The sequence below is a fragment of the Candidatus Culexarchaeum yellowstonense genome, assembly GCF_024707025.1.
In the GTDB taxonomy this organism is placed as follows: domain Archaea; phylum Thermoproteota; class Methanomethylicia; order Culexarchaeales; family Culexarchaeaceae; genus Culexarchaeum.
The window spans coordinates 1-49,510 of sequence record NZ_JANGFQ010000005.1 but is presented as its reverse complement, the minus strand read 5'-3'; the positions used below and the strand labels follow the sequence as shown (position 1 = coordinate 49,510).

Here is a 49,510-nt window from a genome sequence, read left to right as displayed (position 1 = left end):
AGTATTGGGAAATTTCCCCCTCATATTTTAACCACTATCTTATTCCATGAATTTAAAACTTCCTAGTGCAAAGTGCAAAATATTTGTAATTGGCAGAAGTGGATTTTAATGCATTTCTCCGCTGCAACTCGGTTTTTGCTGTAAGTATGCGGCTTAGCAGAACTTATCCTACCCCCGTTATAATAGCATTTAATGGAAGCTTTAATCCTGCAGTATAAGCAACATGTCAACTGCATTTTTCAAAGATATATTGTTTAATAAGTTCTTCATTACCAAACGAATCTAATTCTCTTGCCTGACATATGGTATTCTATGGGGATTGGAAAACTTAGGCAATGAAATCTCAGAACTATACTACATAATTTTCAAAAATTTGCAACTAAGCTTTCCTAGGATTATCTAGGAAATATGGGGGAAGAATATATATGAATAGGAGGATAGGGGAAATTTGGGCCCGTAGCTCAGTTTGGATAGAGCACTGGCCTCCGGAGCCAGGGGTCCCGGGTTCAAATCCCGGCGGGCCCGCATCCAATTAAATTTCAATTTTCAACAGTTACTCTTGATTTTTAAATTTTTTTACATATTGTTATCGCCCTATCTACTGTAACGCCTCTATTTATATGGGGAAGAGAGTTTGGTAGAAAATAATTTAAGTCAAAGGGTAGACTCCCTATTATTATAAATTTAGTTGGGGGTTGAAGATGGGCTTTCGAAATCTAAGTAGGGCATCTTTAATAACGTTTATTTTGCTATCCCTAGTCTCTCTTTTCGCTGATATGACTTATGAGGGGGCTAGGTCTATTTCCGGAGCATACTTAGAAGTGCTTAGCGCCACCGCTGTTTTTGCAAGCTTAGCCAGTATTGGTGAGTTTTTAGGATACATCATGAGATTTGTTAGTGGTATTTTGGCAGGATATTTTAAGTCAAGTAAAGGTTATTGGGGATTAACCTTTATGGGTTATATATTAAATTTGATGGTTGTCCCCCTCCTAGCCTTCTCCGGCCAATGGCAAATGGCAATCCTCCTCATATTCCTAGAGAGGATGGGTAAGGGGTTAAGGACACCTACTAGAGATGTTATATTATCGGAAGTTACTGAGGAGATTGGTAGGGGTAAAGCTTTTGGACTTCATGAAGCTCTTGATCAAGCAGGAGCAGTTTTAGGACCCTTAATAGTTTCAGTGGTACTCTTTAGAAGCAATAGTTACGCATTGGCTTTTCTAGTATTAGCGTTGCCAGCAATGGCTTCTATACTATTTCTCTTGGGTGCATATATGAAATATCCTAGGGTTAAGGCGGCTGAGAAGGCTATTCCACTTTCAAAGAGTGGAGCTGTTCTCAATGATGTTTTCTGGCTTTATACTATTTCTATGTCTATTGTGGCCTTTGGCTTCATTCATTGGATTAATGTGTCATATATCTTTAAGGCAGAAAACATACTACCCGATTATCTGATATCCACAATGTACCTAGTAGCCATGCTTGTTGATGGCCTCCTAGCATTTCCAGTTGGATTGATATATGATAAAATTGGTTTAGTATCATTACTCATAACGCCAGTATCCGCTGCATTGATAGTTCCAATGATCTTTATGAAAAGTTTTGCTTCAGTGTTGTTTGCAAGTATCTTTTGGGGTGTTGTGATGGGGATATATGAGAGCACTGCACGTGCAGCAATAGCCGACATCTTACCACCTGAGGGGAGGGCATATGGTTATGGTGTTTTCGGCTTATTTTATGGGACAGCTTGGATGGCTGGAACAATAGCTTATGGTTATCTCTACCAAAATCTCACCAGCTACCTATCATTATTCACTATATCTATTGAATCAATAGCACTCATAATACTGCTCATTACCGTGAAACGATTTAAAGATTTCAGAGGTAAATGATGCTAGGAAGACGTATGTAACATCGTTTAGTAATAGTGGTCAAGGGGTATGAGAGTGAAGGGATGAAAGTTAACGCTGGACTAGAACGGAATCCTTATATCTCCCAACTTGTTTTGAATTGGCTTTTTAGGTGAGTGGCATTGACGTTTTGCCGTGGAAGATTTCTCGAGTTGGAAAAGTATTGGCTTTTGCCTATACTCTTAGGTTTTGTGATTGGTTTAGCTGTATTTGTCATGGTCTGCATATATAGAATCTTAAACCATGTTTCACTGTTGATAGTAAATTTTGATCCAATTTTCATTTTCGCCTCCACGGTTATCGCAATTCTTGGTGGATACTTAACTGTAAAATTCTTTGCAGATAGTAAGGGGTGCGGATGTGGAACTGAACTTGTAATTGAGAGGTATCATCATAAAAGCGGCTTTGTAAGTTTGAGGGATACTGTAAGTAAAACTCTGGCTTCAGCAATAACCATAGGTTTTGGTGGAAGTGCAGGGTTGGAGGGGCCGAGCCTCCTACTTGGAGGTGGAATTTCCTCTTTCATTACTAGGAGGCTGGGGTTAAGTCAGAAGGATGTAAAGGCCTTGTTTTTATGTGGTGCCGCTGCAGGGTTCTCAGCCATATTTAAAGCTCCATTAACTGGAATATTGTTTGCACTTGAGATACCATATAGGAGGGATGTTGAAACTGAAGTTTTCGTTCCAGCTTCAATAGCTTCAGTTACCGCTTACTTCACTTCAGCCATGACTCTTGGGACTGAAACTATTTTCTCATCGTCCACACTTGTAACGCCAACTTTCCCCACACTTATGCATGCAATCTCTATAGGTGTTTTGACAGCCTTTGTTGCTTTGGCATTTATGGGAATATTTGAGAAAATGAATGCTTTGAGCATGTGGCTGTCCATGAGAATCCCTCCACTTTTAATGTGTGTATTTGCTGGATTGATGCTTGGCTTAATAGGGTTTTTCCATCTGGAAGTTCTTTGGCTTGGCTATGATTTCATCCACAAGATAATTACAACGGATTTGGGGCGCTTATCCATTACAACTTTAATTGCAGTTTTAATACTCAAAATTTTAGCTACAAGTCTAACCTTGAATTTCGGTGGGAGTGGTGGGCTTTTCGTTCCATCAATTTATGTTGGTGGAACCCTTGGGCTGATTTATGCGCAGATAATGGGACTCAAACCAACAATCTTATATGTAACATTGGCTATGAGCGCCCTACTGGCTGCAACTAGTAAGAGCTTATTGACAAGCATATCCCTAATCGCTGAAACTGTAGGTCCAAGTTCCATAATACTTGCATTAATCTCCTCCTCAATAAGTTACTTCCTCACAGGAAGTAGATCTTTCTATAAAAGTCAACTTACAAGTAAAGTTGATGCTGGCATACCCCATGCTTCCATGGATAAGCATTCTTTTTAATGCTCTTCTCCCTAAATATGAGTAGTTATCTTAACATATTTGCTAATTCATTTTTGAAGATGGAGAAAAATGGGGATTTTTGACGTGTTATCTCTTCCTCCTTACCATTACTCCACCTATTAATCCGCCTATCAGTCCGAATAGGGGGAGGGAGATTAATGCAGTTAAGCTTGCTAATCCTCCAATAAAGGCCCCTAAGGATCCAAGGAATGCGAATCCTAAGGTTGTTAACAAAACACTTTCTATTGTTGCCCCAATTACACCGCTTAGAAATCCTGCTAAAGCGCCTCTGCCAGCATCGTCCTTAGTAAGGATTCCTGCAACCATACCGGCTGTGATTGGACCTATAATTGGTATCCATCCGAAAATGATCATTAAGGCAATACCTGCAGCAATACCAGTACCTATTCCTCCATATTCATCATAAATGAGTTTCAACATTTCCAGTGCATCGAACACAAATTTTATTTTGCAAATTATTTAATTTTTCCATAAAAAGTTCCATTATATAAACTTGGTTTAATTTGAAATGAATTGACGTTATAAAATGGATGCCCAGAAAACCTAGAGCTCTAGGCTCTGCGAGTGAATGGGCAAGGTTTAAATAAATGGAAAGAGTGAGGAGTATTTAAGCATGTTGCAATGACCAGTGAAGCTTCAAGCTGAGGTGAAATGGAAGTTTAGCCCATAGGGTAATATGTTCTATGGGATGGGGGAGATGTGAGCCCCCAAACCAGCAAATGAGGGGAATGGCGTAAAGCCACCTATAAACGCTGGAAGCCCCGCGACTTCAGTCGTGGAGTATCTCACTAAAGGGGTATTGAATAAGCATGAGGATATATCGATGTATGTTGTCGTCAGTTTATATTTTAGGTAAATAATGCTTTAGAGCGTTTATATTATTTACATTTGTTTCATGTTGGTGGAATATGGTTGGAAATGATTCTCAACTTTTAAGCTTATAATAATGGCGATCCCTGTTGATTATGGTTTCTGGGCTATACATTTATAGCTCCCACTTCACTATTCTATATTTGGTGTATTGTGTTTGGGTAAGATTGATAGGGGTGTTGGTTGTAGTATTGCTGGATGTGTGAATAATGCTTCCCACTCATTATCTGTTAGGGAGGTTTCCAATGCACTTTCAAAGCTTGGATTTAAACTTTCATCGGATTCTGCTCGTAGAGTGTATTTGTGTGAAGAGCATTATAAGGCTGTTAAGAAGGTTTTGAGGAAGGAGAGGATGTATGAGCGTTGGAGGTTTGGATGAGAGGGTTGAGGAGCCCTCTGAGGAGGAAGAGGAGGAGTTTAGGGAATCCTTTGAAGAGGAGGAGCTTGAGGTAGTTCCCATAAGTGTTGAGGAGCCTAAGAATACTGGTCCATGCGTATTGCTTGCAGTCATGTATGATGGTTCTGTGGGTAAGGCTTTATGTAAACTATACGATCCATCCAATGGTAAGATATATTATTGGCATGATAATACTGGGCACATGCCATACTGCCTAACAGATCTAACTCCTGATCAGGTTAAGAGGCATGCTGTTGCAGTGCATAAGGGGTTTAGGGGGGTTTATGAGGTTGAGAAGTATGATCCCCTTAGGGATAGGGTTTTAAAGTTCTCCAAGATAGTTGCATCAGACCCTCTCTCTATTGGTGGTAGGAGGAGGAGTATTAGGGAGATTCTTCCAAAGGCTTGGGAGGATAGGATTCCATACAACAATTGTTACATTTATGATTCTGGATTAATTCCAGGTCTTTACTATATGGTTGTGAATGGGGATTTGAAGCCTGCACCCATGGAGTTTCCCAAGGATGTAGCTTCAGAAATACTGAAGTTCTTTAATGGTGAGCCTAAGGAGGTTTTGGATTGCGTTAAGGATTGGCTTCCATTATTCCTAATTCCAGTTCCAGATATACCTAGATTGGCCATAGATATTGAGGTTCTCTCCACAGCTAATAGGATTCCTGAACCCTCTAAGGCTGAGGATCCAGTTATATGCATTTCCTGCGTTTCATCCAATGGTTTGAAGAGGGTTTTCATGCTTAAGAGGGAGGGGATTGATGAGGGTGTTAAACCTAAAACTCTCCCCGGAGATGTTGAGATAAAGTTCTTTGAGGATGAGGGGGTGATGTTGCGTGAAGTTTTCAAGCTCATCACTTCATACCCAATAATAGTCACATTTAATGGTGATGATTTCGATTTAAACTATCTTAGGCATAGAGCTGCAAATATTGGTATTAAGCGTGAAGAGATCCCTCTTGCCATGGGGAGGAATTATGTTGATGTAGTTCCAGGGGTTCATATAGATTTGTATAAGTTCTTCAGTAATAGGTCTATTCAAGTTTACGCTTTTGGGAATAGGTATAAGGATGCAACCCTCGATGCTGTGGCTACATCGCTTCTGGGTGTTGGGAAGATAACTTTGGATAGGTTGATAAGTGATCTATCCTACTATGATTTAGCAGCCTACTGTTTTAGGGATGCTGAGATAACCCTCAATTTAACATCCTTCAATGATGGAATTGTTATGAAGTTGATAATGCTGTTGATGAGGATTAGTAAGCTTAGTATGGGTGATGTTGTTAGGAGGGGGGTTTCAGTTTGGATTAGGAATATGCTCTATTATGAGCATAGGAGGAGGAATTACTTGATACCATCAAAGGAAGATATAATTGCAGCTAAGGGGGTTTCAGTAACTAGGGCTTTAATTAAGGGTAAGAAGTATATGGGGGCTATGGTGATTGAACCTAAGCCTGGAATATACTTCAACGTTACCGTGCTGGATTTCGCATCCCTATATCCATCAGTGCTATATAGGTGGAATTTATCATATGAGACTATAAATTGTCCACATGAGGAATGTAGAAGTAATAAGGTTCCGGAACTTCCACATTGGATATGCACTAAGAGGAGGGGGCTCTCCTCAACCATAATTGGGATGCTTAGGAATATGAGGGTTTACTGGTTTAAACCTAAGGCTAAGGATAAAAGTTTAGATCCCACCGTGAGGACTTGGTATTCCGTTGTGGAGCAGGGTTTAAAGGTCTTCCTCAATGCCAGTTATGGAGTTATGGGGGATGAGAATTTCCCATTATACTGTCCACCTGTGGCTGAGAGCATTACTGCCATCGGTAGATATGTGATTTCCAAGACCATTGAGAAGGCTAAAGCTCTCGGCGTTGATGTACTCTACGGCGATACCGACAGCATATTCCTACATCAACCAACACAAGATCAAGTTAAACGCTTGATAGATTGGTCTATTGGCGAGTTTAAGATAGATTTGGATGTGGATAAAGTTTACAGGTACGTTACATTTTCAGGTCTTAAGAAGAATTATCTAGGTGTATTCAATGATGGTTCCGTGGACGTTAAGGGTCTTGTGGGTAAGAAGAGGAATACACCTGAATTCTTGAAGAAGCTATTCATGGATGTTGTGGAAATACTTGGGAAAGTTCAGAGTCCAAGGGATTTCGAGGAGGCTAAATTGAAGATTAGGAGTGTGGTTAGAGATTATTATGTTAAGTTGAAGTGTAGGGAGCTCAACCTCGATGACCTTGCATTTAGAGTTAAGCTTTCAAGGGATCTTGATCACTACGTTAAAACCACCCCCCAGCATGTTAAGGCTGCAAAGCTTCTTGAGAAGTTTCAATCTAGGAAGCTTGGAGCTGGAGACATAATATCATATGTTAAGGTTAAGGGGGAGATGGGGGTTAAACCTGTTCAACTTGCCAGGATTGATGAGATTGATGTGGATAAATATGTTGGGCATATGGAGACTACCTTGAGGCAGATTCTTGAAGCTATAGGGATAAATTTGGATGAGATATTTGGGGTTAGAAGTCTTGATAAATTCTTCTCCAAGAAGTAGTTTAAGATGCTCTTCTCTCCACCACATATGCTCCCAAAGTTCCCCCAAATACTTGGACAATTAAAAGTTCTATTACGAGGGATATTGGCATTCTGCCGAAAATTGATAGGAAAAGTATGTTCAACATTACAGATGTTAATCCAATGGTTAAACCAATCTTCATCCTATCCCTATATGCCACTCTACATATTAGGTAGCTTGAAATTGCTGTTGATATTAGGAATGTGGTCACTATTATTGCTTCCGCAGCTGACAATAATTCCTTCATATATTCCGTGATGTATGATATTAGGGATATTATGAGCCATCCAGGTGCATCTGCAAGGAATGCGCTTGCAGCATACTCTTCTAATCTTGGCATTCTACCCTCCATTAAAACCCCCAACACTTATTTACATGTTTATGCAATTTTTATATGAGTATTTTGGTGATTCCATGAGTGAATTGTTGAAGTCATTTATGGAGGATAAACGTATTCTGGATAGGGTTAAATTTGAAGACTATCTTTCAGTTTATTTTGATGTTAGGCCAGCATCCTTCTTCACCATGATTGCAGAACTTCCAAATGCTAGGGAGATTGGCGCTAAGATTGATCTTGAATGTAAGGATGATTTGGCTTTGATAATGTCCACTAGGGATATACAGTTGAGGGGGGAGTTGATAATTGAGTTGAGGAAGAAGATTGATGAATTGTTTAAGAAGTATGTTTTGGATTCCGATGTATTTAAGGCTCATGAGTATTGGGCTAAGAAGCTTGGTTTGAGGATGGAGATGGATAAGGTTAGGCCAAGCATATGTGAAGTATATCTATTTAAGGATAAGAGTGTGGGTAAGAGGTTGAAGAATTTATTTTATATTAGGAGGGAGATTAGGAAGGCAATATATCAGATGCAAACCATCACTTTACCACCATCCCTACTGGCGTATCCTGAGGAGCTTTCCTCAAAGTTTGTTAGTGAACTTGGGAGTATACTTGGGTATCCTGAGTGTTGTATTAAGAGGTATGCTGAGGAGAGGGCTTCAGGCATATATGTTGAGGGTAGGATATCTGAGCAGATTAAGAATTTGAGGAGATCTGGGGATAAGCCAAATGTTTTCTCATTCTTCTCAAGCAACTTTATACCCCATGACCCTAAATGTGAGAAGGCTGCTGAAATTGGAATGAAATTGTATGAGGCTTTAAGGGATAATATTCCAGGAGCTCATCAAAAATATTATGCTATCCTAGAGGAAAACGTTAATACTGCTGAAAACTTCCCTGAGGTAATTAGGTCTTATAGGCAATCAGCTGAGTCTAGACTTAAAGACCTACTCATGCATACATGATGGAAAAGTTAATTATCCTATGTTTAAACTAAATATTTATGGGTGCTTGTAATTGGCATATGTAAATTTAGAATTAACACCTGAGAGAAAGAAGGAGCTTATAGATAAAATTGCCACAGAGATAGTTAAACGTGGTCTTGAAACCCCCGCGATAATGCTTCTCGAAACTTTTAAGCCATTAAGCTTTATTGGAGCTGAAATGGCTATATTCTACCTATTCCCCTACATTAAAGCAATAACCACAAATCCAATAGTTGATGAGATAACAGCACTCTTCCACGATAGGTCTGCAGTTGAGGAGCTTATTAAGAGAATTGAGGAGCTTGTGGAGATTGAGAAGGAGAAGGAGAGGGCTGCTAAGGAGGCTAAGAAGAGGGCTAAACAGTTGGCTTCATCATCCACTGATAGGAAGAAAAGATTTTGGATTTTTGGTAGTTGAATTCACTCTTCCTCCTCTTCTTCCTTAGCCTCTTTTGAGGTCATTTCACTGCACCAATCCATTATCTCCTTCTTAGCTTCCTCCCTAAATGGAGCTCCAATGGTTACTATAAATACCTTGTTATCCTTATATTCGTCGTCAAACCATTCATTGTCGAATGATATTACGTATATTGGTAGCTCAACTATAACTGTCTTCTGCTGTGTTCTCTGAATACTCAATTTTGAATATACTTCATATTCCTCATTAGTCAATGGTAGCTTTATCTCCATTGGATAGCTGTCTCTTATTATTATGAAGTCTGATTTACTGCTATCCCATAACTCCATAGCTTCCTTAGCCATCTCCTTTACAGCTTTATCTAGGTCTAAGTCCATCTCCTTATATATCTTGGCATTTCCATTCTCGGAGAGTATTACTATGCTCTTCAAACCTTTTCACCCATAGCTTCAAGAATTATCTTCTTAGCTGCATTCACGTCTGGTTGCCCCCTTTCATTTAATGGCACTCTGGACATTACGTACTTCACTCCCTCCTCATCTTGTATGAATACTTGTGGTATATCTATACCACCATACTCATTCTTCACACCATATTTATCTAGGAATTCGTAGTCTTCCTCTTTAAACTCCACTTCAAACCCCCTCTCTTTAGCCAATTCAGATACAGCCTTCTTAACGTATTTTGAAGCTTCCTCCCATGATGCTGAAACCACAATTATCTTCTTAGCGGTCATCTAATTTACACCTTGCCTAATGCTTAAAGTCAAAGACAAATATTTATCTTTGTTGGTTTAAGGTTGCGAAAACATTATTTACCTCCATAATACATCATTCACTTTGTGGTTTGTATGAGTGAGGGTGGCGCTTCAGATGTTTCAAGCATCCCTGAAGATTTGAAGCATAGGATCTTCTATGAATGGGTGCATTACAACTATACTTTTGATGAGCTTGCTAAGAAGTATAATTTAACTTGGGAGCAGATATTTGAGATAATTAAGAGTACCCCCACCAGATATGCTTGGATCAAACCAAAAGAGTTTACCCCCAAATGATTCTCTCTAATAAACATTTAATTGCGCAACTCATTTATAGCGGCTTCATCATTTATCAGCGCTTTGTCCCATTATTCATCGTTGCGCAGGCTCAGATGGTCTAACGTCTTCATTAAATTCAGAACCCGAGTTCCTCCTCATAGCCCGATAACTTATTTATTGGTATCACACTAATTAATTTAGTGTTTCATGGGTTGCTGGAGGAGCTTAAACCCCTTGATGGTGGAACTTACACACTTATAGTTCTTGCTTCAGGGGATTTCAGCGTTAATGTTGGTCGTATGGGTTTAATTCACTTTAGAGCTGGCTTGTACACTTATACTGGTTCGGCTCTCAATAGGAGGTTTGGTTTGTATAATAGGGTTTTAAGACATTTGAGGAGGTATGGTAAGAAGTTGAGGTGGCATGTGGACTACTTATTGTCAATGGATTTGGTTAATGTGAAGGGTTTATGCGCATCCCATAGTGATTTTAGGGTTGAATGTGCCGTGGCTGAAGCCATACTTAAAACACTCAATGGTATTCCAATAATTGGTTTCGGATGCTCCGACTGTAGATGCCCAAGTCATCTACATTATTTTGAATCCATGAATTATTTTGAATTGTTGGATTCCATATGCAAATTATATGTTGATTTGGGTTTAAATCCAATAAAAATACTTTTATCTTGAACCGAGTCGCATACCGCCTATGATGTGCATAAATTTCATTACGATGTCTCCATATGTGAAGGTTATGAGTGTGCCTATGGCTATGAATATTATTAGTGGTAGAGCTGGGGTAACCCATACATCCCCCTCTAATATTCCATTATCATAAAGCTTTACTATATCTTCCAACCTCTCTTCACTTAATGATGCTCCAACCCTTATACTCAACCTCCTCTTAACAATTCCATCCTCCACTTTTACTTCCTCCATTGGGTATAGGAATTTCTTGCCCTTAAGTTCACTTAACCTTATCTTGTATCCAGTCATCATTGCCAAGATCTTCTTAAATACACTCTCCCCCTCCAATCCTGTAAATATATTCTCACCCATTGCCACTCTACATGTATTCCTTAATAGCAGGTATATTGCTGGTATTGTGGATAGTAGTATTGAGTTGTTGAATATGGATATTGATGTTATTGGGTGAGTATTGAGTTTTATGGATAGTTCCTCAGGCATTACTGGTATCAGTATGCTTAGGGATATTAGTGCTTTTGCATCTGCCCCACCGAAGAAGTCCAGTTTGTATAGTGTCAATCCAGTTAATATGGAGAAAAGTATAGATGTGGCTGAGAGCATAATCCAGAGTCCAAACCCTTTAACGTATGCTTCATAGATGAATAATGGTGTTCCGGAGGCTGCCATGAAAACCCATATCAAATCATTTATCTCCCTACTCTTCCAATCTTGCCATGATGATATGGTTAATCCTATTGCTGCAATTATGAATCTAGCGTAGTATATCTCGTTCATCATTTAATTCTCAAAGTATTATTCTTGAACTTCATATATTAATAATGTCTAAGTGGATTTGTGAAAGATTTATCTTTAAGATTCTACCAATCTGCATATTGGTGTGGGGGTTTGAGGTTTAAGTCTGGCAGCTCTAGAGTACTCATTTGCCCAAATTGTGGGTATAAGTTCGATTTAACGTATTCCAGAACATTTTCATGTAGTGGATGTGAGTATTCGGTTCTAGGTTCATGTGGATATGCTAAATGTCCAAGATGTGGACATGAATTTCCAATAAAATAGTTGCATAAGAATTCTTTGAATCGCCTTTAAATACCATTTTGAATCGTTTAAATGGTGGTTGAATTTAAGAGTGTTGAATTCTCACTGTTACTGGTCATCTCAATTATAGTCTGCTCATCATTTACATACTATTTTGGTATAATAGTTTATGGTGGTGTTGATAGGCTTAAGTTTGAAAGTAATAAGCTTACATGCGCATTAATATATTCATCCATCAATGGAATGCTTAGTTTAGCAAGTTATTCTGGGGTTGAGGATGTTGAATTGAAAATTACACTCCCCTATAGGCTATCCTCATCCCCATATGTTTTGAGTCTCGTCAATAATGATGGTTGTGGAGTTATAATTGTTGGTGAAGGTGAATCAGCTTACTCGATCAGTTTGCCACCATATGTTAGGGTTTCAGAGTCTTATCTGAAAGTTTATGGTGGCACTATAATTTTGAAGTTGAAGTGTTATGGTGGGATCATTGAGATTTCAATTCATGGTGGTTAGGCATGTCTGAAACCATTGAATTCTCATTCTCCATTATAATCCTATTATCAGCCCTATTCTTCTCCCTCCACAATATGGTTTTAGTTGGCAATTATGTTTATAGGAGTATTGATGAGTCTTGTAAATCCATTATTGTTAGTGGTGTTGAAATAAATCTTATAAATTCTAGAATGCCTTTAAATGAATCCCTACATGAGTTTAGATTACAATATGATTTTGAAGGTTTAAACTGTAAATTCTCAATAATTCTTTTGGAGTACAATGTTTATGGGGGTGAATATTTACCGGAACTTTCCCATCCAATTTTCATTGAGTTTAATGGTAGAGTGTATTTTGTTGGGGTTCCTGGGGTGTAGGGTTTGAGGGTTGGGGCTATGTTCTCCCTTGAAGCATTCTTATCAGCTGTAATCCTCCTATCATCCCTACTAATATCATACAGTTTAGTTTCAAAGTATATCCCCACATCAAGTGATGAAATCGATAATGATGTTAAGTTTTTATCTTTTATGTTATCGCTGGATAGATCGGGCTATTTGGATGAAATATTTAGGTGTGGGGATTACATGAAGCTTTACAATGCCTTAAAATCCGTTTTAAATTTGAATTTCGGGATGACCGTTATTGATGGTTTTAGTGGTGTTGTTTTGTTTAAGCATCCTGAGGGTGCATCTTTTAGTAGAAGCCTCTACTATTATTTCTATTCCAATTATGGTTTCTTCATAATTTCAATTTCTTGGTGTTGATTTTGAGGGGTGAAGCATTCCTAATATTCTCTTTGATAATTTCAATAATGATACTGTTTTATGGAGCTTACACTTGCACCCTCACTTCAGGGAGAACCCACTTCCCCGAAATTGAATTCCTATATCTACATGTATTGAACAATCTTTTGGATAAATATTTTCAAGGTATCCTCAGACATTACCCCTTAAACTCCATGTTCATAAATTCTTCCATATGCAATTTGGCTGATGTTCTCTTTAAGTATAGATCTATTGTTGGTGTTGATGAGTTTCATTTCTCAACTATTTCGAATTTCAAGTACAATTCCACGGATTCCCAAATTTATTGCTTCTGTAGATTTATGATTCGTGTTGGTAGCATATCTCTTACACGTAGTTTAAGTTACAATTTATCCCTTCATGTACTTGATTGTTGGGTTAATGCTTCACAGATCACTTTGAAATACTTATTTATTGAGAATGGACGTATAGTTCACCCATCACATATGGCCTTCTATGTTCTTATGAATTCCTCGTGGGTGAATGTTCCTGATTACTCTGAATGTTCTGAGGGTTATGTTAAATTGTATGTTGAGGGTAATGGTTATCCATCGATGATTCTCTTGGACTTTACTAGTTCTATGGGTGTTAGAATTACGGCTTTAATCAGTATTCGCCATTGATTCATTTATGTTAGGAGTTTAAGCCTCTTAACTATGAAATCTTCATTTAAGCTTAGCATGAATGGTGCAAGTCTTGGTCCACTATCCCTCCCCATCAGTATCTTATATATCGTTTGGAATGCTTTCTTGGTGTCTATCCCCATTTCCTTTGCGCATTCTAATATTTCAGCTTCAAGCTCCTTTGGCGTGGGTTTTCTACCTGAAATCCTATCAGCTAATTTAGCGAGATACTCCCTTTCATTTGGACTTATGCTTTCAATAACTTCCTTTGGCAGTTTATCTAGAACTTTTATCTTAAGATTCTCTGGTGCATATTTTTCAATATAGTATTTTGCTCTATCCATCACAATTTTTATCTGCTCCAATTGATCGCTCGTTGGATATCCCTTTAAATGCCCAGTTCTAATCAACCTATTTACTATTTCTTCAATTTGTCTCTCTCCGCTTGGCGTTACTTGTACTAGCACCAATGCAAATGTGTATGGTATTTGTAGTGGCATTTCTGGGCTTGGCTTCTCATTGTGCGCCAGCTCATAACTCCTCTTAATTATCTTCTCAACCTTCTTATCCTTCAAGGATTCCAATCCATAGTATATCCTTTCAGCCTTCTCATATTCTTCGCAGAGTTGTGGTATCTTGCTCACTGAGAATTCCAGGTGGGTCATTGGTTTCGAAACATAGTACCAGTATTTTAGTACATGTGGGTCTGCAACTTTATCCCATTCTGCGAAGTCGAAGGATATTCCTCCGGAACTTGACATTGCCTCCCCATTTAAGTATACCCATTCATATGGAAATCCTTCTGGCGGTTCTATTTCAAGTATCTCCTTTGCCAATGCTGTACATGTATCTCTACTTCCACCTGCAGCTGCATGATCTTTCCCATATGGTTCAAAGGTTACGTTTAGAACTTTCCATAGTGCTGCCCACTCCAACCTCCATTCCAGTTTCCCCTCATTTAACTTCACAACCCCCTTACTCCCACATCTTGGGCATTCGTACTCTACTTCTTCCGCTTCAAGGTCTACTGATACAGCTTTCGTTGTGGATATGTTTTTGCATTTTGGGCATAGTGGTTTGAATGGTATCCAATCTTTCCCATACTTCTGCCCCCTAAATCTATTTAGTATTTCTCTAACTGCATCCCTTTTCCTTATGTATGTCTTTATGACTTCGATCATCTCCCTCATTTCATATACTTTTGATGTTTCCACAAAGGTTATTTCGCCTAGATCATACTTTTTGTATGATTTGTAGAATGGTGTCATCCAATGTTCAACCCAATTTCCACAACATCCAACTGGGCATGGTACGTCGAGTATCCTTACCCCCTTCCACTTCTCTTCAAATTCCTTTGTTATTAGTGGTGGTTTTGCTTTTAATGGGTCTTGTGTGTATACTACTAGTAGGTGTTTTACCTCTTTACCCATCTTCCTAAGTCTATTGGCAACTGCTGCTTGTAGGAATATTTCCCCACGGGTTTTACCTATGTGTATAGTCCCTGAAGCTGCCATTCCACCATTTATTACATGCTCCTTTACGTTTTTTGATGCTAGGTGCTCTGCAAGTACATCTATCCAATGTTTTACTTCAACTTCATGCATTCCAATTACACCATTACCATTAGGGTTTCCTTTTGGATTTATATATTTTGTGTGGACTTTTTATATTTTGCATTCCTCATAAATATTTTTGGGTGTATTGATGTTTGCTTGATAGGTTGAGGGCTTTCTTGAATGGCTTCCTCCATCCATTGGCTTCACTAATGATTAGACTTCACATATCCCCTAATATGCTAACCCTTCTAGCCCTCCTCTTAGCCGTATGTTCTTCTATTCAAATACTTTATGGTAACCATGTTTATGGGGGGCTTCTTATATTGGCTTCAGGGTTTTTTGATGTTATGGATGGTTTTGTGGCTAGGATGACTGGTTCAGCTTCAAGTTTAGGCGAATTTCTAGATTCAGTTTTTGATAGATTTTCAGATGCACTTATATTTTCATCAATAATTCTCTCTGGTATGTGTGATTTGATTTCAGGGTTGCTTGTTTTGGTTGGGGGGTTTATGATTAGCTATATTAGGTGTAAAGGTGAACTTCTCGGTATTAGGTTGGCTGGTGTGGGTTTGGCTGAGCGTTCTGAGAGGCTCATCATAATTTCCGCTGGTTTGATTTTTGGGGTTGTTCAATTGTCCATCTACTTATTATCAGTACTTGTAATAATAACTGTTGCTGAGAGGTTTTATAGGGTTGTACGCTTCCTTCATGGTGGTTTGGGTTGAGGAGGATATTCATAGTTAAATCTTCAACGGCTTTCACTGCGCCAATATTTAATATTAGGAGTTTAGCTGGGTCCAGTGGTAGGCTTGACGTTATTTGTAGGTGTATTTTGAATGCCTTTTTCATTGATAGAGACGTATTTAGACGTAACGTAGTATTTTATGGGGTTCTTGAAGGCCCCCCAGATCCTCCTAAAACCATTGTGGTGGATGGTTTCAGTATTGATAATATGGTTTTGGATGAAGTTTGGGTGGCTAATGTAATATTGAATTTGATGAGTGGTGGATCGTTTAAGGGGTTTAATATTTTGAGGATGAATTTCAGCAGTTTAGTGAATTCAATTAGAGTTTCCGGTGCTAAATTGATTTATTTACATGAGAATGGTGTTCCAATTGATGATTATAATTTTGAGATTGGTTTTGATTATTGCTTCATATTGGGGGATCAGATTGGTTTGGATAGGGATTCTGAAAAGCTATTGGATTCCATGGGGGTTCCAAGGGTGAGTCTTGGTAGGATATCATATCTCTCTAGTCAATGCATATGGTTAGTGAACAATTTTATGGATATGCTTGGATTTGAATGAAGTTTGCATTATTTAAGTCTTCTTAGGTTTAACAATCTTCCTCTCTTCTTCAGCTCTCACCTTCACGAGGCCTCTATATACTGCACATGATATGCAGTACGTCTTTGTAACTGGATATTTTGGTATGATGGTACCCTTCTTTTCCAACTCCTTCGCCAATTGTGGGTCTACTGGTGATGTGTATACGGTTATCCTTTTAGCTTTGCTCCTTGGAACCCATGCTCCACAGGAATCGCATTGAACTCTGGGTTCCCTCCCCTTTTGCCCCTTCCCCCTCCCCCTAGACTTCCTCTTCTTAGGCAATATTCACACCACATCATTTTCTACATTACCAGTAAATATATCTTTGCATATTCAGTATGTTTTTGCAAGTCTAAGCTTCTTCTCAGCTACACCTCCACATACAATGCATTTCACTGGGACCTCAGTATCCTCATTCCATGGCTCACCCAAAACTCTTAGATTAACATCCTCTTCTATCTTGTGTGCGCATTCAACTCTCCCGCACCAATCTACTTCTATAACCCCCCTCCCCACTTCAGCCATCTTCTTCAATTCATTGTAGTCTGTTGCTTTATGCATATTTTGCTTCATCCAGTTCCACGCCCTACTCCTAATGGATTCCCTAATCTCCATCATCAACTCTTTAACCCTCTTTGAAGCTTCTGCAATTTTAACTCTCTCTCTACTTAGGGTATCTCTCCTAGCTATAGTTACTGATTCCATTTTTATGTCTTCAGGTCCCACTTCTATTCTTATTGGAACCCCCCTCTTCTCCCAGTAGTAGAATTTGTTTCCAGGCGTTAATTCCCTATCATCGTATTTAGCTCTAACCCCCTCCTCCAACAACTTCCCCAAAATCTCCCTACAGGTTTTGTCAACGGCTTCTTCAAACCCCTTATATGGTATTGGCACTATGATTACTTGTATTGGAGCTATGTTTGGTGGTAGTGTCATCCCCCTATCATCTCCATGTATGGCTATGAGTGTGGCTATTATTCTCTCTGAGATTCCATAGCATGTTTGCCAGACATATTCCTGCTTCCCATCTATTGTTAAGTATTTTATGTCGAAGGCTTTTGAAAAGTTTTGTCCTAGGTTGTGTACGGTTCCTATTTGCATGACCCTCCCATCGGGCATTATGGTGTCGAAGGCTATTGTGTATAGTGCTCCAGCAAACTTATCCCATTCAGGCCTCTTATTCTTCATGTATGGTATGCATATTTCATCGAATATTCTGCTATATGCTTCAACAGCCTCCCTAATTTGCCTCTCTGAATCTTCGAAGGTTGCATGGGCTGTATGTGCCTCCTTGAATGTCGTTATCTCCCTAACTCTTATCATTGGCTTCGTAGCTTCCGTCTCATATCTAAATGTGCTCACTATTTGATAGTATTTTTTGGGTAAGTCTGCATGGGATTTTATCCATAGTTTCAGCATTGGCCCTATGACTGTCTCGCTGGTTGGCCTTAAAGCCAGTTTTACGTCGAGCTCCGTATCTCCACCCCTCGTAACCCAGAAGACTTGTTTTTCAAATCCCTTTACATGTTCGGCCTCCTTTTTGAATAGGTCTTCTGGTATTAGTAGTGGTAGGAGGATTTCCTCATGCCCAAGTGAATCTAAGACTGACCTCATGACTTCTATAACCCTCTTCCTAATTGCAAATCCATATGGCATCCACACCCCACACCCCTTTAATGGATACCTATAATCGTAGACTTCAGCTTCATCTAATACATCTCTAAACCATTCCCCAAAATCCTTAGACCATCTATCCCTCGTAACTAGTGACATGGGTTTCACCACCCGATTAAGGGTTTCTAAGCCATAAATTAAGTAAACTTAAAACTTATAAATTAAATTGATACTATTAATTTGTCATTGTAAGTGTGGTGTGATGGCGTTGTGGCTTGAGATTGTTTTCTCCCCATTGATCATATTCATTGCTATTTTGGTGTTAAGCTACGTCTTCTTCAGAATTCTTAAGAGACTTTCCCCTCCGCCTAGGCGTAGTGAATTGAGTTTGGAGCCCTATGCTTGTGGTGAGGGTACTGATAGATTTCCACCTGAGAAGATTCAGTTGAACGTTCAACTCTATAGGTATGCATTGTACTTCACCATATTTGATGTAATGGCTTTCATACTGCTTTTATCATTCAATGCAAACATAATTTACGTTTTAATATATCTGGCAGTAGCCCTCTCAGCGATAGCGATTCTCCCGAGGAGGTGAAGGTATGGTTTCAATTCTAGCTTGGTCTAGGATTAGGAGTCCATGGATACTTTACATGTGTACTGGAGCTTGTAATGCATGTGATATTGAGGTTTTAGCTGCCCTAGCTCCAAAATATGATGTGGAGAGGTTTGGGATACTTTTGAAGGGGAGTCCAAGGCATGCCGATGTATTGGTTGTTACTGGGGCTGTTAGTAGGCAGGTGGCTCCAAGGCTTAAGAGGATATATGAGCAGATGCCCGACCCGAAATTCGTTATTGCAGCTGGAACTTGCGCCACCTCGGGCGGTGTTTATTGGGGATGCTACAATGTTTTGGGGGGTATAGATAAGGTTATACCTGTAACCATGTATGTTCCAGGATGCCCAGTTAGACCTGAAGCAGTTATAGATGCAGTCGCCAAACTTATAGCTAAACTTAAGTCTGGGTAGGGGGGTGAATGCAATTGTCAACTTTCAATATTGAATTCATCGTTAAGGATCTAATGAATGCATTTCCAAACAAGATCTTAGATTATAAGCTTGATGGTGCTAGAAGTGTATTTGTAAGTATTGATGCTAGCATACTCCATGATGTTATACGATACTTGAAGGATAGATATGACTTGAAGCATATTACAACCATATCTGGAACTGATCTTGGAGACTCCATTGAATTAATTTATAACCTATCCCCATTGAATAGGAGGATTTTGGTGAACGTTAAGGTTAAGGTTTCTAGGGATAATCCACACATTCCATCGGTGGTTTCATTACTCCCTGGAGCAGTTTTATATGAGCGTGAAGTTCATGATCTTCTTGGCGTGGTTTTCGATGGCCACCCATCCCTTGAGAGACTTATATTACCGGACGATTGGCCTGAAGGCGTCTACCCACTTAGGAAGGATTATAAGGTGGAGGTGAAGTAGGGTTGAGCCTCTATCAAGTTCCCATAGGTCCGCAGCACCCAGCCATTAAGGAGGGTTTCCAATACAACTTCATTCTCGATGGTGAGGTTATAGTTGATGTTAAGCTTAGACTCGGGTTTATGCATAGGGGTATTGAGAAGGGTATGGAGCTTAGGACTTGGACTCAGGGGATATTCTTATCTGAGAGGATTTGCGGAATATGTAACGTCCCGCATACAACATGCTATTGTTTGGCTGTGGAGAAGCTTTATGGAATTGATGTTCCTGAGAGGGCTAAGTATCTAAGGATCATAATTAATGAGCTTAACAGGATACACAGCCACCTATTATGGATTGGAGTTTTGGGCATGGAGTTAGGCTTCCATACGCTTTTCATGTATGTTTGGAGGGATAGGGAGAGGGTTATGGATCTTGTGGAGATGATTAGTGGTAATAGGGTTACACCATCCATGAATTGTATTGGCGGAGTAGTCTATGACATAACCCCAGAAATGATTCCAATAATTAGGAGGAATCTAGATTACCTTGAGGAGAGAACCAAGTATTATAAGTCTGTCTTGGAGGAAGATCCAAGTATTAGGGCTAGGACTGTGGATGTTGGGGTTCTTAGCACTGATAAGGCTTTAGATTTGTGCGCTGTAGGTCCAACAGCTAGAGCATCAAATGTTAAGAGTGACGTTAGATTTGATGATCCATATACCTTTTATGATATGATAGACTTCAATTTGATAACGTATGATACATGTGATGTTTGGGGTAGGGCTATGGTTAGGGTTGATGAGACTCTGGAATGCATTAATGTTATTAGGCAGGCTTTGGATAAGATGAGGCCTGGACCCATAAATGTTAAGGTTAAGCGTATTCCACCAGTTGGTGAAGTGACTGCTAGGGTTGAAGCTCCGAGGGGTGAACTATTCTATTATGTGAAGTCTGATGGTAAGGAGACTCCATATAGGGTTAAGATAAGAACTCCAACTCTGGCTAATTTACCATCCCTCTGTGAAATGCTTAAGGGGTATTATATTGCGGATATACCTGCAATAGTTGCCAGTATAGATCCATGCTACTGTTGTACTGAGAGGGTTATTTTCATTGATCCAAATAAGGGTAAGAAGTGGACTTGGAGTTATGATGAGCTTCGCAATTATAGTCGTAAATATTATGGTGTGGGGGTGTAATGGCTATGGATTTGGCTTTCACATTGATTAGGATATTCATATTCCCCGGTTTGCTATTCCTCTCCATACTTGCATTCCTATTTGAGTGGATTGATAGGAAGGCTTATGCTAGGTTTCAGAATAGGATAGGCCCATTGTATGCTGGTCCAAGTGGAATATTGCAGCCAATAGCGGATTTCATTAAGCTTATGGGTAAGGAGGATATAACGCCCAGATATGTTGATGCCTTAATATTCAATAATGCACCAATATTTGCAGTGGCAATTCCATTCTTAGCTTCTCTATACCTACCATTGGATGGTAGTCCAATCTTATCATCCTTTGAGGGTGATATAGTTCTACTATTAACTTTAATGACCCTATACACGATCATAGCCTTCATTGCAGGTTGGGCTTCCACGAATAGGTTTAGCACTGTTGGTGCTGCTAGGGCTGTACTTCAATTCCTAGCTTATGAGATTCCAATGTTCATTTCTGTAGCTTCTGTTGCCGTCTATGTTGGTTCAACATCTTTAACCTACATATCCATGAATCAACCTGTACCCATGATTCTTCTTCAACCAATAGGCTTCATAGTCTTTGTAATTTCAATGCAAGCTGAACTTGAGAGGATACCCTTCGATATACCTGAAGCTGAGAGTGAGATTGTGGCTGGATGGCTCACTGAGTATTGTGGCCCTAAACTTGCATTCCTACGTTTCGCTGAGGATTTGAAGCTTGTATTCTGTTCAGGTTTAGCCACAGCCTTATTCCTTGCTGGTGGTAGCGGTCCAATACTACCTCCATTGATATGGTTTGTGTTGAAGATGATATTTGTAGTGTTATTGAGCTCTTATATTAGATCCCTATTTGCTAGGTTTAGGATAGATCAAATGGTTTCAGGTTGCTGGAAGTATCTAATACCACTATCAATTCTACAATTAATTCTAACTAGATTTGTGGGGGTTGGTTTGAGATGGCTATGATACGTGAAGTATTTAGGCATCTATTCAAACGCCCAGTAACCGTTAAGTATCCATTTGAGAGAACTCCAACTGCTGAGAGGTATAGGGGGAAGCATGAATTCTATGTTGATAGATGTGTTGGTTGCGGTTTATGTGCCCGTGAATGTCCAGCACTAGCTATTGAACTAGTGCCCTCAGATAAGAATGTTAATGGTAGGATTCCAATATTCTACCTTGATAGATGCATATTCTGTGCACAGTGTGAGAGGATATGCCCGAGGGCAGCTATACATTTAACGAAATTCTATGAGTTGGCGTCACCTGATCGTAAGACGCTTGTTTATAGTGCTGGGTAATGTTCTGCTAAAAGGTTATCTATACAATTTCTAAACATTATTTTGGAAGTGTTTATTGGAATGAAGGTTTACGCAGATCTACACATACACTCCAAGTATAGTGGTGGTTCAAGTGAGAAGATGAATATCCCAACCCTAGTATCATATGCCCTCATTAAGGGGTTGAAGCTTCTTGGAACTGGGGATTGCTTGAATCCACATTGGCTTAGGGAGTTGAAGGATGATCTAATACATGTTGGTGGGGGATTCTATGCGTATAGGCTTAACCCTGAAGTGCTATTTGTAGTTGAATGTGAAGTTGGAACTGTCTTCGAATTTAATGGTAAATCTAGGAGGGTTCACCACGTAATCTTAATGCCAAGTCTTGAAGTTGCTGAGCAGCTTTCAGATGTCCTATCACGTTATGGTGATGTGGAGTCTAATGGTCGCCCAGTCTTCAATATGCATCCATCTGAACTTGTGGATTTAGTTTTAGGTGTTGAGGAATCGTGCTTCATATTCCCAGCCCACATATGGACTCCTTGGTGGAGTATGTTTGGATCTTTCAGTGGTGTTGATAGGGTTGAAGATTGTTATGGTGATAGGGTTGACAAGATATATGCTATTGAAACAGGTTTGAGTAGTGATCCTGAGATGAATTGGCGTGTTAGCCAATTACATAGGTTCACGATTTTAAGCTTCTCAGATAGCCATTCCCCATACCCATTTAGGCTTGGTAGGGAGGCATGCCTATTCAATTTGGATAAGATGGAGTATTTGGAGCTAATAAATGCCATAAAATCTAGGGATCCTAGACGCTTCTTAATGACCATTGAGGTTGATCCAGCTTATGGGAAGTATCATTGGTCTGGTCATAGGAATTGTAATGTTGGTCCATTACCTCCTGAAGAGGCTAGGAAGCTCAATTACATATGCCCAGTTTGTGGTAGGAAGCTTACTAAGGGGGTTGAGGATAGGGTTGAGGAGCTTGCAGATAAACCTAGGGGGTTTAAACCTGAGAACGCCATACCATTCATAAAGGTTCTACCTCTACAGACAATAATAGCCTTCAGCATGGGTATTAGTGAGGATGATATTTCAAAGCTTAATAGTGGTAAGGTTTGGAGTTTATATGCCAATCTAGTATCGAAATTTGGCTCCGAATTCAATGTTTTGCTGGATGCTCCAATAGATGAAATTGCGAAGACATCAACCCCCCTCATAGCATCATACATTAAGAACTTGAGGTATGGGAAATATTCCATAAAACCTGGTTTTGATGGTGTTTATGGGAGGATAAACATGTTTGGATCTTCCATGGATTTGAGGGATTTTATAAACCGCTAAAATTACTTCTTCTTATTACTTGATAATAGTAGCTCCCTCCACCTCCCCTGAATTACAATTCCAATTAACCCTCTTAATCCACTTGTATCCACTATTTCGGCAACCTTTATCCAATCTATCTTCAGTATGATCCATGTCATTATGAGTAGAACTATTATTGATATCAGTATTCCATATATGTTCCCCTCTCCGAAAACTATGTTCAGTTGCTCTGTGAAGTATTTCCCAAATAATGCTACCGCTATGCTTAGCAAGATTTTCCCAAGTGCTGTTGCTATGAAGAATTTTATGAAGCTATACCTCACTAATCCAAGTGGTATTATCACTATGTCGTCTGGTGATGGTGTAACTGTTACGAAGAATACTGCTATAGCCCCATACTTCCCAAGCATTTCCTTAAACTTCTCAATCTGCCTCCTCTTCTCTTCAGTTATTATTATTTTGCTCCCCTCAAATCCCAGTAGGTATATTACGCTCTTACCTATTGCTCCACCTATCCCAGCAACTATTCCGAGGATTATTGGGTCTACTGGCATGTATGAAGCCATATAATATATTGCAATTAAGTATGGTATGGGGATGAATGGTAGGAAATTTCCAAGTATCGACACTATTATGGCTCCTACATATCCATAGTTTAACGCTATTTTCATCAATACATCCATCAGCCATTCAAACAATTTTATCCATTAGAACATAAGTCTCCACATGGTTATAACATTTTAGCTTTAGAAAACTTTAAAGCTTAATCAACATACAATAATTACACATAACAGTTTGCGCTGTTATGGTTGGTGATGATGTTTGAGTGTTGATATTGTTAGTATAGTTTTAGGTGTTTCGGCTATTGTTTTGGCTGTTTTGACTTTAGAGTTTAAGAGGATTATGCACTCCATTGCTGCTTTATGTTGCTTTAGCGTGGTTTTAGCGGCATCCTTCTTCTATCTCTCAGCACCTCTGGTTGGTGTTTTCCAATTGGCTGTTTTAGCTGGTGCAGTTACAGTTCTATTCATAATAGCTTTAATGTTGACTGGGAAGGTGGAGGTGGATTGATTGAAAGCTATTGACGTTTTCGGGTTGGCTTTGGGATTGCTATTAGCCTTCCTCTTGGCTCAACTACTCGTCTACGGATTTTCAGGTGTTGGTTTGTTTGCTTATGATGAAGCTCCAAGGATCTTGGTTAAGCCTGACATCTCATTCCATAACCTTGCAGTGAATGTTGGTGATTTATTGTGGGGGTATTGTGGAATTGATGTTTTGATACAAGCAATCGTATTATTTGCTTCTGCAATGGGTGTAATTGCACTTCTACGTGAGGAGGTGAAGCGTGGTGCCCATTGAACCATACACATTCATAGCCACTTCCGGAGTCTTATTGGCTGTGGGCATTTATGGTTTAATGGTTAAGAGGAATATGATCAAAATGGTTATGGCCCTTGAGATAATGTTCAGTTCAGCAATACTAAACTTGGTTAACTTCGCATACTTCAGATTGTATGGCTTCGTAGATCCAATACTCCACGTTACAGCCATAATAGCCATATCCGTTGAGGCATGTTTGATTGGCATTGCACTTGCCTTCGTGATCAATGCGTATAGGCATTATAAGACTCTCGATATTAGGGAGCTTAGGAGGTTGAGGTGGTAGGATTGATCGAAATTTTATCTCCAATAATAGTATTAGCATTATTCGGCATCCTTACACCGATAGTAGGGTTCATATGTGAGAGGGGTAGGGTTAGAAATCTCGTTGGTGCATGGGCATTATTTGGCTTCATAATTGCTTTCATGGCATGCTTCAGGCTTATGAGCCTATTGAATAGCAAGCCAGTCATAATATTCTCATTGTATCCCATCGCTGGCGAGTATGTTGCTGGATTCATGGTTCTCGATTGGCTTAGCTTTGCATTCTCCATTGGATTCATATTCCTAGGCCTCATATCCACATTGCACTCCATAGATTATATGTCCCATGATACTGGCCTACCCTCATACTACTCATTATTGCTATTGATGGTTTGCGGCATGGTTGGCGTAACCCTTGCAGGGGACTTCCTAACACTATACGTGTTCTGGGAGTTGATGAGCCTATCCTCATACTGCCTCGTTGGATTTAGGAAGCATTTATGGGAGCCTGTGGAAGCTGGATTCAAATACCTACTTATGAGCGCCGCTGGTTCAGCACTAATACTATTCTCCATGTCCCTCATTTATGGTTTAACTGGTTCACTAAGCTTTGCACGTATAGCAGCATCATTAACTGGTGCCAGTTCATCGATACTATTATACGCCATATTCATACTGCTCTTAGTTGGATTTGGAGTTAAAGCGGCAATAGTTCCATTCCACTCATGGCTTCCAGATGCGCATCCAGCTGCTCCAAGCCCTATAAGTGCAATGCTTTCAGGTGTAGTTATAAAGACTGGGGTTTACGCCATTATAAGGGCATCCTACACCCTAATAACCATATCCACTGTGGATTTCAGGCCTATACTTGCTCTCCTCTCAGTTTTAACGATGACGGTTGGGAATCTACTCGCCCTAGTTCAGAAGGATATTAAACGTTTATTGGCATACTCTAGTATTGCGCAGATAGGCTACTTGATATTGGCGTTATCGCTTGGAACAGAGTTCGGCTTATTGGCAGGTATAGTTCACTTCTTCAATCATGCATTGATGAAGGGGTTGGCATTCCTCTGTGCTGGATCAATAATACATGTGCTTGGAACTAGGAATATGGATGAATTCATTGGTGTTGGTAGGAGGATGCCGGTAACTGGTATATCATTTGCAATAGCCCTCCTATCCCTAGCTGGAATGCCATTCCTAAATGGCTTCATAAGTAAATATCTGATATTTGCTGCAGCCATAGATGCTCAGGCATACCTATTAACCTTAATAGGGTTATTGAATAGTGCTGTTGGAGTTGTATATTATGTTCGTGTTATACAAGTATTGTTTAGGAAGCCAATTGAAGCTGTTATGAGAGCACATGAATCTCCACCATTAATCACATCATCACTTGTAATTCTATCATTGCTATGCATAGTTTTCGGTGTATGGCCTCAACCATTATCATACGTTGCTGAATTGGCGGCTCACTTCACCTTCCAGAGGTTGGTGTACATTACAAGTATACTGAAATTCTAAGTTTTGAACAGTAAAATTAATAACATTTTTACAAACATATTTTTCTGGACTATTTCAAGATGAGTGGAGTGGCTGTACATGTCAAGTGCACTTAAACCTGTGGAGATGGCTAAGGTTAGGATAATAATTCCAAAAAGCTACTATTATGATGTTAAGTTGGCACTTACGAAATTGAAGGTTTTACATTTAGATGAATGGTGGCATGATGAGGAGTTCGTTGAATTAATTAGGGAGGAGCGCTCAGCTGGTGGGGAGGTTGATGTGAAATCCCTTGTTAAGGAGCATCCTGAAACAGTTAAATTTAATGGGTTGCTGAAGAGATACATGAGCTTGGCTGATACACTTAAAATTGATGTAGCTAGCTTCACATTTAATGAGGAGCTTCTAAACAGATCTCACTTGAAATCCATTGAAGAAAATATATCACGCCTTGAATCAATAGTCAAAGAGTTTTCAAATCTACTTGAGAGTGGTGAGGAGAAGTTTGCGGAATTTAAGAGTAAAGTTGCTGAAGCATTCCCAAACTATGAATCCTTCATAGTGGGAGCCATCAATACACTCAAGGTTGTTTTGGATAGGGATGGAAATGTATTCCATTCAAACTTCTTCTCATATATGCTTGGATGGACTCCTCCGGATAAAGTTGATGATATAGTTGAAATAGTCCAGAAGGTTGCTGAGAATTCCTCAATGGTATTAGTGTCGCCACCAGCAAAGCATGATCATCCACCATTCCTCTCCCGATCCCCAAAGTTCCTGAAACCCTTCGAATCTCTAATAAAAACATATGATATCCCATCAACACATGAAGTTAACCCAACACTAATAGTGAGCATAACATTCCCAATACTATTTGGATTAGCCTTTGCAGATGTCGGTCACGGACTACTCCTAGCATTATTTGGAATACTACTATACACGTATAAGCGTAGAGGGTTTAAGAGTAAAAGTGAAATGATAGGTTTACTGATGTCTGGAGCTGAACTATACATACTATGTGGAATTATGGCTATCATTGGTGGGTTAATGTTCGGTGAGATATTTGGATTTCACATGCATGAACCACCACTGGGATTCATATTGGAGCACATTCCAGGTATAGGTCACGTCTTCAGCCCATTAGAGGAGCCTATGAAAATGTTTAAATTATCATTAATGGTTGGGATGATTCATATAAGCATAGGCCTCACATTAAGCATAATAAACGATGTGCTTGAAGGTGAATATAAGAAGGCCTTCTTCGGTTCAGCATGCTGGTTGTGGTTCTACCTTGGAGCAATGTACTTAGGACTATTCGTATACAAGTTTGATATTGGGAAGTGGATGTCTGGATTAACATTAACAGTACCACTAGTAATTCTACCAATAGTCTTGATGCTCGTGGGAATGATGGTAACTGAAGGTCCAATAGATGGATTCGCCCACACATTTGAAGCTGCAATAAGCTCCCTCTCCCACACAGTCTCCTATGGACGTATACTTGCACTATCCCTATCACATGGAATGTTAAGCCAACTCCTCTCCTCTGCAGCTCCAGCCCTCGGCGCACTCGGATACATCGTACTAGCCATAGGGACAATATTCCTAGTAATGGCTCTAGAGGGACTTGTATCCTTCACACACGTCCTAAGGTTAACATGGGTTGAATTTGGATTCAAATACTTCCGTGGTGGGGGGAGGGAATACAAACCCCTAGGCGTTCATTAACTTCATAAGATTTATAAGTTGTTTATATCATGATAGTATAGCTTCAATAATGGGGGTATATGGCGTATGGATCAAGTAATCACAGGTCTTCTGGGTGTTCTGCTATCAAGTTGTGTGCCTATAGCTGGAGCAGCATATGGAATCATAACTGCAGGAATATCGATGGCTGGAGCTGGAACTGAACGCCCTGAAATAGTTACGAGACTGCTCCTCGCAGTGGTATTGGCTGAGGCTATAGGAATCTATGGGCTACTAACATCAATAATGCTTATAGGAAAACTCTCCACAATTTTGGCATCTTATGAGGCATCCATGAAAGGTTTAACGGCAGGTGCCGTCATGGCTGCATGCGGCTTAATGGCTTCAATAGCCATAGCATATACAGGCTCAGCTATGGCTGGAGCTGGAGTTGAGAAACCTGAAATTGTTACGAGAACACTACTAGCGGTGGTTCTAGCTGAGGCTTTAGCGATCTATGGGCTACTAATATCAATCATGCTGATAGGTACAATATAAACGTGTATGGCGGCATCCATGTCTTCGGTGGAAAGCCTCAAAACTGAGATTGAAGAGCTGGAGAGGAAATTTAAATCCACTAAGAGAAGGTATAGACGATCCATTTTAAAAGCTAAAATCGGTATTAAGCGATTCGCCCATGTTAGGGCTGGGCTTCATGGCAAGGTTGAAGGGGTTAGGGCTGGGCTTCATGGCAAGGTTGAAGGGGTTAGGGCTGGGCTTCATGGCAAGGTTGAAGACGCTATTCATAGCAGTATTGAGCGTATACATAGGCCCGGCCTCAGACCTGAAGATAGTTTGACAAAGATATATAGTATGATTGATAAACCGAGCTACATTCTGAAAGTTAAGCCTTCAAAAATTCTAATGGCAAAATACTATTTATCCAGAGCTTTAAGTGGTATTGCAAATTCACTATTTCGCTTTAAAGTTTTCCTTTCAGGTAAGCTTTCTACACCACCAATACTTTACTCTAAATCCTACCCTCTTTCAATGGTTGAACTCAGATTTTGGTATACTGGCGTTTATGGGAAATTGACTCGTAGACCTAAGGGGTTTAAGGATGCTTTTATGCGTTGGAAGTCTAGTTTGGGTAATTATAAGGTTAGGATAGATGATTCTAAAGCCATGATTAGGGGGAGAATTGAAAGCTCTATTCAGAGGGGTAAGGGTGCTATTAGGAGATTCTTCGATTGAACTTTAAATATGATGATTTTTCTTTTAAACTATAATTTCCTCCATTATCCTTTCTTTTGGTAGTTCAAAGCTCTTTCCATATGCTATGACCTTTAGATTCTTCATTTCAATCATTTTGCGTGTTAGGTATGCTAGTACTGGTGATATGTCGTATCTGAATCCAGATACCCAAACCCTCTTATAGTTTCTGAATATCTCTCTACTGAAAAGCTTCTCCAATGCTTCCAGTCCACCCTTCTTTAGTGCTTCTAATCCTGTGTTGATTAAGTTTGGGTAGTCCTTGCTCAATGCTTCCCTTAATGCTTCATTGTAATCCCCCCTTTCAAATGCGTTCTTCAGCTTTTTCAATCCCACTTTATATGTTGGTGTTATTATGTATTCTTCTAGTTCACTCCAATCTATACCGATCTTCTTCGCTCTTAAAACGTTCTTCACGTTTGTTAAATCTATTTCTAACCCCAATAACTCCCTAATACTCTTCGAGCTTTTACCATCGAGCTTCTTAGCTTCATTCATCAATTCCCTATATGTCATCTTCTCTATCCTAGCTTCAATTATCTTTATATCCTTCACTCCACCTTCTATGGCTTCATTTAATGGTATTGGTAATCCAAGTTCCATAAGTTTTCCAATGGCTTCCTCTATATCCTTTGATTCCTCATAGACTTTTACGTATTCCTCTATGCTTAATCCTAGTGGTATTGGTGTTATATGTTGCTTTAACCTCTCGGTTTCCGCGTTTAGTGTTTTCAATCTTAGTAGTGCTTTTATGTTTTCAGCTTCATATTTCATCATGTGTAGTGCTATGACTCTCATGGCTTGTGTTGGTAGCCACTTCAATATTTTTATGTAGCTCTTCGTCAATTCCTCTAGGAGTATCTTCTCCAATTCTATTGGTGTTGGAGTCCTATACATCCCTCTAAATGCATGTCCATATGGTGTTCTCTTCAATTCATCTATCAATTCATCGTAGCTTAATTCTGTGAGTTTGAGGTATTGCTCATATGTTATGAATTCTCTCTTCATCCCTCTAATCTTGGTGTTTATGAATCCGTATCTCAGTATCCCAAGCAATTCCCATCAACCTTTGCAGAACTCTTTTACCTAAATCTTATACTTATCCTTTTTCGTCAGTAGGTATGTTGTTATTATTATTAGCCATAGGAAAATCCCTATTGTCATTCCTATCCCAGCGTAGAATTCACTTATCATCTTCCCAAGGAAGTAGCCCAGAACTATTAATGGTATCATTGTTAGTAGTAGTATTATGCTCCTAGTCATCATATATCTGAACACGTACCTTTCCATTCTCGTCCTCCTCTCCTCTTCCACAGTTACCTTCTTCTCAACTTTTGCCTCTTCCTCCACGCCTCTTTTACCTTTAATTATGATTTTCGCTCCCTCCACAACCTTTTGGAGTGAATTGTATGGTTTATTGTTTTCCATGTTTATTCTGCATGCCTCATACACTACTTTCATTGGTATGTATTCTATGCGTTTCATCCATTCATCAATTTTAGCATCTTCAATTTTCACTCTAATTATAAATCTCTCTCTACCAATGGTTTCCATGGCTGTTTTAATGGCATTCAAAACCTTCTCAGTTGGCTCCACATATAAGTCTTCTTCAATCATAAACTTCATTTAAATGATTTGCTCCCCAATTTTTAACCGTTACCTTTTTATAATGTTCATAAGTAACTAATTTTGTTAGTTTAATTAATGCTTGTTTGGTGAGGGGTATGTTGTACTATTCCCCTTGGCTTGTTTGGGTAATACCGATTGTAGGCGCAATACTTACACCCCTAATAGCCCGTTTAGGTGAGAGGGTTAGGGATTACTTTGCAGTTTTATGTTCGCTTATAGCTGCTTTGATGGCTACATTAAACTTTTCATATGTATTGTCTGGTGAAGTTTACGTTCCCGGAGTGGGCTACGTTCATCCTCCAGTGGATTGGCGTGTTAAGTGGTTTGTTACTCCAGGATTCTACCTTGACGTTGGGGTATTGATAGATCCATTGAGTGCTTTTATGGGGGTTATTGTGGCTTGGATATCATTCCTAATAATGGTTTATAGTTTGGGTTATATGCATGGTGAGGAGGGGTTAACTAGATACTGGTTCTTCATGAACTTCTTCATTGGAAACATGCTCCTACTGGTCATGTCCGACAACATTTTGCAGATGCTCTTCGGATGGGAGGGTGTTGGATTATGCAGCTATCAGTTAATAGGATTCTACTATAGCGATGAGAGGAAGCGTTGGATTGGCGATGTCCCACCATCACATGCTGGTATGAAGGCATTCATAACCACAAAGATTGGTGACATATGTTTAATGATAGCTTCATTCATAATATTCTCAGTAGCGGGAACATTCAACTTCATGGATCTTCAAGCAAATCATGAGTGGATAATTGAACTTGCAAAGCTTGGCTTAATAGTTCCAGTTACAATACTATTGTTTGGGGGGCCTGTCGGCAAGTCTGCGCAATTCCCACTCCATGAGTGGCTTCCTGAGGCTATGGCTGGCCCAACATCTGTTTCAGCCTTAATACATGCTGCAACTATGGTTAAGGCTGGAGTATACCTTGTAGCACGATTATTCCCAACAATATACTATGGATTTGAAGATGCAGTGAAGCATGTCCATGGCCTTGCAATTGAAGGCTTAATCCTTCAAGCTCGTCAAAACTTCTTCTTGACTGTGGCTTGGATTGGTGCATTCACAGCCTTCCTAGCTGCCACGCAAGCTATGGTTAGTAGGGAGTTGAAGAAGGTTTTAGCCTACTCAACTATTTCACAGATCGGTTATATGATGCTTGGTTTGGGTGCTGGTGGATTGGCTTCTGATCCATCCACAGGATTCGTGGCTGGCATATTCCATTTAGCCAGTCACGCCATATTTAAGGCTCTCCTATTCATGGCTGCTGGAGCAGTTATACATGCATGTGAAAGTACCAATATGTTTGATATGGGTGGTATTAGGAGGGATATGCCAATAACCTTCGCCACAATGCTTGTTGGTGCATTATCCCTTTCAGGTATACCTCCACTGAGTGGTTTTTGGAGTAAGGAGGCTGTTTTCACTGCATGCATAGTCTCCGGGCAATACTTGTTGCTGGCTTTAGCTGCAGTTACTGCTGCAATAACATTCTTCTATAGTTTACGTATGATTGCAATAACATTCCTTGGACATAAGAGTGAGCATTTGGAGGAGCTTGAGCGTGAGGGTCATCATGTACATGAAGTTTCGAAGGTTATGTGGGTTCCATACACAGTATTGGCTGCTGCCACTATTGTAATTGGGTTTGTTGGTCCATTCTTTGAGCATTTCATGCATGAATTCCTTGAACCATCAATGCACATATTGCATCATGAAGTTAGGTTGTCGGCAATGGTTTATGGTGCAGTGGAATCCTATGGTGGTGTTCCAATGCAATTAATTACGTCAACCATCACTGCTTGTATGCTGTTAATTGGAGGTTTACCCGCCTACTACCTCTACATATCCAGAAAGGTGGATCCTGAGGAGTTTGTGGAGAAGCATGGTTTGAAGGGGTTGTACAATTTCCTCTACAACAGATGGTATATCAATCCAACATACTACCGCCTCTTCGTCTACTCATTGATAAGTGGAAGCTCTATTCTGTTTAGGAATCTTGAGAAGGCTGTTATCGATGCATTCAATTACGTCCTCGCAAACTTCATTGTAAAGCTTAGCAATGTAATCTACAAGTACTTTGAAAAGCCCATTCTTGATGGATTGAATTATGCAATTGCATATGCTTTCGCATCGTTTTCCCAAGCTTTCAGGAGGATTCAAACTGGTGTTTCATCGTTCAACATTATGGGGATGGCTTTAGGAATAATATTATTGATAATCCTCATAATACTTAGGGTATTGTGAGCTCATTAAACCCCATAACTTTTTATAGCTCTACTTTTAATTAATGGAATTGGACAGTTTATATTGATATGTTAAAGGTTTATCGAAGTTGCTTGGATGTTTAGGGTGATGGTGTGGGTGATTTGGCTTCATGAATCCCATTAGAGTTAGAGTTAGGGGGATTTACTCCACAGCTCTCTCGAAGATTTTCATTGATGAGGGTTATAGGGTTGTTCAACCATCGAAGATAGCTGAGGATAGGTTTAATATTGATGATGAAGCTGAGTTTATGCCTTACGATATTGATATCTTTGATCGTGAAGATAAGTATGGGGTTCACATACTCGCTTCCAGGGGGCTTGTAGACGATATTAGGAGGCTTCTACACAAGTATCTCTTTGATGCAATTATAAATGTTGAGCCTTATAGTGTTAGGGGGATCTATAAGGGTAGGGTTGAAGCCATTGACAAGGTTAGGGGGGTTGCATACATATCAATAGGGGATGGATTGATTGGAACTTTAAAACTACATAATGAACCTTTAAAGATTGGTGATGATGTTATTGTTCAAGTGGATAAGAGTTCAGTGAATTTTGGTAAGCCCATATTGACTACACGTATAGGATTGGCTGGGGAATATGTGGTCATATTTAGGGGTGAGGGGGTGAAGATTAGTAGGAGGCTTCGTAGTAAAGGTGTTGTGGATGATGATCTAAAACCTTACTATGATATCCTCCCAGAGGGGTTTGGTGTAATATTTAGATCTTCATTTAAGAGTGCATCCAAGGATGATATTTTAAATGAGATTTCCAATTTAATTCGCAAGTATGAGGGGTTGCAGAATTCTGTGAAGAATTCCCCTGTTTGGAGCTTATTAATTGAAGGTTATTCACTTATGAACGTCCTATTCCCCCATAATTCCAAAAACGTTTTAGATGATGTTAGGAGGAAGGTTACTCCAACAATTAATTCACATCACTACTTTAAGTCACTCGGTAAATTGCAATCCAATATTGTTGACAGAATTGAGGAGGCAATGAAACTTGGAGTTGATGTGGAGAGTATGTTTTCTGAATTGGAGCATTCTAGACGTAAGTTTATTGGAGGTATAAAGTTTTTGGAGCATGTTAAGCTTAATGGTGAAATTGTATTGCTTGGCAATATTGAGTCAATTAAAGTTCTTGACAATGTATTGGAAATAGTTAGGAAAGTTAAATCTTCAGGTTCATATGATGGTTTGAATGTTGCTAAGAAAGTTGGGGATAAAATTCTAACCACAATAAGGTTTGGCGATTGGTATTATGTTTCAAGATATTACTCTAATGATGGCAGATTTATAGGAGCCTACGTGAACATAAATACTCCTGTGGAAGTTTACCCTGGAAAATTGAGGTATATTGATTTGGCAGTTGATATATGCATTAAACCTAACGGTGAATTTGAAGTGTTGGATTTGGAGCTTCTTGATAATGCATTTAAATCTGGCATAGTATCTGAACGTCTCTATGAATTCATACATAATGTCATTGGTGAAGTTAAATCCAGTGTTTTGAGTGAAGTACTGAATAATTTAGCTTCAACTAAATCATAAAAGTTTTATATTGTATATAGCTATAACATTATGTTACAATTTTGATGTGGAGGTGTGCTGATGCTCGCTGAAGGTTTAATATTCTCGACTATAGTGGTCTTATCCATATTCCTACCAATAACATACATTACTGGTAGATGGATTGGAAGTAAGTGTGGTTGGGTTGCCTTCATCCCACTACTATACTCCTTCATAGCTTCACTAATGCTCATACCATTAGTTTCCTCAATAGGTCCAGTGCATCTCCTCATACCCCTAGTGCCATCCATAGGTTTAAATTTCGGCTTCCTAGTTGATGGTTTAAGTCTACCCATAATATTCACGATTACATTGCTTTGCACTGTGGTCTCAATATATTCAATGCCCTACATGGAGCACCATATAGGTGAAGATAAAGCTCAACATGCCGCCTACTACACCCTATACATACTTTACGCTCTAGGGATGATTGGAACAGCCTTATCCACAAATCTAATCCAATTCTACTTCTTCTGGGAGCTTATGCTACTACCATCATGGGCTCTTATAAACATTTGGGGTTATGGTGAGAGGGAGAAGATTGCATTGAAGTACTTCATCTATACGCATGTGGGTGCACTTGGATTGCTTGCAGGAATATTAACTTTGTACTCGATATATGGAACCTTCGAACTTCCATTAATTGCTTCACTAAGCCGCTTCACGCATCCCAGTGAATACTTGAAGTGGGCTGTTGTGGTAATGTTTTTCGGATTCGCAGTTAAGATGGCTATAGTCCCATTACACACATGGCTTCCAGATGCACATGCGGAGGCTCCAACACCCATAAGTGCGCTATTATCACCAGCAATGATTGGACTTGGCGGATATGCAACTGTGAGGATAATTTACTCAGCATTTCCAGATGTTTGGGGTTCATTTAGCTTGGCTCTAAGTGTATTGGCCCTTATAACGATGGTTTATGGTGGGGCGATGGCTCTTGCACAAGATGATATTAAGAGGTTATTGGCTTACTCCAGCGTATCCCAAATGGGCTACATATTAATGGGACTTTCAAGTGCTGACCCCGTTGGGCTTGGTGGAGCCATGTATCATTATGTTAGTCATGGAACTTGTAAGGCTATCCTCTTCATGGTTGCTGGAGCATTAATTATTGAAACTCATGGTTTGAGGAGTATTTCAAAGTTTGGTGGTTTAGCTAAGAAGATGCCTCTAACAGCAGTTACAGCTTTAATAGGGTTTTTGGGTATTGCTGGAACTCCACCATTAAATGGATTTCAGAGTGAGTGGATGATCTTCACTGGAGCTTTCCATGGAGCTATAGAATCCCATGATGCTATGAGGCTTATTGTGGTTGCACTTGGACTTGTGGGTAGCGTGTTGACTGCTGGCTACGCTCTATGGACTATTAGAAGAGTATTCTTCGGTCCTCTAAAGAGTGAATTGGAGGATGTACATGAGCCTTCAATCCTCGTTTTAGCTCCAATGATGGTGTTAGCCTTCTTCACAGTCCTCCTCGGAATATATCCAAGGATACTCATGGATCTCCTAGCATCATTTCTAAGTCAAATTTAATTTAACACACTCTATTTTCAGTTTATCTATATCTATACCAGCATCATACAAATTTTTCAGTGCATGTGTCGTGGCAATTCCACTCATTATTCCCTCACTTTTGTATATTGCTTTCCACTTCAAAACTGTGTGCTTACTCCTACTCTTATACGTTATTTGATGTACAACATCCGCTTTAACTATATCCACAATTTCACCACTATGTATCTCGAAGCTTCCAACAACACTTTTACTATTGGCATTCAACCATATTCTCCCAGAGATTTCTGGGTATAGGTTTCTTTGATTGAAGTGTTGCTCTAAATTTGATATGTTGTGTCTAGCTATGGATATCAATATGAACTTCTTGAATTCATTTAAATTAACCCTACCTTCAACTTTAAATAAAACCTCCTTCTTTAACCTCTCAACATCCCTCTCCGAAAGGCATTTATCACATATATTTCCATCAGCTGGTCTACCACAATATATACATGTTCCCTCAGTCAATTTCATGCGCCCCTTATACTTGCCTTCACCATCAATTTAGCTAGACATCATATACAAATATATTTTCAATAGTATCTTCCATATATAGACTCCCATCCTTTAACGTTTTCGTTTGAATATGTGAGGGCGGGGACTGTATCAAAATATAATTAGACCCAAAAATAATTGATATGAGGTTATTGATGATGAGTACAAGTTTAAGGTGGTGTAAGAGTTTGGTTTTACAAGATTCTTGCAATTGTAGTGGGGATCAATGATGAGGATACGAGGGCTAGAACAATAGTCTACAATGATTATTAAGGTGTTAGGATAGATTACATAAAGCCTCAAGAAATAATACTAGAGAAATTAGGAATGGCTCTCCACTACAATCCATTGAAACCAAATACTTTATGAACATTGATTATACGAACAAACTATTGAAACTGGGGGGATTATCCCCAGAAATAAAACTTACATCCAAGACATTATTGGGAGGAGAAACACGAACATAACCCTACAATATCTTGCGCTTATCGCAAACACTTCAAAAGAATACCAGTAAACGATAGTGTAAGCAATAATCAACTATTAACTCTCAACACCAGAACTAAAAGTTCTCATACAACCTATATATAACAGATGCTCTGAAGTTGCTGAATTTCTCGTATCATGCTCCGCATTTTTTCCAATGCGTCTATCATTGCTTGTATTTCACCTAAATTTCTTTTAGAGTTGGTGTGGTAATTTTGCAATTGCTTATGTGATAAGCTTTGTTAAAAATGTCTTTTGCATTGTTTTTCAATGGTTAAACTATGTACTTGTGAAGTTGCTGTTCTAGCCTAGTAGTTCCCTTACGGCATTTCTAGTTATGGGGTCTGCTATTACATATTTGTTATTTGTTTTCTCAATAATTGAGAGGTCTAGTAGTGTGGTTAATAGATCGTTAAGCGTCTTATCATTTATTGTTCTATTCTCAATGTCTTCAAGTCTGCTTTTTATTTCACTCCAGCTTCTCTCCGTTGTTAGTAGTTTTAAGAGAACATGGTATCTCTCGCTTCTTCTGCTCTTCAAGAATTTTTCGATTTCCTGCTTTGCGATCTCGACTGCAATTTTAATAATTTTATCGATGTTCTCAGAACATGTATCAGTGTTCATGTAGCAGTTATAGCCGAAAAGAGTCAACCAACCTATAACACCCCCAAAAGCTCTGGCAGCGTTCTCAATGATGTGACTGGGAATTGAAACCCCTAATTCTCTAAATCCCTTTTCAAGAAAATCCACAGATTCTTCGAAACTTAACCTCCTCGTGGATACTACGTGCATATATCTGCCGTAGAGAGGAGACTCCACAATATCAATACCTATGAATTTAAATAGGAGACCTACCTCGGAGCCCGTTAATACTAATCTAACATGCTCTAAGTTGTCGTAAATGTAGGCGAAAATCCGTGGAAAGTTTATCCAAGTTATTTTCCTGAGCTCCCGTGCTTCGTCAAAGGCGATAATAATAGGTTTTCCGATGTCGAAGCCGATCTTGTTGAGGGCAGTGAACATCTCTACGAATTCGAATTTCTTGTCACCTCTCCAGGAAATGTCTACCGATAGTGGTGATAGAGAGATCGAAACACCGTTGACTCTGCGCAGTTTCTCCACGATCTTCCTACGTAGGGGAGTGTTTCTCGATATGAAGTCTTCCAGGGAGGCCTTTACAATATTGGCGAAGTCCCTATAGGTTGGATTCGAAGAAAGCCTTGTATCTAGGTATACATACGGGTATCCAAGTTCACTCAATGCAACTTTGAGGAGCGAGGTCTTACCAGTCCTTCTTACTCCAGTCAAGAGAGTAATGGGAGCATTTTCCAAGCCCTTTTTGAGATCTTCAAGTTCTTTCTCGAAATCGTACAGATCACTTTTTCTTTCCTTAGGCTTTATATCAAACAACAACTTACCCTACCCCAAGTAAACTTGGGTTACCCCAAGTATATATTTTACTTTAAATCCTCATCAAAATCATTCAATGAAACTCTTAACTTTAGTCAAGAGTAGCTTACATTTTCTTAACTCCATACTAACTCTTTTTATACTCTTCAAAAATAAATAATGAATATAATCAAGTTCTGCAAGCATCCTCCATGATTCCTCATTCTTTCATTTTTCACAAAATTTTGCATGTAACTGTCAACAGTTCCCTTTAGCTGAGAAATTCTCATTCATTCAAAATTAAGCATTAATTTTAAATTAATTGTTTGAGAATATCTTTGTATTCAAATTCTTTAAGCGTTATGTGAAATAAACTAAAAGGCTTTAAGAGAAAGGATTGAAAACATATAGGTACTTCACAAACTCCTCTACCTATTTGACCATAGATGATGTAGGGGGATTATAATTTTGAAATGAACTCATAGTTCGCTTGATCTATCCACATAATTTTTGGTGTACTTCTTTGGTTTTAATGTTTCTACAATGTAGTTGAAGGCTGCTTCAGGATCAGTCCTCCCACATGTGAATGCGTCTATGGTGGCGTATTCTAGGTTTGGCCATGCATGTATTGATATATGTGATTCTAGGACAACTCCTATTACTGCATTGTATTCACCTATGCTGTATGCTTCAACGCTTACCAATTTTGCCCTTGCAACTTCCACTGCTTTGACAACTAAATCTTTTAGGAATGTAATGTCAGCTAACATATTTTTGTTACATCCATAGAGGCTTCCATATACATGCTTTCCGACAGCCTTAATCTCCCCCGCCTGCATTTCCCCTTCTCCTATCATAAGAACATGTAAAATTTAAACTTTTCTATGGCTTTTTCCATCCTTTTCTGGAAAAATTCGGTTTTAATAATGCTTTTTAAGATTCTCCTTTTCAAAATTCAGTTTTAAACAGAATTTCAACGTTTAAATCAAATTTAAACCTAAAAATTTGATTTTAATTCAAAATAAAAGTTTACTTTCTGATTTCTTCTAAATTTAAGTTTAAACTTTTCTTTTCATCTAGTTATGGTTTAGCTTGTATGTTATCTTTAAGCGTTTAGTTCAAATATTCCTCTAAACATAACATTAATTGTATGTCTTCTAAGCGTTTATTCGGGACTTCTGGTGTTAGGGGGGAGATTAATCGTATTTTAACTCCTGAATTGGCTGTTAAGCTTTCAATGGCATTCTCAAAGTTTCTAGGTGGGTCTGGGGATATTGTCATTGGTTTTGATTCTAGATTTCCATCTAGGGTTTTGGCTGAAGCCTGTGTTTCTGGTGCATTGTTTTCAGGTTTAAATGTATATTATGCTGGTCTGGTTCCCACACCAGTACTCCTACATTTGGTTAAGGTTTTTAGGCTTGATGGTGCCATAATGGTTTCAGCAAGTCATACTCCCCCAAAATTTTGTGGGATAATGTTCTTTAAGGGTGATACTGGGGAGCTTTCACCATCAGAATCCAATATAATTGAGGGTTTTCTAGAGTCAAATTTACAGTTTAGTTGTGGGATTGGGCGTTTAGAGTATTTGCATGATATATGCGAATTATACGTTGATTCAGTTATTGGGGGTTTTGGTAATATTGGAGGGGTTGGGGGGTTTAGGGTTGTTGGGGATATGGGTAATAGTGCATATGCACCATACCTCCAAGTATTGTTTGATCGTTTAGGCGTTGAACTCATTGATGTAAATTCCCATCCAGATGGATTTTTCCCCGGTAGGGGTGCTGATGTTAATGCTTCAAGTTTACGTGATGTTTCAAATATGATAGTTAATGGTGTTGGGGATTTCGGGTTTGGCGTTGATGGTGATGGTGATAGATGCATATTTGTCGATGAAAGTGGCTGTGTAGTTTCAGGCGATCTTACTGGAGCATTATTTTCCCGTGAAATCCTATTGAATACTGGTGGAGGCGTAATTGTATGCCCAATAAATACCTCAAACTTGATAATCGATGTTTCTAGAGAGTTTAATGGTAGAGTGCATTTCACTAGGGTTGGTCCACCTGAAATAGTTGAAGCTGTTAGGAGGGTTAATGGTGTAGTCTTCGCTTTTGAAGAATCTGGGAAGTATATTTGGCCTCAAAACATACTTTACGGAGATCCAGGCTATGCTATACTATATATGTTGAAGCTGATTTCAAAGTATGGTTCCATAGTCAATGCTATTAGGGATTTCCCAAAATACTTCCAGTTTAAGGTTGCAATTCCATGTGCAGATGAGTATAAGTGGTTGACTTTAAAATCTGTTAGGGAAAAGCTTTTAACCATGGTTCAGCCGAGGGAGGTCATCGATGTTGATGGTTTGAAGGTGATTTTCGATGAAGGTTGGATTCTACTGAGACCTTCTGGAACTGAGGATGTCTTTAGAGTTTTCGTTGAAAGCCTTGATGAGGGTTGGGCTTCAAAAATGTTTGATTTATGTGTTGGATTGGTTAAGGATGTCATTAAAAATCTATCTAAATAAGTCTTTGTCCTCGGGGTATAGTAAGTTCTTTATGGAATCCTCCCCCTTCGGATAATCGTACCCCCTAATTACAACCACTGGAATTCTATCACTCTTCCCCATTGCCAATTCAGCTGCAGCTGCAAGTTCATCAACCACAGCCATTTGTGTCACCCTTAAAGTGTAGCCATACATGTCTTGGCTCCCCCTATAATCTTTTATAACACATATTCCAGCCACCCCTATGGCGAAGTTTACATGCCCCCTCCTCCAAGCCCTCCCAAATGTATCGGATATTATGACTGCAACATCAACATTCTTCATCCTCTTTATATCCTCCCTTATCTTTCTGGCTGATTGATCTGGGTCTTCTGGTAGTAGTGAAACAATTTCTTCACCTCCAGCAACATTTGATCTATCTATTCCCGCATTGGCACATACAAATCCATGTTTTGTTTCAACTATTAAATGTCCATTCTTCATCTTCACTATCTTATTACTCTCTCTAAGTATTAACTCCACAAGTTCAGGTGTTTTCCCCGTTAATTCTGCAACTCTCCTTGCGAAGGGTGATGGTTGTACATCGCTTAACTTAACTATCCTCCCCTCAGCTTTAGCAACTATCTTGCTGGCGACAACTATTATATCCCCGTCCATTAACCCTCCAATCTGTTCATCTGCCTTTTCACATATTATCTTTGCTAAGTCATCCCCAGCCTTTATATCTGGAATACCCCTCAAACCAATTATTTCTATCTTCTTATAGTTCATCTTCATCACGCATCCTCCTAGTTAATAACATTAGTATTCCACCCCATAATGCCACACTCAATGTTACTGCTAACATAGATATAAATATGCCTATCCATCCAATTACCATTGCCAGCATGGTGTTTCCTGAGGATAGCATGTTTATTGATGTATTCAGTAGCCAATTGGCTATGAATGCGAAGGGTTGAGCCCAACTCTTCTTCATCAATGCATATTTCGCTTCCAATATCCTCTTGTACATTTCCGATTCCCCTGTGAGTTTAAATCCGAAGCTTATGAATTTCAATGTTAGATCCCTTCCAGCAGCCATGCTCATGTATTGTATTATTGTGTTTGTATCGCTTATGGTTCCCCCCTTAATTTCCCTGAATAGTTTTTGTAGGAAGCTTATTCCACCATTTTCTTCAACAATTGTCTTCACAATCATGTATGATGCTGCATAGTAGCTTAGTATGTTTGATGGTGTTTGCATTGGATTCCACCATTGAACAAATCCATAGTTTCCATTTAATTGTTTAGCTACACCCTCTAGGGTTTTCATCCTCGATGATGCTCCAGTCCATCCCATGCTCATGGTCAAATTTATGCTTAGATATTCTGCTAACCCTTCATGTAGCCATAGTATGTTTGGTGATATTCCTGCAGCCCATGCGAAGTGATGTATGAGTTCATGGAGTGCTATTTGCTCCCAGAATCCTTGTGCAGTTCTCGTGTATAGTAGGTTTAGGTAAATGTTTCCTAGGTGTGTTCCATTGAATGGTATATATCCCCCAGTCCCAAGGTCTGTCATTCTCGGTGCGAAGAAGATTATCCTTATATTTGTGAGGTTTATACCAAATATCTTTGTTAGATTACTGTAGAATGTCTTGTAAGTCTTTATTAGGTTTTCCGCTATCCCCATGTATCTCTCGGGTGTTGTGACTTCAAATATTCCCTCCTTATAAGTCTTGAAGTTTCCAGGTCTGCTTGTGGTGTATTCTATGGCTATCCTTGCATTGTTCGTTTGGAGTTTTATTGTTATCTTCTGCTTTCCACCTTCTGATGTTATGCTTGTGGGTGGTGGCTGTATGTTCCCCCCTGAAACTTTGCTTTCTCCGGGTAGGTATATGTATGCTATTCCAGTATCTGATGGGTTGAAATATATTTGTGGTGAGTAGAAGAAGCATTGTGGTTCAACTATCAATGCACCATTATCCATTGTGTAGTTGAGTTTCAATTCGAATTTTGGGTTTCCAATGTATGTAAAGGTGAAGTTGTCGTAGAATGTGAATTCCTCCCCCTCACTTGTATATGCCCTCTTAACCTCCTCATGCATTATACTTCCACTAATAATTGTCAATGTATATTTCGTGAAATTTCTAGGCACTAGGAACCATGATTTTCCACTCGTAATATATGATTCATATGTTATTATTACTTTTGTCACTCCATTGTAGTCCACATCGCATATGTATGTGTATGATCCATTATATTGCGATATGCTTAACTTATCGTAGGCTTTTGTCGTCTGGGTAATGGTTGATATGGAGATTACTATTAGCACTATTGCTAGTATTGCATAGTCTCTCATCATCCTCTCCATATTTAATCCTCCAAGGATTTTCTGGCTAATACTATGTATCCCGTATGCCCTATCATTAATGTTTCTGGTCTCGTCTCATTAGGCTTCACTTTCCACCTCCTCTGAATATTCTCTATGCATTCTATTCCAATGAATTTTGCCTTCTCCAATGCTTCAACGGTCTTTATCACTTGTTCTATTGATGGGCTGTAGCTAACTATTATCCCCCAATCAGCTAATGCCTCATATGCTTTTTCCACTATTAGCCATGGTGATGGTAGGTCTAGTATCACTGCATCCACATCCCTCTCATCAAACCCCTCACTTACATCTTTAAGTTTCAGTTCTACGTAATCCATTAATCCGGCTTTTTCAATGTTGCTTTTAGCCACCTTTATATGTTCCTCTCTATTGTCGTAACTGTATACTTTACCATTTGGCTTTACATAGTATGCTAATGCCATTGTTAGGGCTCCTGACCCTGTTCCAGCTTCTATAACCCTTGATCCTGGGCCTATTCCAGAGTAATGTATTATTGTTGCAATATCTTTTGGGTATATTATCTGCGTTTTCCTTGAAGCTTTCATTACATAATCCCTTATTGTTGGTTTTAGTATGTGGAATTCTACTCCAATATGGCTTTTCACCTTCTCCCCATACCTCTTCCCTATTATGTCGTTTGTCTTTATATACCCTTTATGGCTGTGGAATACTTGATCCTTCTTCAACTTTATCATGTAGTTTACCCTTTGATCGAAGTATAGTATTACATAGTCGTTTTCACTTATCATTCTAGCACCCCCACAGGGATATTCAATTATCCCTTTGCATTTGCTGCATTCTACTCAATATTTCATCCACTTTCCTTTCAATCCTCTTTAAATCTTCAATTATCTTTATTAGTAGCTTTACTGTTTCGTTGTGGAAGTATATTCCTTGTGGTGATTCTATTGAGCTTCCCTCACCCATTAACCTATAGAATATTAGTCTATCCCGCAATATCTTTTCAATATCCCTACTTTTATCTTCACTCATATGTTAATCATGATTATATGGGTTTAGGTGTTTGTTAAACTTTTCTTACACGTATGCATATTGTATGGTAAACTATATAGCTATTCTCCTGCTATTGTTTATGGGGTGTATTTCATTGAGGTTTAAGGATTATATTGCCTCGGTATCTAGGTCTAGGGGGAGTAGGATTATTCTAGCTTTGGATTTATCCATGCTTCCAAGGGATGCGGGTTTCAATTCTTTGAAGGAGAGGGCTGTTAAGATTCTATCCCTAGTTTCACCATATATATGTGCTGTTAAGGTTAATATGCAGTTGCTATTGCCCCTTGGACTTTATGGTGGAGTTAGTGATATTGTGGATTTAGCCCATAAGCTTGGGATTCCAGCTATAATGGATTGTAAGCTTAGTGATGTTGGTCACACCAACATTTGGGCTGCTAAGCATTATTTTGAAGCTGGATTTGATGCCATCATAGTTAATCCATTGGTGGGTTGGAGTGAGGGTGTTGAGCCAATATTTGATGTTGCTAAGGATTATGGTGGTAGGGGGGTTATACTACTCACATATATGAGTCATAAGGCTTCCCCTGAAAGTTATGAGCTTCCAGTTTACGTTGAGGGGGGCTTAAAACCTCTATACATGGTTTTCGCTGAGAGGGCTCTTAAATGGGGGGCTGATGGCGTTGTTGTGGGGGGCACATACCCTGAAAGGATAAGGGAAGTTAGGAAGCTACTTGGAGATAACATTCCAATATATACTCCTGGAGTTGGCTTTCAAGGTGGGGATGTTAAGAATTGTTTGAATGCAGGTTCAGAATACTTTATTGTGGGGAGATCTATATTTGAAGCGAAGGAACCTGAAGTTGCGGCTAAAAGGTTTAGGGATATGAGTTGGATTTAACGTGTGGATGAATATATCCTCCAAAGATCAACGATTTTTGGTATGAAGTCTTCTATCCTATATCCATGCCCTATCCCTGGGCATAGTGAGTCGAGGTATAGGTATAGCTCCATATCCTCAAATTCGATCCTCGCATTCTCCTCACTAACCCCCTCCATTGGCTTCACTGATAAGTGGAATGGGTATAGTTTACAAGTTAGTGGTCTTTCAAGGTAGATTGTGCAGTACGCTATTCCATTAACTTTTGTTAGGAATATGCATGAACCATCACCCTTCTTAGACAAATAGTACTTCCCATTGTAGTATACCACTACGGGTCCATACTTCCTTGTAAGTGATGCTGCTTCATTCATCTTTAATGGTACTATATATGCTCTGCAACATTCACCACATCTAATGCATCTCCATAGTTTAGCTTCCCTCCATGGTATGTATCTCTCCCCTCTCTCCATAATCACTCACACATTTATGGGATTTTCAGCTATTTTTATAAATTTTCAACCTCAAATTTTAATTTGGTGTATTGTTTGAGTCTAGTATTTTTGGGGGATTTGGAGGGCGTGGATTTCAATAGCCTCATTAATCGTTTGAAATCTTCATCGCCAAATGTTGGTTGCGTCCTATTATTCATAGGTTTTGTTAGATCTGAGGGTGCTAATGGGGGGGTTGTGAAGGAGCTCGATTATGAGGCTTATGGTGATCTAGCTAAAGCTGAATTGGAGAGTATAGTGGGGGATGCCATGAAGTGTGATGGTGTTTACTCGGTGGCTGTTATGCATAAAGTTGGGCGTGCATTTCCAGGTGAACATACATTCATAGTTGGAGTTGCATCTAAACATAGGAGTGAAGGGTTTAAGGTTTTAAGGGAGATCGTTGAAAGGGTTAAAAGTGAAGTTCACATATGGAAGAAGGAAGTTACCGATAAAGGTGAAGTATGGATCCCCCATAAATCGTAACATTTAACATTTTTAAGTTAACCACCACCCTCTATTAATTGGTGTTGAATTTGTCTTTGGATAAGAGGATTGAGGATGCCATTGTAATGCTTCTTAAAGCTGCATCAATATATCTTCCGCAAGACGTTAAGAATGCATTGATTAAAGCTAGGGATTTGGAGGATAATCCACTTGCAAAGGCCCAGCTTGATGCAATTATTAGGAATTGTGAACTTGCTGAAGTTGAGGGGAAGCCTATATGTCAGGATACTGGACTCATATCATTCTATGTTTCCGTGGGGGATGAATTTCCAGTTAAAGGTGCATTGGCTGATATACTTAGGAAAGCCACCATTAGGGCAACAAGAGAAATACCCCTCAGACCAAACTCTGTGGATGTTTTAAGTGGGAAGAATCCCGGCGATAATACTGGTAGATATGTGCCACACATAGAATGGGAACTCATACCGAATAGTAATGAACTTAAGGTGACAGCATTCCCGAAGGGTGGTGGAAGTGAGGGGCCATGCTTAGCTAAAGTCATCCTACCCACTGAGGGGTTAAGGTATGCTAAGAAGATAGTTTTAGATGCTGTTGCAGAGGCTGGACCTAAACCATGCCCACCCACAGTTATAGGTGTTGGTTTGGGTGGAACAATGGATTATGCAGTTAAACTTGCAAAGAAGGCTCTACTTAGACCTATTGGTGTTAGGAGTGATGTTGAAGGTCTAGCTAAACTTGAAGTTGAATTACTTGAACTTGTGAATAGTTTAGGTATAGGTCCACATGGCGTTGGAGGTAAGACTACTGCTCTAGATGTCCATGTGGATTGCGCCCATAGGCATCCAGCATCATATGCTGTAGCTGTAGTATTCAATTGCTGGGCTGTTAGGAGGTCAACTATGATCATGGATTCCAAGGGGAACGTTGATTTCATAACACATAAATTCATGAATGAATTGTGGAGGTGAATGGGCTTGGAATATCATATGAAAACTCCATTAAGTGAGGGGGATGTTAGGAAACTTAAGGTTGGAGACATAGTCTATTTAAGTGGAATCGTTGTTACGGCTAGGGATGCAGCTCATAGTAGAGCTTTATCAATATTGAATTCAGGAGGCTCCCTACCAATAGATTTGAGGGGGCTTGCAATATACCATTGTGGTCCAGTGGTCGATAAGAAGGATGATAAATGGGTTGTTGTGGTTGCAGGTCCAACGACAAGTACTAGGATGGATCCGTTGGAGTATGAGTTTATTGAGAAGACTGGTGTTAGGATGATAATTGGTAAGGGTGGAATGGGGGTTAGGACTGTTGAAGCTTGCAGGAAGTTTGGTGCAGTCTACACAATATTTACTGGTGGAGCAGCCGTTTTGGCTGTTAAGGGTATGAAGAGGGTTTTGGATGTTCATTGGCTAGATTTAGGTATACCTGAAGCATTATGGGTTATTGAAGTTGAGAATTTCGGTCCACTAATGGTAACCATAGATTCTCATGGAAACAATTTCTACGATTCAATAAACAAGGAGGTTTATAGGAGGCTTAGGGAAGAGATTTACCCGAAGATTGGAGTTCAAGGTTAACTTAAATCAATATTTTCTTTTTGATATCTACCCTCATACGTTTTATGCGGTTCCCCTTCCAATTCTATGAATATCAATTGAATTATCCTTGCATTCCTATACAGTGTTATTCCATGCTCATTATACACATACAATAAGCTTTCACTTCTACCAATATATCCTGGATCCCATAATGCTGTATGTATTGTGGCTCCACATCTCAATAGTGATGATCTCGGTAACCCTATGGCTATCATGTTTTTCGGCATCTTTACAATTTCATTGTACACTATCTTATATGCACCCCTTTCCAAGTGTACTTTCCCTTCATCATCGAATGGTATTTGCTCTGCATCTGGGATAATCCTATGCTTATTTGTAAAGTCTATTGTCCCTGAACCCATAAATCTCCAGACACTATTCAAGGTTAACTCTATCCCTGCTGGTTGAATTTGCAATTCTGGTGATATGAGGTTTTCCACGATTCCCATCTTATAAGCTTTCATACCAGTTATTATCATAACCTACTCCTCCCAGAACATCCTAGTTCTAAGATACTCCTTCTCAGCTTCCAATATTTGTATGTAGAATTCCTCTTCAGTCTTAAAGTACCCCTTCAGTATCCTTGCAGCTGTCGTCGGCCCAACTCCTCTAGCTGCCAAGGCTATTAACGCCCTCTTACCATAACTCATTATTAAGCTTATGCTCTTCTGGAATTCTTCGAAACTCTTCTTTTCATCATCACTCATCTTCAAACCCCTATGCCACTTATCCAATATCTTTAATATGTCTTCCCTATGTGTTGCCCCTATGGCTTTTGCTCCACATTTTGGGCAAACTATCTCTTCAGGTAGGTACTTCACTTTATATCTACCCATCCACTTCCTACAATGTATGCATGCAAGTATAACTTCCCTATTCTGTAATCTCTCCCTAACTATATCCACTATGTTTAGTGGGGCTTCACCTTTCGGTATTAATCCTTGTGGGAGTGCTTGTATGAGTATTTGCCTAGTTAATGGCGATATATTAGAATCCATTCTACCCCTATACGCTTCCAACCTAACCCTTCCAGCTCTAACTTCTTCCACAAACCTCTTAACTGCCTCTATGTTGAAGTAGTCTTGTATGGCTTCTCTAAGTGCCTCTCTTTCTGCAACTGTATCCTCCAAGTATGTTGCTAACCCTTTAATCCTACTTATCTTTGCATCCTTCTCCACAACCCCCATCCTCCTAGCAACATGTAGTAGCTTCCACTGATATTCATGCGTATTCTTCAATGCATTGACAATCCCTTCATCTATA

General features: G+C 39.3%; 57 protein-coding genes, 1 tRNA gene and 1 pseudogene. 38 read left to right on the top strand and 21 right to left on the bottom strand.

What is annotated here, in order from left to right; all coding sequences use genetic code 11:
• The first annotated feature begins 450 nt into the window (after positions 1-450).
• From MRT15_RS02150 to MRT15_RS02140, 3 genes are all read left to right on the top strand, one after another.
• A tRNA-Arg gene (locus tag MRT15_RS02150) sits at positions 451-525 on the top strand.
• A 176-nt stretch (positions 526-701) separates the two neighbouring features.
• Positions 702-1,892 (top strand): MFS transporter, encoded by a 1,191-nt coding sequence (locus MRT15_RS02145; RefSeq protein WP_304327484.1) that lies wholly within the window; start codon positions 702-704, stop codon positions 1,890-1,892.
• Between the two features lie 140 nt (positions 1,893-2,032).
• Positions 2,033-3,322, top strand: a complete 1,290-nt coding sequence (locus MRT15_RS02140; protein WP_304327483.1) for a chloride channel protein — start codon at positions 2,033-2,035, stop codon at positions 3,320-3,322.
• Positions 3,323-3,409: 87 nt separating this feature from the next.
• Here MRT15_RS02140 and MRT15_RS02135 read toward each other — a convergent pair whose 3' ends face one another.
• Entirely contained in the window at positions 3,410-3,763 is a 354-nt protein-coding gene (locus MRT15_RS02135; protein ID WP_304327481.1) for a DUF5518 domain-containing protein, read from the bottom strand.
• Between the two features lie 607 nt (positions 3,764-4,370).
• Between MRT15_RS02135 and MRT15_RS02130 the strand changes: the two genes are divergently transcribed.
• Together MRT15_RS02130 and MRT15_RS02125 are read left to right on the top strand one after the other, a co-directional pair.
• Positions 4,371-4,592 carry a hypothetical protein gene (locus MRT15_RS02130; protein ID WP_304327479.1) on the top strand — a complete coding sequence of 74 codons (222 nt, stop codon included), beginning with the start codon at positions 4,371-4,373 and terminating at the stop codon, positions 4,590-4,592.
• Complete coding sequence (locus tag MRT15_RS02125) at positions 4,570-7,194, top strand: DNA-directed DNA polymerase I (RefSeq protein ID WP_304327477.1); 2,625 nt, start codon at positions 4,570-4,572, stop codon at positions 7,192-7,194. The genes MRT15_RS02130 and MRT15_RS02125 overlap by 23 nt, the downstream gene beginning before the upstream one ends.
• Position 7,195: 1 nt before the next feature.
• On the opposite strand, the gene MRT15_RS02120 is transcribed toward MRT15_RS02125, so the two are convergent.
• A complete protein-coding gene (locus MRT15_RS02120; RefSeq protein WP_304327475.1) occupies positions 7,196-7,567 on the bottom strand; it encodes a hypothetical protein in 372 nt (123 codons plus the stop codon).
• 62 nt (positions 7,568-7,629) lie between these two features.
• Between MRT15_RS02120 and MRT15_RS02115 the strand changes: the two genes are divergently transcribed.
• Entirely contained in the window at positions 7,630-8,520 is an 891-nt protein-coding gene (locus tag MRT15_RS02115; RefSeq protein WP_304327473.1) for a DUF483 domain-containing protein, read from the top strand.
• Between the two features lie 52 nt (positions 8,521-8,572).
• On the top strand, positions 8,573-8,959 hold the full coding sequence (locus MRT15_RS02110; RefSeq protein WP_304327472.1) for a hypothetical protein: 387 nt from the start codon (positions 8,573-8,575) through the stop codon (positions 8,957-8,959).
• A gap of 2 nt (positions 8,960-8,961) precedes the next feature.
• Here MRT15_RS02110 and MRT15_RS02105 read toward each other — a convergent pair whose 3' ends face one another.
• A complete protein-coding gene (locus tag MRT15_RS02105) occupies positions 8,962-9,390 on the bottom strand; it encodes a DUF2286 domain-containing protein (protein WP_304327470.1) in 429 nt (142 codons plus the stop codon).
• On the bottom strand, positions 9,387-9,695 hold the full coding sequence (locus MRT15_RS02100) for a hypothetical protein (RefSeq protein WP_304327468.1): 309 nt from the start codon (positions 9,693-9,695) through the stop codon (positions 9,387-9,389). Before MRT15_RS02100 ends, MRT15_RS02105 begins: the two co-directional genes overlap by 4 nt.
• 114 nt (positions 9,696-9,809) lie before the next feature.
• On the opposite strand from MRT15_RS02100, the gene MRT15_RS02095 reads away from it, so the two are divergent.
• Positions 9,810-10,013: a hypothetical protein gene (locus MRT15_RS02095; protein WP_304327467.1), complete on the top strand. Its 204-nt coding sequence runs from the start codon at positions 9,810-9,812 to the stop codon at positions 10,011-10,013.
• Between the two features lie 194 nt (positions 10,014-10,207).
• Positions 10,208-10,684, top strand: coding sequence for a DUF123 domain-containing protein (locus MRT15_RS02090; protein WP_304327465.1), 477 nt, complete (start codon positions 10,208-10,210; stop codon positions 10,682-10,684).
• Here the strand turns inward: MRT15_RS02090 and MRT15_RS02085 are convergent.
• Positions 10,676-11,479, bottom strand: coding sequence for an A24 family peptidase C-terminal domain-containing protein (locus MRT15_RS02085; protein WP_304327463.1), 804 nt, complete (start codon positions 11,477-11,479; stop codon positions 10,676-10,678). The two genes, MRT15_RS02090 and MRT15_RS02085, sit on opposite strands and share 9 nt — an antisense overlap.
• A 57-nt stretch (positions 11,480-11,536) precedes the next feature.
• On the opposite strand from MRT15_RS02085, the gene MRT15_RS02080 reads away from it, so the two are divergent.
• The 5 genes from MRT15_RS02080 to MRT15_RS02060 are packed head-to-tail and all read left to right on the top strand — an operon-like array spanning position 11,537 to position 13,658.
• Positions 11,537-11,758, top strand: coding sequence for a hypothetical protein (locus tag MRT15_RS02080; RefSeq protein ID WP_304327461.1), 222 nt, complete (start codon positions 11,537-11,539; stop codon positions 11,756-11,758).
• A 51-nt stretch (positions 11,759-11,809) separates the two neighbouring features.
• Positions 11,810-12,253: a hypothetical protein gene (locus MRT15_RS02075; RefSeq protein ID WP_304327459.1), complete on the top strand. Its 444-nt coding sequence runs from the start codon at positions 11,810-11,812 to the stop codon at positions 12,251-12,253.
• Between the two features lie 2 nt (positions 12,254-12,255).
• Entirely contained in the window at positions 12,256-12,609 is a 354-nt protein-coding gene (locus MRT15_RS02070; protein ID WP_304327458.1) for a hypothetical protein, read from the top strand.
• A gap of 3 nt (positions 12,610-12,612) precedes the next feature.
• Positions 12,613-12,996 carry a hypothetical protein gene (locus MRT15_RS02065; protein ID WP_304327456.1) on the top strand — a complete coding sequence of 128 codons (384 nt, stop codon included), beginning with the start codon at positions 12,613-12,615 and terminating at the stop codon, positions 12,994-12,996.
• Between the two features lie 2 nt (positions 12,997-12,998).
• Positions 12,999-13,658, top strand: coding sequence for a hypothetical protein (locus tag MRT15_RS02060; protein WP_304327454.1), 660 nt, complete (start codon positions 12,999-13,001; stop codon positions 13,656-13,658).
• A gap of 5 nt (positions 13,659-13,663) precedes the next feature.
• Here the strand turns inward: MRT15_RS02060 and lysS are convergent, their stop codons facing one another.
• Positions 13,664-15,262: a lysine--tRNA ligase gene (gene lysS / locus MRT15_RS02055; protein WP_304327452.1), complete on the bottom strand. Its 1,599-nt coding sequence runs from the start codon at positions 15,260-15,262 to the stop codon at positions 13,664-13,666.
• Positions 15,263-15,366: 104 nt separating this feature from the next.
• Here lysS and pgsA point away from each other — a divergent pair, with 104 nt between their 5' ends.
• Together pgsA and MRT15_RS02045 are read left to right on the top strand one after the other, a co-directional pair.
• Positions 15,367-15,939: an archaetidylinositol phosphate synthase gene (gene pgsA, locus MRT15_RS02050; RefSeq protein ID WP_304327450.1), complete on the top strand. Its 573-nt coding sequence runs from the start codon at positions 15,367-15,369 to the stop codon at positions 15,937-15,939.
• Positions 15,936-16,523 (top strand): hypothetical protein, encoded by a 588-nt coding sequence (locus MRT15_RS02045; RefSeq protein WP_304327448.1) that lies wholly within the window; start codon positions 15,936-15,938, stop codon positions 16,521-16,523. Before pgsA ends, MRT15_RS02045 begins: the two co-directional genes overlap by 4 nt.
• A 12-nt stretch (positions 16,524-16,535) precedes the next feature.
• Here MRT15_RS02045 and MRT15_RS02040 read toward each other — a convergent pair whose 3' ends face one another.
• Both MRT15_RS02040 and proS read right to left on the bottom strand, forming a co-directional pair.
• Complete coding sequence (locus MRT15_RS02040) at positions 16,536-16,826, bottom strand: 30S ribosomal protein S26e (RefSeq protein WP_304327446.1); 291 nt, start codon at positions 16,824-16,826, stop codon at positions 16,536-16,538.
• 51 nt (positions 16,827-16,877) lie between these two features.
• Complete coding sequence (gene proS / locus MRT15_RS02035; RefSeq protein ID WP_304327444.1) at positions 16,878-18,317, bottom strand: proline--tRNA ligase; 1,440 nt, start codon at positions 18,315-18,317, stop codon at positions 16,878-16,880.
• Positions 18,318-18,426: 109 nt separating this feature from the next.
• Between proS and ndhC the strand changes: the two genes are divergently transcribed.
• From ndhC to MRT15_RS02000, 7 genes are read left to right on the top strand one after another with little or no spacing between them, the layout of a single operon-like run.
• Positions 18,427-18,756, top strand: a complete 330-nt coding sequence (gene ndhC, locus MRT15_RS02030; RefSeq protein ID WP_304327442.1) for an NADH-quinone oxidoreductase subunit A — start codon at positions 18,427-18,429, stop codon at positions 18,754-18,756.
• A 4-nt stretch (positions 18,757-18,760) separates the two neighbouring features.
• A complete protein-coding gene (locus tag MRT15_RS02025) occupies positions 18,761-19,186 on the top strand; it encodes an NADH-quinone oxidoreductase subunit B family protein (RefSeq protein WP_304327440.1) in 426 nt (141 codons plus the stop codon).
• Between the two features lie 14 nt (positions 19,187-19,200).
• Positions 19,201-19,662 (top strand): NADH-quinone oxidoreductase subunit C, encoded by a 462-nt coding sequence (locus MRT15_RS02020; RefSeq protein ID WP_304327438.1) that lies wholly within the window; start codon positions 19,201-19,203, stop codon positions 19,660-19,662.
• Positions 19,663-19,664: 2 nt separating this feature from the next.
• Positions 19,665-20,840 carry a nickel-dependent hydrogenase large subunit gene (locus tag MRT15_RS02015; protein ID WP_304327436.1) on the top strand — a complete coding sequence of 392 codons (1,176 nt, stop codon included), beginning with the start codon at positions 19,665-19,667 and terminating at the stop codon, positions 20,838-20,840.
• Between the two features lie 5 nt (positions 20,841-20,845).
• Positions 20,846-21,805, top strand: coding sequence for a complex I subunit 1 family protein (locus tag MRT15_RS02010; protein ID WP_304327434.1), 960 nt, complete (start codon positions 20,846-20,848; stop codon positions 21,803-21,805).
• Complete coding sequence (locus MRT15_RS02005) at positions 21,796-22,140, top strand: NADH-quinone oxidoreductase subunit I (protein ID WP_304327432.1); 345 nt, start codon at positions 21,796-21,798, stop codon at positions 22,138-22,140. Before MRT15_RS02010 ends, MRT15_RS02005 begins: the two co-directional genes overlap by 10 nt.
• A gap of 60 nt (positions 22,141-22,200) precedes the next feature.
• Entirely contained in the window at positions 22,201-23,466 is a 1,266-nt protein-coding gene (locus MRT15_RS02000; protein WP_304327430.1) for an endonuclease Q family protein, read from the top strand.
• Between the two features lie 2 nt (positions 23,467-23,468).
• On the opposite strand, the gene MRT15_RS01995 is transcribed toward MRT15_RS02000, so the two are convergent.
• The gene (locus MRT15_RS01995; protein ID WP_304327428.1) at positions 23,469-24,146 is read right to left on the bottom strand and encodes a YqaA family protein; all 678 of its coding nucleotides are present in this window, start codon (positions 24,144-24,146) and stop codon (positions 23,469-23,471) included.
• Positions 24,147-24,270: 124 nt separating this feature from the next.
• Between MRT15_RS01995 and MRT15_RS01990 the strand changes: the two genes are divergently transcribed.
• From MRT15_RS01990 to MRT15_RS01960, 7 genes are all read left to right on the top strand, one after another.
• Entirely contained in the window at positions 24,271-24,519 is a 249-nt protein-coding gene (locus tag MRT15_RS01990) for an NADH-quinone oxidoreductase subunit J (protein ID WP_304327426.1), read from the top strand.
• Entirely contained in the window at positions 24,520-24,807 is a 288-nt protein-coding gene (locus MRT15_RS01985; RefSeq protein WP_304327424.1) for a hypothetical protein, read from the top strand.
• Positions 24,797-25,114: an NADH-quinone oxidoreductase subunit NuoK gene (nuoK, locus tag MRT15_RS01980; protein WP_304327422.1), complete on the top strand. Its 318-nt coding sequence runs from the start codon at positions 24,797-24,799 to the stop codon at positions 25,112-25,114. Before MRT15_RS01985 ends, nuoK begins: the two co-directional genes overlap by 11 nt.
• 2 nt (positions 25,115-25,116) lie before the next feature.
• Positions 25,117-26,616 (top strand): complex I subunit 5 family protein, encoded by a 1,500-nt coding sequence (locus MRT15_RS01975; protein WP_304327420.1) that lies wholly within the window; start codon positions 25,117-25,119, stop codon positions 26,614-26,616.
• Between the two features lie 78 nt (positions 26,617-26,694).
• On the top strand, positions 26,695-28,323 hold the full coding sequence (locus tag MRT15_RS01970) for a V-type ATPase 116kDa subunit family protein (RefSeq protein ID WP_304327418.1): 1,629 nt from the start codon (positions 26,695-26,697) through the stop codon (positions 28,321-28,323).
• A gap of 66 nt (positions 28,324-28,389) precedes the next feature.
• Positions 28,390-28,839 carry a hypothetical protein gene (locus MRT15_RS01965; protein ID WP_304327416.1) on the top strand — a complete coding sequence of 150 codons (450 nt, stop codon included), beginning with the start codon at positions 28,390-28,392 and terminating at the stop codon, positions 28,837-28,839.
• Between the two features lie 18 nt (positions 28,840-28,857).
• Positions 28,858-29,535, top strand: a complete 678-nt coding sequence (locus MRT15_RS01960; RefSeq protein WP_304327415.1) for a hypothetical protein — start codon at positions 28,858-28,860, stop codon at positions 29,533-29,535.
• Positions 29,536-29,559: 24 nt separating this feature from the next.
• Here MRT15_RS01960 and MRT15_RS01955 read toward each other — a convergent pair whose 3' ends face one another.
• Positions 29,560-30,609 carry a V-type ATPase subunit gene (locus MRT15_RS01955; protein ID WP_304327413.1) on the bottom strand — a complete coding sequence of 350 codons (1,050 nt, stop codon included), beginning with the start codon at positions 30,607-30,609 and terminating at the stop codon, positions 29,560-29,562.
• A 30-nt stretch (positions 30,610-30,639) separates the two neighbouring features.
• Positions 30,640-31,179 carry a hypothetical protein gene (locus tag MRT15_RS01950; protein ID WP_304327411.1) on the bottom strand — a complete coding sequence of 180 codons (540 nt, stop codon included), beginning with the start codon at positions 31,177-31,179 and terminating at the stop codon, positions 30,640-30,642.
• A 98-nt stretch (positions 31,180-31,277) separates the two neighbouring features.
• Here MRT15_RS01950 and MRT15_RS01945 point away from each other — a divergent pair, with 98 nt between their 5' ends.
• From MRT15_RS01945 to MRT15_RS01935, 3 genes are all read left to right on the top strand, one after another.
• Entirely contained in the window at positions 31,278-33,443 is a 2,166-nt protein-coding gene (locus MRT15_RS01945; protein ID WP_304327409.1) for an NADH-quinone oxidoreductase subunit L, read from the top strand.
• A gap of 130 nt (positions 33,444-33,573) precedes the next feature.
• Positions 33,574-35,013, top strand: coding sequence for a DUF402 domain-containing protein (locus MRT15_RS01940; RefSeq protein WP_304327407.1), 1,440 nt, complete (start codon positions 33,574-33,576; stop codon positions 35,011-35,013).
• Positions 35,014-35,073: 60 nt separating this feature from the next.
• Positions 35,074-36,567, top strand: coding sequence for a NuoM family protein (locus MRT15_RS01935; RefSeq protein WP_304327405.1), 1,494 nt, complete (start codon positions 35,074-35,076; stop codon positions 36,565-36,567).
• On the opposite strand, the gene MRT15_RS01930 is transcribed toward MRT15_RS01935, so the two are convergent.
• The 3 genes from MRT15_RS01930 to speD all read right to left on the bottom strand — a co-directional run bounded on the left by MRT15_RS01930 (position 36,553) and on the right by speD (position 39,797).
• Positions 36,553-37,056: a hypothetical protein gene (locus MRT15_RS01930; RefSeq protein WP_304327403.1), complete on the bottom strand. Its 504-nt coding sequence runs from the start codon at positions 37,054-37,056 to the stop codon at positions 36,553-36,555. The two genes, MRT15_RS01935 and MRT15_RS01930, sit on opposite strands and share 15 nt — an antisense overlap.
• An 816-nt stretch (positions 37,057-37,872) precedes the next feature.
• Positions 37,873-38,979 (bottom strand): ATP-binding protein, encoded by a 1,107-nt coding sequence (locus MRT15_RS01925; protein ID WP_304327401.1) that lies wholly within the window; start codon positions 38,977-38,979, stop codon positions 37,873-37,875.
• Between the two features lie 458 nt (positions 38,980-39,437).
• On the bottom strand, positions 39,438-39,797 hold the full coding sequence (speD, locus tag MRT15_RS01920) for an adenosylmethionine decarboxylase (protein WP_304327399.1): 360 nt from the start codon (positions 39,795-39,797) through the stop codon (positions 39,438-39,440).
• 311 nt (positions 39,798-40,108) lie between these two features.
• On the opposite strand from speD, the gene MRT15_RS01915 reads away from it, so the two are divergent.
• Positions 40,109-41,482: a hypothetical protein gene (locus MRT15_RS01915; RefSeq protein WP_304327397.1), complete on the top strand. Its 1,374-nt coding sequence runs from the start codon at positions 40,109-40,111 to the stop codon at positions 41,480-41,482.
• On the opposite strand, the gene cofE is transcribed toward MRT15_RS01915, so the two are convergent.
• From cofE to MRT15_RS01895, 4 genes are read right to left on the bottom strand one after another with little or no spacing between them, the layout of a single operon-like run.
• Positions 41,471-42,238 (bottom strand): coenzyme F420-0:L-glutamate ligase, encoded by a 768-nt coding sequence (gene cofE / locus MRT15_RS01910; protein WP_304327395.1) that lies wholly within the window; start codon positions 42,236-42,238, stop codon positions 41,471-41,473. The genes MRT15_RS01915 and cofE overlap by 12 nt on opposite strands.
• Positions 42,222-43,814: a hypothetical protein gene (locus MRT15_RS01905; RefSeq protein WP_304327394.1), complete on the bottom strand. Its 1,593-nt coding sequence runs from the start codon at positions 43,812-43,814 to the stop codon at positions 42,222-42,224. The genes cofE and MRT15_RS01905 overlap by 17 nt, the downstream gene beginning before the upstream one ends.
• Positions 43,815-43,816: 2 nt before the next feature.
• The gene (locus MRT15_RS01900; protein WP_304327393.1) at positions 43,817-44,584 is read right to left on the bottom strand and encodes a tRNA (adenine-N1)-methyltransferase; all 768 of its coding nucleotides are present in this window, start codon (positions 44,582-44,584) and stop codon (positions 43,817-43,819) included.
• A 22-nt stretch (positions 44,585-44,606) separates the two neighbouring features.
• Positions 44,607-44,828, bottom strand: a complete 222-nt coding sequence (locus MRT15_RS01895) for a hypothetical protein (RefSeq protein WP_304327391.1) — start codon at positions 44,826-44,828, stop codon at positions 44,607-44,609.
• Positions 44,829-44,943: 115 nt separating this feature from the next.
• Here MRT15_RS01895 and MRT15_RS01890 point away from each other — a divergent pair, with 115 nt between their 5' ends.
• Complete coding sequence (locus MRT15_RS01890; protein ID WP_304327389.1) at positions 44,944-45,708, top strand: orotidine 5'-phosphate decarboxylase; 765 nt, start codon at positions 44,944-44,946, stop codon at positions 45,706-45,708.
• Here the strand turns inward: MRT15_RS01890 and MRT15_RS01885 are convergent.
• A complete protein-coding gene (locus MRT15_RS01885; protein ID WP_304327387.1) occupies positions 45,705-46,160 on the bottom strand; it encodes a YkgJ family cysteine cluster protein in 456 nt (151 codons plus the stop codon). The two genes, MRT15_RS01890 and MRT15_RS01885, sit on opposite strands and share 4 nt — an antisense overlap.
• A gap of 75 nt (positions 46,161-46,235) precedes the next feature.
• On the opposite strand from MRT15_RS01885, the gene MRT15_RS01880 reads away from it, so the two are divergent.
• From MRT15_RS01880 to MRT15_RS01870, 3 genes are read left to right on the top strand one after another with little or no spacing between them, the layout of a single operon-like run.
• Positions 46,236-46,664: a molybdenum cofactor biosynthesis protein MoaE gene (locus tag MRT15_RS01880; protein WP_304327385.1), complete on the top strand. Its 429-nt coding sequence runs from the start codon at positions 46,236-46,238 to the stop codon at positions 46,662-46,664.
• Between the two features lie 50 nt (positions 46,665-46,714).
• The gene (locus MRT15_RS01875) at positions 46,715-47,614 is read left to right on the top strand and encodes a fumarate hydratase (RefSeq protein ID WP_304327383.1); all 900 of its coding nucleotides are present in this window, start codon (positions 46,715-46,717) and stop codon (positions 47,612-47,614) included.
• Positions 47,615-48,226, top strand: a complete 612-nt coding sequence (locus MRT15_RS01870) for a FumA C-terminus/TtdB family hydratase beta subunit (RefSeq protein WP_369684935.1) — start codon at positions 47,615-47,617, stop codon at positions 48,224-48,226.
• Here the strand turns inward: MRT15_RS01870 and MRT15_RS01865 are convergent.
• Both MRT15_RS01865 and MRT15_RS01860 read right to left on the bottom strand, forming a co-directional pair.
• Positions 48,223-48,726, bottom strand: a complete 504-nt coding sequence (locus MRT15_RS01865) for a deoxyuridine 5'-triphosphate nucleotidohydrolase (RefSeq protein WP_304327379.1) — start codon at positions 48,724-48,726, stop codon at positions 48,223-48,225. The two genes, MRT15_RS01870 and MRT15_RS01865, sit on opposite strands and share 4 nt — an antisense overlap.
• Positions 48,727-48,729: 3 nt before the next feature.
• Positions 48,730-49,510, bottom strand: a pseudogene (locus tag MRT15_RS01860) (hypothetical protein); the annotation flags it as partial.

Bases quoted from the DNA above. Each gene is read 5' to 3' on its own strand.
- MRT15_RS02145 (WP_304327484.1), top strand. From the start codon at position 702: ATGGGCTTTCGAAATCTAAGTAGGGCATCTTTAATAACGTTTATTTTG.
- MRT15_RS02135 (WP_304327481.1), bottom strand. From the start codon at position 3,763: ATGTTGAAACTCATTTATGATGAATATGGAGGAATAGGTACTGGTATT.
- MRT15_RS02125 (WP_304327477.1), top strand. From the start codon at position 4,570: ATGAGCGTTGGAGGTTTGGATGAGAGGGTTGAGGAGCCCTCTGAGGAG.
- MRT15_RS02120 (WP_304327475.1), bottom strand. From the start codon at position 7,567: ATGGAGGGTAGAATGCCAAGATTAGAAGAGTATGCTGCAAGCGCATTC.
- MRT15_RS02115 (WP_304327473.1), top strand. From the start codon at position 7,630: ATGAGTGAATTGTTGAAGTCATTTATGGAGGATAAACGTATTCTGGAT.
- MRT15_RS02100 (WP_304327468.1), bottom strand. From the start codon at position 9,695: ATGACCGCTAAGAAGATAATTGTGGTTTCAGCATCATGGGAGGAAGCT.
- MRT15_RS02095 (WP_304327467.1), top strand. From the start codon at position 9,810: ATGAGTGAGGGTGGCGCTTCAGATGTTTCAAGCATCCCTGAAGATTTG.
- MRT15_RS02085 (WP_304327463.1), bottom strand. From the start codon at position 11,479: ATGATGAACGAGATATACTACGCTAGATTCATAATTGCAGCAATAGGA.
- MRT15_RS02075 (WP_304327459.1), top strand. From the start codon at position 11,810: ATGGTGGTTGAATTTAAGAGTGTTGAATTCTCACTGTTACTGGTCATC.
- MRT15_RS02070 (WP_304327458.1), top strand. From the start codon at position 12,256: ATGTCTGAAACCATTGAATTCTCATTCTCCATTATAATCCTATTATCA.
- lysS (WP_304327452.1), bottom strand. From the start codon at position 15,262: ATGCATGAAGTTGAAGTAAAACATTGGATAGATGTACTTGCAGAGCAC.
- proS (WP_304327444.1), bottom strand. From the start codon at position 18,317: ATGTCACTAGTTACGAGGGATAGATGGTCTAAGGATTTTGGGGAATGG.
- MRT15_RS02025 (WP_304327440.1), top strand. From the start codon at position 18,761: ATGGTTTCAATTCTAGCTTGGTCTAGGATTAGGAGTCCATGGATACTT.
- MRT15_RS02010 (WP_304327434.1), top strand. From the start codon at position 20,846: ATGGATTTGGCTTTCACATTGATTAGGATATTCATATTCCCCGGTTTG.
- MRT15_RS02005 (WP_304327432.1), top strand. From the start codon at position 21,796: ATGGCTATGATACGTGAAGTATTTAGGCATCTATTCAAACGCCCAGTA.
- MRT15_RS02000 (WP_304327430.1), top strand. From the start codon at position 22,201: ATGAAGGTTTACGCAGATCTACACATACACTCCAAGTATAGTGGTGGT.
- MRT15_RS01970 (WP_304327418.1), top strand. From the start codon at position 26,695: ATGTCAAGTGCACTTAAACCTGTGGAGATGGCTAAGGTTAGGATAATA.
- MRT15_RS01965 (WP_304327416.1), top strand. From the start codon at position 28,390: ATGGATCAAGTAATCACAGGTCTTCTGGGTGTTCTGCTATCAAGTTGT.
- MRT15_RS01960 (WP_304327415.1), top strand. From the start codon at position 28,858: ATGTCTTCGGTGGAAAGCCTCAAAACTGAGATTGAAGAGCTGGAGAGG.
- MRT15_RS01950 (WP_304327411.1), bottom strand. From the start codon at position 31,179: ATGAAGTTTATGATTGAAGAAGACTTATATGTGGAGCCAACTGAGAAG.
- MRT15_RS01945 (WP_304327409.1), top strand. From the start codon at position 31,278: ATGTTGTACTATTCCCCTTGGCTTGTTTGGGTAATACCGATTGTAGGC.
- MRT15_RS01940 (WP_304327407.1), top strand. From the start codon at position 33,574: ATGAATCCCATTAGAGTTAGAGTTAGGGGGATTTACTCCACAGCTCTC.
- MRT15_RS01935 (WP_304327405.1), top strand. From the start codon at position 35,074: ATGCTCGCTGAAGGTTTAATATTCTCGACTATAGTGGTCTTATCCATA.
- speD (WP_304327399.1), bottom strand. From the start codon at position 39,797: ATGCAGGCGGGGGAGATTAAGGCTGTCGGAAAGCATGTATATGGAAGC.
- MRT15_RS01915 (WP_304327397.1), top strand. From the start codon at position 40,109: ATGTCTTCTAAGCGTTTATTCGGGACTTCTGGTGTTAGGGGGGAGATT.
- cofE (WP_304327395.1), bottom strand. From the start codon at position 42,238: ATGAAGATGAACTATAAGAAGATAGAAATAATTGGTTTGAGGGGTATT.
- MRT15_RS01905 (WP_304327394.1), bottom strand. From the start codon at position 43,814: ATGGAGAGGATGATGAGAGACTATGCAATACTAGCAATAGTGCTAATA.
- MRT15_RS01900 (WP_304327393.1), bottom strand. From the start codon at position 44,584: ATGATAAGTGAAAACGACTATGTAATACTATACTTCGATCAAAGGGTA.
- MRT15_RS01895 (WP_304327391.1), bottom strand. From the start codon at position 44,828: ATGAGTGAAGATAAAAGTAGGGATATTGAAAAGATATTGCGGGATAGA.
- MRT15_RS01885 (WP_304327387.1), bottom strand. From the start codon at position 46,160: ATGGAGAGAGGGGAGAGATACATACCATGGAGGGAAGCTAAACTATGG.
- MRT15_RS01870 (WP_369684935.1), top strand. From the start codon at position 47,615: ATGGGCTTGGAATATCATATGAAAACTCCATTAAGTGAGGGGGATGTT.
- MRT15_RS01865 (WP_304327379.1), bottom strand. From the start codon at position 48,726: ATGATAATAACTGGTATGAAAGCTTATAAGATGGGAATCGTGGAAAAC.